Annotated in this window: 51 protein-coding genes (2 of these 51 only partly in view); 24 read left to right on the plus strand and 27 right to left on the minus strand. The window is 64.3% G+C overall.

The features are described from left to right. From BC360_RS02205 to BC360_RS02275, 15 genes are all read right to left on the minus strand, one after another. Positions 1 to 179, minus strand: the start of a protein-coding gene (locus BC360_RS02205) for a DeoR/GlpR family DNA-binding transcription regulator (RefSeq protein ID WP_065794277.1). The gene continues 607 nt to the left of window position 1, outside the view; the window shows 179 of its 786 coding nt (coding positions 1-179); it begins with the start codon at positions 177 to 179; its stop codon lies beyond the left edge, outside the window. 103 nt (positions 180 to 282) lie between these two features. Further along, positions 283 to 1221 carry a sugar phosphate isomerase/epimerase family protein gene (locus BC360_RS02210; protein WP_065794069.1) on the minus strand — a complete coding sequence of 313 codons (939 nt, stop codon included), beginning with the start codon at positions 1219 to 1221 and terminating at the stop codon, positions 283 to 285. Positions 1222 to 1235: 14 nt separating this feature from the next. Further along, positions 1236 to 2075 (minus strand): TIGR01459 family HAD-type hydrolase, encoded by an 840-nt coding sequence (locus BC360_RS02215; RefSeq protein ID WP_065794070.1) that lies wholly within the window; start codon positions 2073 to 2075, stop codon positions 1236 to 1238. Further along, entirely contained in the window at positions 2072 to 3358 is a 1287-nt protein-coding gene (locus tag BC360_RS02220; protein ID WP_065794071.1) for an FGGY-family carbohydrate kinase, read from the minus strand. The genes BC360_RS02215 and BC360_RS02220 overlap by 4 nt, the downstream gene beginning before the upstream one ends. Then, on the minus strand, positions 3355 to 4407 hold the full coding sequence (locus tag BC360_RS02225) for a class II aldolase/adducin family protein (protein WP_065794072.1): 1053 nt from the start codon (positions 4405 to 4407) through the stop codon (positions 3355 to 3357). The genes BC360_RS02220 and BC360_RS02225 overlap by 4 nt, the downstream gene beginning before the upstream one ends. Positions 4408 to 4419: 12 nt before the next feature. Continuing rightward, positions 4420 to 5952: a glycerol-3-phosphate dehydrogenase gene (locus tag BC360_RS02230; RefSeq protein WP_065794073.1), complete on the minus strand. Its 1533-nt coding sequence runs from the start codon at positions 5950 to 5952 to the stop codon at positions 4420 to 4422. Continuing rightward, entirely contained in the window at positions 5952 to 6989 is a 1038-nt protein-coding gene (locus BC360_RS02235) for a 2-hydroxyacid dehydrogenase (RefSeq protein WP_065794074.1), read from the minus strand. The genes BC360_RS02230 and BC360_RS02235 overlap by 1 nt, the downstream gene beginning before the upstream one ends. After that, positions 6986 to 8563 (minus strand): FGGY-family carbohydrate kinase, encoded by a 1578-nt coding sequence (locus tag BC360_RS02240; protein ID WP_065794075.1) that lies wholly within the window; start codon positions 8561 to 8563, stop codon positions 6986 to 6988. Before BC360_RS02240 ends, BC360_RS02235 begins: the two co-directional genes overlap by 4 nt. Next, the gene (locus BC360_RS02245; RefSeq protein ID WP_065794076.1) at positions 8563 to 9687 is read right to left on the minus strand and encodes an ABC transporter ATP-binding protein; all 1125 of its coding nucleotides are present in this window, start codon (positions 9685 to 9687) and stop codon (positions 8563 to 8565) included. The genes BC360_RS02240 and BC360_RS02245 overlap by 1 nt, the downstream gene beginning before the upstream one ends. Further along, the gene (locus BC360_RS02250; RefSeq protein WP_065794077.1) at positions 9684 to 10802 is read right to left on the minus strand and encodes an ABC transporter ATP-binding protein; all 1119 of its coding nucleotides are present in this window, start codon (positions 10800 to 10802) and stop codon (positions 9684 to 9686) included. Before BC360_RS02250 ends, BC360_RS02245 begins: the two co-directional genes overlap by 4 nt. Positions 10803 to 10805: 3 nt before the next feature. Beyond that, the gene (locus BC360_RS02255) at positions 10806 to 11663 is read right to left on the minus strand and encodes a carbohydrate ABC transporter permease (protein WP_065794078.1); all 858 of its coding nucleotides are present in this window, start codon (positions 11661 to 11663) and stop codon (positions 10806 to 10808) included. A 10-nt stretch (positions 11664 to 11673) separates the two neighbouring features. Beyond that, positions 11674 to 12597: a carbohydrate ABC transporter permease gene (locus BC360_RS02260; protein WP_065794079.1), complete on the minus strand. Its 924-nt coding sequence runs from the start codon at positions 12595 to 12597 to the stop codon at positions 11674 to 11676. A gap of 197 nt (positions 12598 to 12794) precedes the next feature. Then, on the minus strand, positions 12795 to 14240 hold the full coding sequence (locus tag BC360_RS02265) for an ABC transporter substrate-binding protein (RefSeq protein ID WP_065794080.1): 1446 nt from the start codon (positions 14238 to 14240) through the stop codon (positions 12795 to 12797). 245 nt (positions 14241 to 14485) lie between these two features. Next, positions 14486 to 15454: a sugar-binding transcriptional regulator gene (locus BC360_RS02270; protein WP_065786698.1), complete on the minus strand. Its 969-nt coding sequence runs from the start codon at positions 15452 to 15454 to the stop codon at positions 14486 to 14488. 302 nt (positions 15455 to 15756) lie between these two features. Further along, entirely contained in the window at positions 15757 to 16560 is an 804-nt protein-coding gene (locus tag BC360_RS02275) for a helix-turn-helix transcriptional regulator (RefSeq protein WP_083222391.1), read from the minus strand. Between the two features lie 185 nt (positions 16561 to 16745). Between BC360_RS02275 and BC360_RS02280 the strand changes: the two genes are divergently transcribed. From BC360_RS02280 to BC360_RS02300, 5 genes are all read left to right on the plus strand, one after another. Continuing rightward, entirely contained in the window at positions 16746 to 17834 is a 1089-nt protein-coding gene (locus BC360_RS02280; RefSeq protein ID WP_065794081.1) for an ABC transporter ATP-binding protein, read from the plus strand. A 72-nt stretch (positions 17835 to 17906) separates the two neighbouring features. Next, the gene (locus BC360_RS02285) at positions 17907 to 19067 is read left to right on the plus strand and encodes a spermidine/putrescine ABC transporter substrate-binding protein (protein ID WP_065786694.1); all 1161 of its coding nucleotides are present in this window, start codon (positions 17907 to 17909) and stop codon (positions 19065 to 19067) included. A 157-nt stretch (positions 19068 to 19224) separates the two neighbouring features. Further along, complete coding sequence (locus tag BC360_RS02290) at positions 19225 to 20091, plus strand: ABC transporter permease (RefSeq protein WP_065794082.1); 867 nt, start codon at positions 19225 to 19227, stop codon at positions 20089 to 20091. Beyond that, positions 20091 to 20909: an ABC transporter permease gene (locus BC360_RS02295; protein WP_065786690.1), complete on the plus strand. Its 819-nt coding sequence runs from the start codon at positions 20091 to 20093 to the stop codon at positions 20907 to 20909. Before BC360_RS02290 ends, BC360_RS02295 begins: the two co-directional genes overlap by 1 nt. 4 nt (positions 20910 to 20913) lie before the next feature. Beyond that, complete coding sequence (locus tag BC360_RS02300; protein WP_065794083.1) at positions 20914 to 21675, plus strand: SDR family NAD(P)-dependent oxidoreductase; 762 nt, start codon at positions 20914 to 20916, stop codon at positions 21673 to 21675. Between the two features lie 321 nt (positions 21676 to 21996). Here BC360_RS02300 and BC360_RS02305 read toward each other — a convergent pair whose 3' ends face one another. The 6 genes from BC360_RS02305 to BC360_RS02330 all read right to left on the minus strand — a co-directional run bounded on the left by BC360_RS02305 (position 21997) and on the right by BC360_RS02330 (position 29565). Beyond that, positions 21997 to 23655 (minus strand): urocanate hydratase, encoded by a 1659-nt coding sequence (locus BC360_RS02305; protein ID WP_065794084.1) that lies wholly within the window; start codon positions 23653 to 23655, stop codon positions 21997 to 21999. Between the two features lie 263 nt (positions 23656 to 23918). Then, positions 23919 to 24248 (minus strand): TfoX/Sxy family protein, encoded by a 330-nt coding sequence (locus tag BC360_RS02310; protein WP_065786683.1) that lies wholly within the window; start codon positions 24246 to 24248, stop codon positions 23919 to 23921. Positions 24249 to 24261: 13 nt separating this feature from the next. After that, a complete protein-coding gene (locus tag BC360_RS02315; RefSeq protein WP_065794085.1) occupies positions 24262 to 25359 on the minus strand; it encodes a DUF917 domain-containing protein in 1098 nt (365 codons plus the stop codon). A 1-nt stretch (position 25360) separates the two neighbouring features. Next, positions 25361 to 26632, minus strand: coding sequence for a Zn-dependent hydrolase (locus tag BC360_RS02320; protein ID WP_065794086.1), 1272 nt, complete (start codon positions 26630 to 26632; stop codon positions 25361 to 25363). Beyond that, on the minus strand, positions 26629 to 28008 hold the full coding sequence (locus tag BC360_RS02325; protein WP_065794087.1) for a dihydroorotase: 1380 nt from the start codon (positions 28006 to 28008) through the stop codon (positions 26629 to 26631). The genes BC360_RS02320 and BC360_RS02325 overlap by 4 nt, the downstream gene beginning before the upstream one ends. A gap of 18 nt (positions 28009 to 28026) precedes the next feature. After that, positions 28027 to 29565: an aromatic amino acid lyase gene (locus BC360_RS02330; protein WP_065794088.1), complete on the minus strand. Its 1539-nt coding sequence runs from the start codon at positions 29563 to 29565 to the stop codon at positions 28027 to 28029. Between the two features lie 209 nt (positions 29566 to 29774). Here BC360_RS02330 and BC360_RS02335 point away from each other — a divergent pair, with 209 nt between their 5' ends. Next, positions 29775 to 30971 (plus strand): LysR family transcriptional regulator, encoded by a 1197-nt coding sequence (locus BC360_RS02335; RefSeq protein ID WP_065786674.1) that lies wholly within the window; start codon positions 29775 to 29777, stop codon positions 30969 to 30971. Positions 30972 to 31110: 139 nt separating this feature from the next. On the opposite strand, the gene BC360_RS02340 is transcribed toward BC360_RS02335, so the two are convergent. Beyond that, positions 31111 to 32148 (minus strand): GlxA family transcriptional regulator, encoded by a 1038-nt coding sequence (locus tag BC360_RS02340; RefSeq protein WP_413813716.1) that lies wholly within the window; start codon positions 32146 to 32148, stop codon positions 31111 to 31113. 108 nt (positions 32149 to 32256) lie between these two features. Here BC360_RS02340 and BC360_RS02345 point away from each other — a divergent pair, with 108 nt between their 5' ends. From BC360_RS02345 to BC360_RS02385, 9 genes are all read left to right on the plus strand, one after another. Then, entirely contained in the window at positions 32257 to 33159 is a 903-nt protein-coding gene (locus tag BC360_RS02345) for a 3-keto-5-aminohexanoate cleavage protein (RefSeq protein ID WP_065786672.1), read from the plus strand. 11 nt (positions 33160 to 33170) lie between these two features. Beyond that, positions 33171 to 34661, plus strand: a complete 1491-nt coding sequence (locus BC360_RS02350) for a carnitine 3-dehydrogenase (RefSeq protein WP_065786670.1) — start codon at positions 33171 to 33173, stop codon at positions 34659 to 34661. A 270-nt stretch (positions 34662 to 34931) separates the two neighbouring features. Next, a complete protein-coding gene (locus BC360_RS02355) occupies positions 34932 to 36092 on the plus strand; it encodes an acyl-CoA dehydrogenase family protein (protein ID WP_065786668.1) in 1161 nt (386 codons plus the stop codon). Between the two features lie 7 nt (positions 36093 to 36099). Further along, positions 36100 to 38157: an acetate--CoA ligase family protein gene (locus BC360_RS02360; RefSeq protein WP_065794089.1), complete on the plus strand. Its 2058-nt coding sequence runs from the start codon at positions 36100 to 36102 to the stop codon at positions 38155 to 38157. 4 nt (positions 38158 to 38161) lie between these two features. Next, positions 38162 to 38944, plus strand: a complete 783-nt coding sequence (locus tag BC360_RS02365; RefSeq protein WP_065794090.1) for a carnitinyl-CoA dehydratase — start codon at positions 38162 to 38164, stop codon at positions 38942 to 38944. A gap of 338 nt (positions 38945 to 39282) precedes the next feature. Then, positions 39283 to 40872: an ABC transporter substrate-binding protein gene (locus BC360_RS02370; protein WP_053248331.1), complete on the plus strand. Its 1590-nt coding sequence runs from the start codon at positions 39283 to 39285 to the stop codon at positions 40870 to 40872. Continuing rightward, complete coding sequence (locus BC360_RS02375; protein WP_065794091.1) at positions 40872 to 41987, plus strand: ABC transporter permease; 1116 nt, start codon at positions 40872 to 40874, stop codon at positions 41985 to 41987. The genes BC360_RS02370 and BC360_RS02375 overlap by 1 nt, the downstream gene beginning before the upstream one ends. Then, positions 41984 to 42811, plus strand: a complete 828-nt coding sequence (locus tag BC360_RS02380) for an ABC transporter permease (RefSeq protein WP_065794092.1) — start codon at positions 41984 to 41986, stop codon at positions 42809 to 42811. Before BC360_RS02375 ends, BC360_RS02380 begins: the two co-directional genes overlap by 4 nt. Next, entirely contained in the window at positions 42804 to 44456 is a 1653-nt protein-coding gene (locus BC360_RS02385) for an ABC transporter ATP-binding protein (RefSeq protein WP_065794279.1), read from the plus strand. Before BC360_RS02380 ends, BC360_RS02385 begins: the two co-directional genes overlap by 8 nt. 199 nt (positions 44457 to 44655) lie before the next feature. Here BC360_RS02385 and BC360_RS02390 read toward each other — a convergent pair whose 3' ends face one another. After that, positions 44656 to 44910, minus strand: coding sequence for a DUF1127 domain-containing protein (locus BC360_RS02390; RefSeq protein WP_065794093.1), 255 nt, complete (start codon positions 44908 to 44910; stop codon positions 44656 to 44658). Between the two features lie 168 nt (positions 44911 to 45078). On the opposite strand from BC360_RS02390, the gene BC360_RS02395 reads away from it, so the two are divergent. Next, positions 45079 to 46530 carry a LuxR C-terminal-related transcriptional regulator gene (locus tag BC360_RS02395; RefSeq protein ID WP_065794094.1) on the plus strand — a complete coding sequence of 484 codons (1452 nt, stop codon included), beginning with the start codon at positions 45079 to 45081 and terminating at the stop codon, positions 46528 to 46530. Between the two features lie 7 nt (positions 46531 to 46537). Here the strand turns inward: BC360_RS02395 and BC360_RS02400 are convergent, their stop codons facing one another. Then, positions 46538 to 46921, minus strand: a complete 384-nt coding sequence (locus BC360_RS02400; protein ID WP_065794095.1) for a PAAR domain-containing protein — start codon at positions 46919 to 46921, stop codon at positions 46538 to 46540. A 130-nt stretch (positions 46922 to 47051) separates the two neighbouring features. Further along, on the minus strand, positions 47052 to 47846 hold the full coding sequence (locus BC360_RS02405) for a helix-turn-helix domain-containing protein (protein WP_065794096.1): 795 nt from the start codon (positions 47844 to 47846) through the stop codon (positions 47052 to 47054). A gap of 129 nt (positions 47847 to 47975) precedes the next feature. Between BC360_RS02405 and BC360_RS02410 the strand changes: the two genes are divergently transcribed. From BC360_RS02410 to BC360_RS02440, 7 genes are all read left to right on the plus strand, one after another. Then, positions 47976 to 49565, plus strand: coding sequence for an ABC transporter substrate-binding protein (locus tag BC360_RS02410; protein ID WP_065794097.1), 1590 nt, complete (start codon positions 47976 to 47978; stop codon positions 49563 to 49565). 115 nt (positions 49566 to 49680) lie between these two features. Next, on the plus strand, positions 49681 to 51675 hold the full coding sequence (locus BC360_RS02415) for a CocE/NonD family hydrolase (protein WP_065794280.1): 1995 nt from the start codon (positions 49681 to 49683) through the stop codon (positions 51673 to 51675). A 65-nt stretch (positions 51676 to 51740) separates the two neighbouring features. Continuing rightward, a complete protein-coding gene (locus BC360_RS02420; RefSeq protein WP_065794098.1) occupies positions 51741 to 52235 on the plus strand; it encodes an HPP family protein in 495 nt (164 codons plus the stop codon). Continuing rightward, entirely contained in the window at positions 52232 to 52798 is a 567-nt protein-coding gene (locus BC360_RS02425; RefSeq protein WP_065794099.1) for a TetR/AcrR family transcriptional regulator, read from the plus strand. The genes BC360_RS02420 and BC360_RS02425 overlap by 4 nt, the downstream gene beginning before the upstream one ends. A 133-nt stretch (positions 52799 to 52931) precedes the next feature. Beyond that, positions 52932 to 53399, plus strand: coding sequence for an SRPBCC domain-containing protein (locus tag BC360_RS02430; RefSeq protein ID WP_413813717.1), 468 nt, complete (start codon positions 52932 to 52934; stop codon positions 53397 to 53399). After that, a complete protein-coding gene (locus tag BC360_RS02435; RefSeq protein ID WP_065794100.1) occupies positions 53392 to 54987 on the plus strand; it encodes an MFS transporter in 1596 nt (531 codons plus the stop codon). The genes BC360_RS02430 and BC360_RS02435 overlap by 8 nt, the downstream gene beginning before the upstream one ends. Positions 54988 to 55111: 124 nt before the next feature. Beyond that, positions 55112 to 55531: a GFA family protein gene (locus tag BC360_RS02440; RefSeq protein WP_065794101.1), complete on the plus strand. Its 420-nt coding sequence runs from the start codon at positions 55112 to 55114 to the stop codon at positions 55529 to 55531. A 76-nt stretch (positions 55532 to 55607) separates the two neighbouring features. On the opposite strand, the gene BC360_RS02445 is transcribed toward BC360_RS02440, so the two are convergent. Beyond that, on the minus strand, positions 55608 to 56009 hold the full coding sequence (locus BC360_RS02445) for an ACT domain-containing protein (protein WP_065794102.1): 402 nt from the start codon (positions 56007 to 56009) through the stop codon (positions 55608 to 55610). 175 nt (positions 56010 to 56184) lie between these two features. Here BC360_RS02445 and msrA point away from each other — a divergent pair, with 175 nt between their 5' ends. Then, positions 56185 to 56922 carry a peptide-methionine (S)-S-oxide reductase MsrA gene (gene msrA / locus BC360_RS02450; protein ID WP_065794103.1) on the plus strand — a complete coding sequence of 246 codons (738 nt, stop codon included), beginning with the start codon at positions 56185 to 56187 and terminating at the stop codon, positions 56920 to 56922. 60 nt (positions 56923 to 56982) lie between these two features. Here the strand turns inward: msrA and BC360_RS02455 are convergent, their stop codons facing one another. Next, positions 56983 to 57671, minus strand: the 3' portion of a protein-coding gene (locus tag BC360_RS02455; protein WP_413813718.1) for an alpha/beta hydrolase. 235 nt of this gene lie beyond the right edge of the window; the window shows 689 of its 924 coding nt (coding positions 236-924); its start codon lies off the right edge, out of view — the gene reads right to left on this strand; its stop codon occupies positions 56983 to 56985.

Here is a 57671-nt window from a genome sequence, read left to right on the forward strand (position 1 = left end):
GACTGGATCGAGGCGCCGCCATGCACCTTGCGCAGCAGGCCGGCCTGTTCGAGATCGTCGAGATCGCGATGCACCGTCATCTTGCTGACGCCAAAACGAAGCGACAGGTCTTCGACGGAAGCCGTGCCGGCCTCCATCAAAACATCCATGATCGCCTGTCGCCTGTCTTCGGGCTTCATCGTCATCCGCCTTGATCCGATGCCGCGAGAGCGCGGCATCACTCCTGGGAAGATAACACCTGAATGTTATATTTCAATGTTCAATGTGAGATTTTGTGATATTTTAGTGTGATTTTGATGGCCTGTTGAAGCCGGTATCGATGTAGGGCTCCCAGAATTCCACCGACTCTCGGATCATCTCGACGACGTTATGGTCGGTCGGCTCCCGCTCGCGGAAGGAAAGCTCCAGGCAGATCTCGTTGTCGGTGCCGCCGCCGGCCTTGACCGCACCGATCAGCTTCTCCGGCGTGATGCGGCCGTCCCGGTTGTAGGTGGCGGTAAACGGCCAGTGCCCACCCTTGTTCATTGATGACTGCTTGATGTGGATGATCGGCGAGCGCTCAGGAAACGCCCCTGCCCAGGCATAGGGGTCGATGTCGGCGGGATTATCGGACGTGACGTCCCCATGATCGATATCGACCATCATCTTCATCGGGATCGGCAGCTCCGCTTCGGCGAGCCGCCGGTCGAGCGAGCGGCACTCGACGATCGTGTGGCCGAATTCGCGCCCGACCGACATCGGCTCCCAGAACACATAGGAAAGACCGGCAGCCTTGCCGTGTTCCGCCACTTCGCGCCAGCAGTCGATGGCGATCTTCATCAAGTCCTCGCGCCGGGCCGGATCGTCATAATCCCTCAGCGTGAAGATCGCGAACTGCGTGCCCATGCCGGATGCGCCGAGCTCGGCCGAGATATCGGCGAAGGTCTTGAACCAGTCGACATAGTAGCGCCGCACATCCGGGTCCGGATGGCCGAAATGATTGAGCCTGCCATAGGGGCCTGTCATCCCCGAGGTGATCTTGACGCCGGTGCGGCCGAGCGCTGCCCTGAATTGACGGATGGTCTTGGAGATCGTTGCCGCCGGCCAGCCCGGATTGACGAACTCGTGCGTCAGTTGCACGTAGCCGATGCGGATCTCTTCGCCGATCGTCTCGATCAGATCGTCAGGCTCGGCAAAACGATTGACCAGCGGATTGGTGTTGAGCGACAGCGTGAAAGCCAAGGCGGTACTCCTGACTACCAGAGAAATTTCGGGAGGATGAAATCGGGTGTGGCGCCATGCTCGGCAAAGAGCTTTCGGCGCTCCTCGTCGGAGGCGTGCTCCAGAATGCCCGTGGTCACCAGCACCGAAGCGAGGCCGGCGCTCGCCGCCCCGGCGATATCGTGCTCGACGCTGTCGCCGATCGCGCAGACGCGAGAGGGGTCGGGATGACCGAGGAAGTCGAGGGCGAAATCGTAGATGTCGGCAAAGGGTTTGCCGATCCAGCGCACCGTCCCGCCGAGTTCCTCGTAAAGTTCAGCGATCCGTCCGGCTCCAAACGCCGTTCCGGTCTTCGTCAGCATCACCTTGTCAGGATTGGTGCAAAGGCACGGCACGCCGCGCCGCGCCGCCGGTGCCAGCAACGCCTCGTAGTGCGACAACGACAGCACATCGCCTTCGCTCGCCGCCAGGAGCACGAAGTCCGCATCCGCACCGTTTTCGGTGCGCTCGAGGCCGAGCCCGGTGAGCGGCGATAGATCGCCGTCGCGGCTGATCAGCAGGCATTTGCTCAGGCGTCCGCTTGCCTGCGCGCCTTCCGTCTTCAGGATCTGCCAGGCAACTTCGCCCGAGGTCAGGAACCAGTCCCAGCTGCCGGCGACGAAGCCGAGATCGACGAGGCGGCGGTCGTTTTCCGCCGAGCGCTTGCCGGAATTCGAAAGAATGATGACGCGCTTGCCCTGATCCTTCAGCCGCACCAGCGTTTCGGCGGCACCGGGATAGGGTCCGCGACCGTCGCGCAGCACGCCGAACTGGTCGATCAGGAAGGCATCGTAGCGATCAGCGATATCGGCAAGGCCGGAGATGACGGTACTCATAGCACACCTGCCTGTCTTGCGCCGGCAAGCGCCAGTCGCGCCGTTCCGGCTGCTGCCTCTTCGGAACGTACCGTCAGGAACGGCACGCCGAGCTTGCGCGCGCGGATTGCCGACCACGCCGCATTTCTGGCGCCGCCACCGACGGTGCGGATGGAGCCGAGCTTGGGGCCGCCCAGCGACGTCAGCCTGTGATAGGCGAGGCTTTCGACGCCGGCGATGCCTTCGAATATCGCCTTGAGAAACACCGCATCATCCTGTGGTCGCGGCGTCAGGCGCGGCTGGAAATTCGGATCGGCGATGGGAAAACGCTCGCCCGGCTTCGTCAGCGGGTAATAGTCGAGCCCGGTAGCAACAGCCGGATCGATGCCGGCGGAAAGCGTGTCGATGCGCTCGGCGGAAAAATACTCGGCCAGAACCACGCCGCCCGTATTCGACGCGCCGCCGGCCAGCCACATGTCGCCGATGCGATGGCTGTAAAGGCCGTATTCCGGCGCAAACAGCGGCCGGTCGGAAAGCAATTTTACAGTGAGCGTGGTGCCGAGTGCGCTGACGCCGTCACCCGGGCGGTCGGCACCTGTCGCCAGAAATGAGGCGCAGCCATCGGTCGTGCCGGCAACCACGACCACGTCGCGCGAAAGGCCGAAGGCTTCGGCAGCCACCGGCGAGATCGTCGCGACCGGCACGCCGGCCGGCAACACGTCCGGCAACAGGTCGACGCGCACGCCGGTCTTTTCGATCCACTCCGGCCAGCATCGCGCCACCGGGTCGTAGCCGGTCTTCAGGGCGTTGTTCTCGTCGGAAACGTCGTAGAGCCCGGTAAAGTGCCCGGCGAGCCAATCGGCCTGGTGGATGACACGGAAGACACCCGGAACCGCCTGGAACACAAGCACCTTGGCAAGGCCGGAGGTCGCGCCGTGGGCAGCACTTTCCGTCGGCGCATGGGCGGCAATCGCCTCCAGGATCGCGCCATCGGAAACCGGATCGTTGTACATCATCGGCGCGGCAAGCGGCGCGCCATCGACTGCCACCGGCAGCATCGTGCCGGAGGTGCCGTCGATGCTGATGGCCCGTATCCGCTGACGATCGATTGCCTTGAGCACGCCGCCAAGCGCCGCCCGCACCGCCTTCCACCAGCCGACCGGATCGCGGTGGTCATCGGAAAAAGCTGAGAGCTTGGTCGCGCCGGATGCGACGATCGTACCGTCGGCCGCCATCGCCACGGCACGCGCACCCGACGTGCCGATGTCGATGCCGATGACCAGGGCGTGCTGATTTCCGCTCATTGCAGCGCCTGCCCTGCCCGGTTGAGCTGCTGGCGATATTTCTCCGCGTCCCAGCCGAGCAGTTCCGCGTTCTCGGCGTCGCTCAGATAGCGGAGCCGAGCCGTCGCCGGGATGCGGGCCGTGACGTCGGCAAGGCAGCGCGCCATGGCGAGCGCGCCTGCAGAAATGGTCTTCTCGACCAGCACTCCCTTGCCGGGAAAGAGCAGCAGCGGCGGCAGGCTTTCGCTCGGTTCCGTCCTGGCGGTCTCGATCGAAACGGCGGTCTCGCCCGGCGCGGCGATGACGGAACCCTTGCCGAGGAAGATGACATGGTCGGGATAGAGGCTGCCGCCGGCGGCAATCCGGCAGCTTTCAAGATCGGTTGCAACGGCATGCAGCCGCACATCGTCGGGCAGGCAATAGGCACTGTCGACCGCAAGGCGCGACAGTGCTGCCAGATCGGTGGCGGGTGCCTGGCGGCGCTGCGCCGTCAACCGGCGCGAGACGTCGGTCAGGAGCATCGCCGCATCGGCGACGGTCTCGGCCGCCACCGCAAGACCGTGATTGCCGAGGATCAGCACCGAGGTATTCTCCTGCAACCGCTCGGCAATCGCCTTGGCAAGCGGCAGGCCCGGCCGCGCATACGGCACGAACACATGCGGGATGCCGGCCAGGCGTTCGGCGGTGATGGCAGCGCCGTTCGTCTGCACCGCGGTCGCGATGGTTTCGACGCAATGGACATGGATCACCACCTTCTGCGGCATCAACGCATGCACCGTCGTCTCGATCGACGGGCGCAGGCCGGAAGGGTTCATCTCGGAAATGACGAAATGCTGCGCCTTTTCCGTCGCGGGATCATTGCGCTCCAGCGCTTCGAGCAACGGGTCGAGCGCCACCGGCACCATGACGTCGCGCTTTCGGGCATGAGCAAGCCAGAGGCCGGAAGCCTTGATCCAGAGCGTGCCGACCTCCTTGATCGACGTGTTTCCGCCCGCCCCCTGCACCAGTAAGGGATCGGCGCCGACACGCGCCGAGATATCGAGCAAGGCCTCGAATTCCAGACTGCGCATTCCTGCTCTCCTTCAGGCCGCCACTTGCTGGCGTTCCAGCCAGCCGGTGAAAGCCAGCCTTTCGGCCGGCGTCATGTGCAGGCCGTGTTTCGTCCGCCGCTCCAAGAGGTCGTCTGCCGTCGCAGCCCACTCGTTGTCGATCAGGAAGCGCGCCTCGCGCTCGCGAAACAGCGGGCTGAAGACGGTGCCTAGGTCGTCGAGCGACCTGGCATTGCCGATCAGGTCATGCGCGCGCGTGCCGTAGAGCCGCGCGTAATGCTTGGCGAGGTCTGCCGTCAGCCAACGATAGCGCGCCCTGAGATCGCCAAGGAACTGCTCGAAATCGGCATTGGCCATGTCGCCTCCCGGCAGATGCGCCCTGGCGGTCCAGGCTTGACCCATCCGAGGGAAGAACGGCTTCAGCCGTTCCAGCGCATGCTCCGACAGCTTGCGGAAGGTGGTGATCTTGCCGCCGAAGACGGAGAGAAGCGGCGCCTGGCCGTTCGCCGCATCGACCTCGAAGATATAGTCGCGGGTGACCGCCGACGGGTTCTCGGCATTGTCGTCGTAGAGTGGGCGCACGCCGGAGAAGGAATGGACGATATCGTCTTCGGTGAGTTGCTGCTTGAAGTAGCGGTTCACCGATTTCAGCAGATAGGCGACCTCGTTGCCATCGGCCGACACGTCCTCGGGACGTCCCTCGTAGGGGATATCCGTCGTGCCGATCAGCGCCAGATCGTTCTGATAGGGGTTGATGAAGATCACCCGCTTGTCCGGGTTCTGCACGAGATAGGCCTGCCGCCCCTCCCAGAATTTCGGCACGACGATATGGCTGCCCTTGACCAGACGCACGCTGCGGCTGGAATTGAGCCCGGCGACCCGGCCGATGATGTCGTTGACCCATGGCCCGGCGGTGTTAACGACGCAGCGCGCCTTGACCTCGGATTTCACGCCGGTGCGCAGATCCGTCATCTCCACCTGCCAGAGGCCGTCGACGCGGCGCATCGCGTTGCAGGCGGTGCGCGTCAAGACCCGCGCGCCCTTCTTCTGGGCATCGAGTGCATTGAGCACGACAAGCCGGGCGTCATCCACCCAACAGTCGGAATATTCGAAGGCCTTGCGATAGTCCCGCTTGATTGGCGCGCCCTCGGGCGCGGTTCTCAGATCGAGACTGCGTGTGCCCGGCAGACGCTTGCGGCCGCCGAGGTGGTCGTAGAGGAAGAGCCCGAGCCGGACGAGCCAGGCGGGCCTGTCGGCCGGATTGTGCGGCAGGACGAAGCGCATCGGCCAGATGATGTGCGGGGCGGATGAGAGCAGCACCTCGCGCTCGATCAGCGCCTCGCGCACCAGCCGGAACTCGTAATATTCGAGATAGCGCAACCCGCCATGCACCAGCTTTCCCGAGCGCGAGCTCGTGCCCTGCGCCAGATCGTCCTTCTCGCACAAGAGGACCGAGAGCCCGCGCCCGGCGGCATCGCGCGCAATCCCGGCGCCGTTGACGCCGCCGCCGACGACGAAAAGATCATATATTCCGGTCTCGGAACCCACGTTCTTGCCTCCTGTCATCAGCACGGATTGACCGGCGGCAGGCCGGCGATGTAGCGGCGCACCTCTTCGGCGGCCATCTCGGCGGCGTAGGTGACGGTGCGCACAGAAGCGCCGGCGATATGCGGCGTCAGCGTCACGTTCGCAAGCTGCAGCAGCGGCCAGTCCTCCGGCACCGGCTCGACAGAGAACGTCTCGAGCATAGCCGCCGAGACGTGGCCGCTCACCAGGTTTTCGTAGAGCGCCTCGTAGTCGCAGAGCGGCCCGCGCGCTGTGTTGACGAAGATCGCGCCGGGCTTCATCTTCGCGAAGGTCTCGGCATTCATCATGTTCCTGGTTTCCTCGGTGACGCGCGGATGCAGCGTCACCAGATCGGAGCGCGACAGGAGATCGTCGAGCGACACATGCTCGACGCCCGCATTCAGATCATCGGCGGAGAGCTGCACATAGGGGTCGTGCACCAGAACCTTGGTGCCGAAGGCCCTGAGCAGCCGCACCACCTTGGTGCCGATATTGCCGTAACCGATGACGCCGACGGTCATTTCCGAAAGCTCGCGGCCGGTCCGGTCGGCGCGGTAGAGGTCGCCGCGCCACTCGCCCTTGCGCAACGCCTCATGGCCGGTGCGGATCAGCCGCGTCTCGGCAAGGATCGCGCCCAGCGTGAATTCGGCAACGGCGCTGGCATTGCGGCCGGGCGTGTTGACGACGCTGATGCCAGCGTCGCGCGCTGCGGACATGTCGATATTGACTGGACCGCCGCGCGAGACGGCGACGAGCTTCAGCCCGGGCAGCGACGTCAGCATGCCGCGCGACAGGGGCGCAAGCTGCGTCACCAGGATTTCCGCGTCGCCGATGAATTCGACGATATCGTCCGCCTTGCCCAGATATTCCTTCAGACCGTCCATGCCTTCGACGGTGTAACCGTGCTCCATCGGCACATCCGGCCAGGGCAGCTCGAGGGTGCGGATCTCATGGCCGTCGCCGCTTGCTTCGACGATCTTGTCGCGAAACACGTCCGGCAGCATGAACCGGTCGCCGATGATGGCTATCTTTTTCATTTCAGTTTTTCCTGTTGTGGTCCCGAAGCCGCATCCTCAGAGAGTGCGTGCCACACGGGTCGAAGCGCGATGCGCGACTGCTGGTAGGAGGGGAAGAGGCCGTCGTAGCGGCGCGCAAGCGCCTCGTCGGCAGGTTCGGCGGCGCGCTGATGCGGCGACACCCAGTCGCTGACGCATGCGGCCATCGACGGGTAGATGCCGAGCGACACGGCCGCGATCATGGCAGCGCCCGCCGCGCCCGCCTCCTCCCGCTCGCTGGTCTGGACGCTGGCGCCGAGCGCGCCCCCGAGAATGCGCCGAAGCGAGGCGCTGCGCGCCGCACCGCCGGTCAGCCGGATGCGGCCCGGAAGCGGCCCCATCTCGGCGTAGCAATCGCGTGCCGCCATGGCGAGCCCGTCGAAGACCGCCTTCACCATGTCGCCGAAGCCGTGGGTGATCGAAAGCCCGACGAAGGAGGCGCGCGCCGATGCATCAACGAAAGGCCCGCGCTCGCCCGCATCCGAGATGTAGGGCTGGAACAGCAACGAAGTATCCTTGGCTTCGGCCAGCCAGCCGTCGACATGGGACAGAAGTTCGCCCTTGGTCTTCTCGACGCCCATGCCCTTCAGCAGGTCGCCGGCAACCGACAGGATCCAGTCGATGTTCAGCGTTGCCGCCATGTTCGACTGCATCTGCGCATAGGTGCCCGCGATCGGCATGCACATGGTGTAGCCGGTGAGATCGCGGTTGAGCCGCACGTCGTCGGCGCTCTCGGCAAGCCGCATGTGCATGCCGGTCGAGCCGATGATCGAGCAGCCGGTGTCGGTGCCCGGATCGTAGAGCCCGGCGCCAAGTGCGGTGCAGACGACGTCGACATAACCGAGCACCACCGGCGTCCCCTGGGGAAGGCCGGTGACGGCCGCCGCATCCACTGAAAGCAAATGATGCGACGTTGCCCCGTCGACGATCTCCGGCAGGAAATGCTTGAGCTTCTGAAGGCCGAGAAAGCGGATGACGTCGTCGTTGTAGCTGCGGGTGCGGAAATTGCCGAAGGTGAAGTTGGCTTCGGACGGATCGGTCGCGCGCATCTGCGTCAGCTTGAAATAGAGCCAATCCTTGCAGTGAAACGTGGTTGCGACGCCGGACAGCATTTCCGGCGCGTTGTCGCTCATCCAGCGCAATTGCGCGCCCTGCTGGCAGGCGGCAAGCCCGGAGCCGGTGCTGGCGAACCGTTCGACATCACCGCTGTCGCCCCGCAGGCGCTCGACCGTATCGCCGGCGCGCGCGTCGAGCCAGAGCCAGCCTTTACCGATAGGTTCGCCCGCCTTGTCGATCATCCAGGTGCCATCGCCCTGACCGGTCACCGCGATCGCGGCCACGCGCTGAGCGAGATTCTCGATCCTGCCCGAAAGCTCGGTCAGGGTGGTGACGGTATCGGCCCAGGTGCGGTTGAGGTCCTGCACGCTGCCGGTCCTGCCGACGGCCTCATAGGCGTTCGGCACCGCGGCAATCGCGATCTGCCGCCCGCTGAGGTCGAAGACCACCGACTTGATGACCGACGTTCCCGCATCGATACCGATGAGGATGTCCCGCATCAGGCAAGCTCCTCGCCGTGGCTGATCGCCTTGCCGCTGTAGCCATCGAACACGTGCAGGCTCGACGGGTCGAGATGAATGCCGATCGGCTGGCCGACGGCAAGCTCCGTGCGGTCATGCTCGACCAGCACCATGGTGCCGCCGGCGAAATCCGCCGCGATATGGGTCTGGTCGCCGAGCCACTGGTTGACGGCCACCCGGCCGGCAACGCCGTCGGCGCTTCGGCGCACGGAATAAGGCCGGATGCCGAGCACCACCTTCTGCCGCTTCATCAGCGCATCGCGCACGGCATGGGAGAAGTCCGACGCCGGATATTCCAGCCTGACGCCGTCCTTGAGGCCGAAGGCGACCTTGGCTTCCGAACCGGTGACGCTCGCCTCGAACACGTTCATCGGCGGCTCGCCGACGAAGGTGCCGGTGAAGAGGTTGGCCGGACGCTCCTTGATCTTCTGCGGCGTGTCGAACTGCTGCAGCACGCCGCCTTCCATGACGGCGATGCGGTCGGCTAGCGCATTCGCCTCGGTCTGGTCGTGGGTGACGAGGATCGCCGTCAGCCCGCGTTCCTTGATGTAGTGCTTGATGCGGCCGCGCAGCACGGCGCGCAGCTGCGGCTCGAGTTGGCCCATCGGCTCGTCGAGCAGGTGCAGGTTGGCGTCGCGGATCAGCGCCCGCCCGAGCGAGGCGCGCTGCTGCTGGCCGCCGGAGATCGAGCTCGGATAACGGCCGAGAATGTCCTCGATCTCGAGCAGCTTGGCAATACTCGCTACCTTCTCGTCGACGACGCTTTGCGACAGCTTGGAAGCCTTGAGCGCAAAGGCGATGTTTTCGCGCACCGTCAGCGGCGGATAGAGCGAATAGCCCTCGAACGCCATGGCGACGTTGCGGCGCACCGGAGCAAAGGTCTGGACCTCGCGCCCACTGAGCGAGATCGTGCCGCGCGACACCGCCTCGAAGCCGGCGACCATGCGCAGCGTCGAGGTCTTGCCGCAGCCGGACGAACCCAAAAGCGCGATGATCTCGCCCTTCCTGACATCCATGTTGAGCTTCTTGACGGCGTGAACGCCGTAGTCGATCGGACCGTAGAACTTGTCGACGTCCTTGATCAAAAGAGCGGTGTCGTTCATGCCGCTTCTCCATTGCGCTTGGATGCGATGTCGGCGCGCGGCAGAAGCCGGCCGCTCGCCTTGTCGAAGAGGAAGGCCTGGGCGCCGTTGACGGCGATATGGGCGGGCCCTGCCGCGGGCCCTGGCGTTCCGGCCGGACGCGACACGAGGATTTCGCGACCGCGCGCCGTCATCGCCAGCGTCACGGTCTTCTCGTTGAGCGGCGTCTCCGCCTCGACCGTCACTGGGATAGCACCCGGCGCCGACGCATCGACAAAGACGATGGTTTCAGGGCGAAGACCGAGAACGCAGGATTTGCCCGAAGCGTCGCCGTCATAATCGGCAAGCCGCACCCTGACATTGGAGAGCTCGACGAAGACGCCGTCGCCGCTCTTCTGCGGCACCACGTCCAGAAGATTGATCGTCGGATCGCCGAAAAGGCGCGCAATCTCGATATCGGCGGGCGCGTTGTAGATCTCCTGCGGCGTGCCGATCTGGCGGATACGCCCCTGCGACATCACGGCGATCCGGTCGCCAAGCGCCATCGCTTCCTTGTAGTCCTGGGTGACGTAGACGACGGTCGCACCCTCAGCTGCCAAAAGCCGCGGCAGCTCCAGCCGCATCTCGAAGCGCAGCTTCGCGTCGACATTACGCAAGGGATCGTCGAGCAAGAGCAGCGGCGGCGAGCCGACCAGCGCGCGGGCCAATGCCGTGCGCTGCTTCTGGCCGTTGGAAAGCGCCTTCGGGTGGTGGCTCAGCACATGGTCGATCTTGAGGAGCTTCGCCACCTTGTGCACGCCCGCGGCAATCGCATCCTTCGACGACCTCGTCGCCGTCAGCGGGCTGGCGATATTGTCGAAGGCGCTCATGTGGGGGAAGAGCGCGAAGTTCTGGAAGGCCATGCCGACGCCGCGATGTTCGGCATCGACATCGGTCATGTCCTCGCCGCCGATCAGCACCCTGCCCTCATCAGGCTCGATGACGCCGGCGACGAGACGCAGCAGCACCGTCTTGCCCGCGCCGGACGGGCCAAAGAGCACCAGGCGTTCGCCATCGGCGACATCGAGCGACAGGTCGTCGAGAACCGTCTGGCTCTTGTAGCGCTTGACGATGTTTTTCAGTTGCAGCGTGGTCATGTCTTACCCTTTCACCGCGCCAAGCGACAGGCCTTCGACGAGGTAGCGCTGAGCGTAGAGTGCGAGCGCCAGCGTCGGCGTGACCGAGAGAACGATGGCCGAGGCAATCTGCCCGTATTGGATGCCCGAGGAGGTGACGAAGGCAAGCGCGCCGACCGTCACCGGCTGCTTGTCGGCCGAGGCCAGCACCAGCGCGAAGACGAAATTGTTCCAGGCGAAGATGAAGGCAAGCAGGCCGGCGGCAGCAATGCCGGGGCCGGCAAGCGGCAGGGCGATCTTGCGGAAGGTGGCAAACCAGGAATGGCCGGCAATGCGATAGGCATATTCGACGTCGGCGGAGATGTCCTCGAAATAGCCGCGCACGATCCACAGGATCAGCGGCAGGCAGATGAGCTGGTAGACCCAGATCAGGCCGAAATACGTGTTGGAAAGGCCGAGCCACTGGAAATACTGGGTTAGCGGCAGCAGCACCAGCAGCGGCGGCGCAAAACGGAAGGAGAGCAGCGTGAACGCGATGTCCTCCGAGCCCTTGAATTTATGCCGAGCAAAGGCGTAAGCCGCGGGAACCCCGAGCACCAGCGCCACCGCAACGGAAGCGACCGACAGGAAGATCGAGTTGCCGAGGTTGCGCATGAAGGCGATATCGAGCGTGCCGGCCGCCGTCTGCAGCTTGCCCGTGATCAGCGCCGCATAGTTCGACAGCGTCGGTGAAAACACGATCGACGGCGGAATGGTCAGGATCGTCTCGTTCGTCTGGAACGACATCAGGAAGATCCAGAAGATCGGGAACATGAAGAAGACAACGACGAGCGTCAGGGCGACAGCGCGCAGGAGCCGTTCGATGGGAGACGTGGTTTCCATTTGAACCTCCTTACGCTTCGCCGCGGGCGCGTTCGCGCAGGCGCAGCCAGTTCTTGATGAAGACGTTGGAGAGCGTGTAGGTGATCGCCCACAGGATGATCAGAAGCGCTGCCGAACGGCCGACATTGGTCGACTGGAAGAAGTTGAGATAGGCCTCGACCTGGAAGACGGTCAGCGTGTTGCCGGGCCCCCCTTGCGTCATCGCATAGATGATGTCGAACTGCTGGATGCTATCGAGCAGACGGAACAGCGTTGCCGTCAGAATGTAGGGCGTGAGCATCGGCAGGGTGATGCGGAAGAACACGAAGCTCCTCGGCACGCCATCGAGTGCCGCCGCCTCGAATGGCTGGGTTGGCAGCGACCTGAGGCCGGCCAGGAGCAGGATCATGATGAAGGGCGTATAGACCCAGATATCGACGAGAATGACGGTCAAGAGCGCGGTGTCCGGCGACGACGCCCAGCGGAAATCGTTGAGGCCGATCAGGCTGGCAAGATAGCTCAGAATGCCGAAGCTCGGATTGGTCATCAGCTTCCACATCAAGGCGGCGAGCGCCGGCGCGATCATCAGCGGCAGAAGCAGCATGATCGAGATGAAGTTGTTGATGGTGGAGCGGCGCTGCAACAGCAGCGCGATGCCGAGGCCGAGCAGCAGTTCCAGCGCCACGGTGATGCCGGCATAAAGCAGCGACACCTTCAGGGTGTTCCAAAAGGCCGGGTCGGTGACGAAGTTCAGGTAGTTTTCGCCCCAGTTGAACTGGCGCGCCCAGGGCTGGCTCAGCCGGTAGCGCTGGAACGAATAGATCACCGCCGTGAAGAAGGGGATGAGAATGCCGATGCAGACGAGCAACGCCGGCAGGCTCAGCACGTAGGGAAGCATCTTCCTGCTGATCCTGAAACCTGACGCCGGTTTGCGGAGGGTTGCTGTTGAAGCCATGTCGAGCTCCGTTCTCTAAAGTCTTGAAGAAAGCACGCGGCACGCGAGGTCGAGCCCCGCGCCAGTCCATCGGCATCTCAGGTTGGTATTGGCGGCTTTGAGCCGATCTCGCGGGATGCCCGGCGCTAGAGCGTCCTTTGTGCGTCCATTTGAACGCACGGCGCTCTAGTTGCGCCGGGCATCGCTTGGGAGGCGTATCAGCCGAGACCAGCTTCCTTCAGCTGGCGATCGATGCTTTCGACGAGCTGGTCGAGACCTTCATCGACCGGCACCTGCTTGGCGACCATCTTCTGCAGTGTCGCCGCCCACTCGGTGGTGACGTCGAAGAACAGCGGCTGGGCGGTGAAATGGATCTTCGCGCCCGGGGCGGAAACGTCGTGCATCTCCACATAGCCCGGATAGCTCTTGTTCAGTCGCTCGCGGAATATTTCGTCCTTCCAGACCGAGGCGCGGACAGGGTTGACGAAGTCCATCTTCGTTGCGCCGAAGATCGCATGTTCGAGACCCGTGGCCCACTGCAGGAAGTACCAGGTCGCGTCCTTGTCCTTGGCGAAATTGGACATGGCAAGCGACCAGATCCAGATGTTCGGCGTCGGCGCAGACGCCGCAGGATTGGCGGTGAACGGCGCGTATGCCAGCTTGCCGGCCATCTTGTTGTCGCCACCGTTCATGAAATAGCCGAGAATGTCGGCGTCGTAGATCATGGCGGAAGCGCCGGCACCGAGGTCGGTGCCGACCTGGTACCAAGTATAGGTCGACCAGTCCTTCGGACCGCTTTCCTGGATCATCTGCACCCATTTGGTGTGGAAGGCCTTGGATTCGGCCGTATTCATCGCCGCGGAAAGCTTGCCATCAGCCGAAACATTCAGGTCCTTCTGGCCAAAATTGGCATAACCCGAAAGGAAGCCCGGATGGATCGTCGCCCAGGAGCGCGAACCACGCACCCCGACGCCGTAGACACCGCCGCCGACATCCTTGGTTAGCTTCGCCGCGGTGGTCGCGAGTTCGTCGAGGTTTTTCGGGACGCTGACGCCCACTTTGTCGAGCATTTCCTGGTTGAACGAGAGATTGTTCTGTTCATAGCCCCACGGAATGCACCATTGCTTGGCGTCTTCCGAACCGAGCGCCCCGCCCGGCTGGCCGTTCCAGGCGCAGGAGTTCTTCACACCGGCGAGGAAATCGTCCCAATTGTAGTTGGGGTTGGTCTTGGTCGGATCCTTGATCCATTCGTTGAGATCGGCGATCCAGCCGGCCGGACCATAGGTCCAGGTCATATAGGCGCCGGTCATGAAGGCGTCGTATTCGGACGACCCCGAGGAAAGCGCTGCCGTCACCTTGTCGAAATAGACGTCTTCCGGAAACACGTCGTAGGTGACTTCGATACCGGTCAGATCCTTGAAGGCCTGAAGGTTGGCAATCATCGCGTCGGCATAAGGATGCTTGTTCAACAAGAGCTTCAGCGACTTGCCGGAATGCGCCTTCCAGTCGAAGTCGGCGGCCAGCGCCTGGCTCGACATCATGTTGAAGAGCGTCCCGGCCGAGCCGGCGGCAATGCCTGCAGCACCGAGACCCTTAAGCATGCCGCGACGATCTACCTCTCCGCGCAGAAACGCGCCGATGAGGTCTTTCTCCTTCTCGTACATAAGTCTTCTCCTCCGTTGCGGGTATGATTGCGTCATGCGATCACCGGCTACCCGACCGGTATTCCTCCCCTTTGAGGCCTTAGAGCGCCGCGCGTCCGTTCGGACGCGCAAAGGACGCTCTAACTCCTTGAGCCGGCGCATCGAGCTTTCCAAAAATCGATTCCGATTTTTGGGCCGATGCGCTGATGGCGAAACCTCCTCGCCGCCCTGCTCCCCGGGCCTCATTCGATTCCGTCAGACACTCCTCATTTACCGTCCGCGGCGAGCGCCCGGGCCGTCTTCTCGTCGGTGATGAGACCGCTCAACAGTCCGCTTGCAAGCACGGCGCGGATGGCGGGCGTCTTGATCTTGCCGCCGGCGACCGCAACGGTGCGGCGATCTTTCAGGTCGTCGCGGCTGAGCGTGAAAGTGCGGTTCGACAGCGTCGTCTCGATCGGGCGGCCGTCCTCATCGAAGAAGTGGCCGAGCAATTCGCCCTTGCCCCCGCCCTTCTGGATTTCCTCGATCTCGCTCATCTCGATCATCCCTGTCGAGACCAGCGACGCCTCACGCTCTGCCGTACCGATGCCGACCATCAGGAGGTCGGCGGTCTTGGCGAGATCGAACACTTCGCGCACGCCGCGCTGGCTGAAGAGCACGTCGCGATCCTCGACGGTGTTGGCGAAGAACGGCACGGGCATGACATAGGCCTCCGCGCCGGTGCGCTCGGCAAGCCGGTGGATCACGTCATGCGGGTTTGCCGAGAACTTGCGGGTAAGCCCGCCGAGCAACGAGACGAAACGGGTCTTGTTACTGGTGGTGCGCGGCAGATATTCGACGCAGGCGGCGAGCGTGCGGCCGTGTCCGACGCCGACGAGCGCGGTTTCGTCTCGCTCGATCTCGCGCTTCAGGAACTGCGCGCCTGATATGCCGAGCGCCTTCAGCGGCAGGTCGTCGGCATCGAAATCGGGAACGACCTCGCAATAATCGAGGCCGTAACGTGCCGAGAGCTTCTGCTCCAGCTCGACGCATTCCGAGACTTCGCCATCGATATAGACCTTCACCAGGCCTTCCTGGTTGGCCTTCATGATCAGGCGGTGAGCCTTGAGCGATGTCAGACCCAGCCGCTTGGCAACCTCCGCCTGGGTCAGGCCGCCGGCATAGTGCAGCCACGCGGCGCGCGTCGCCATGCTGGTTTCGTCGTCGCGAAGATTTGCACCACCGATGATCGCCATCGTCTCCACCCGGATCCGTTATGCTGCAACGCATGATAAATTTTGCATTGCATGATATTTTTATCTCGCTGATGAAATAAATTTCATGTCGTGAAAAAAATGTCAAGCGAGAACATGCGAAGACCGATCACGGTTTGTGGATCGTTGCGAATGACGAGGAGAAACCTGACAGACGTCAGGTCGCTGGATTCCGGCTCAGGGCCGGAATGAAGAAAAAGGGCATGCTTTCGACCTCGAGCAGGCATTCCCAGGAGATTGCCAGCACGGTGACCCGCCGAAAAGGCCGGTTTGCCGCCGTGACCTTACTGGCCGAGATTGCGCAGATAGAGCGAAAGAAGCTGCGTCTGCGAGGAGATGCCGAGCTTGCGGTAGACGTTGCGGCGGTGAACCTTGACCGTGCCGGTCGAGATTCCAAGCTTCAGGCCGATCGATTCCGACGAATGCCCCTGCAGCACCAGTTCGATGATCGAGGCTTCGCGCTCGGTCAGATTGAGGTGCTGCCAGACGCCGTCTGCGGGCGGATGCGCAGATTTCCTGCGACTGCGCCCGGTCTTTGCCAGCGCCGCGTCGAACCTGCGCCCGAGATCCGCCCAATGGTGGCGGACCAGTGCCGAGACCAGCGGCTCGACCTTCTTCAACAGGGCGAATTCCGCGGCACTGAAGGACCCGGTCGCCTCGCGCCGCATCAGCGACAGGACAACGGTGATCTCGCCGCTGATCGGCACGAAGAAGCCGACCTCCTCCGCCAGGCCGGTCTGCACGTAATAGGTCCTATAGTATTCACTGGAGAAGAACCGGTCCGGCGCCCGTTCGCGCATACGCCAGACGCCCGGCTTGCCCTCGCAGGCCGCGTGGTAGAACGGATCGAGCAGATAGGGGCCGGCCTGGTAGAGGCTGACGAACAGAACGTGGTCCTTGGCGTTGAAGGTGCTGTAGAGGTCGATCGGCCGTTCCTTGCCGCGATAGGCGAAAACCACGACATAATCAAAAGTCATCAGCGTCGACATCAATTGCCGATAGGCTGTGCCGACCGCCTCGTCGTCCATGGCCGCGCCGTCGACCATCGGCGCCAAGACCTGAAATAGTCCCTCGAGATCGATGCCCAAACCGCTCTCCCGCCGATCCGGCTCTGTTCAGGGTATACTCCTCCCACAAGCCAATTCGCGTTGAAATACCTCTCTCGGGGTATATACCGGCACCGGCCGCTTTGACTAGGCTGCCTGTCAATGACGGTGGGACGTCAGGGCATCAGAGCCTTGGCGGTATCCGACAACAACCGCAGGGAACAGACGTGACATCCGCTTCGACGAACGACATCGAGTTCCGTTCGGTGGTCAAACGCTATGGCAGCGTGACCGCCGTTTCGGACATCAACTTCGCGGTGCCCCGGGGCGCCTTCATGGCGCTGCTGGGTCCCTCCGGCTGCGGCAAGACCACCTGCCTGCGCATGATCGGCGGCTTCGAGCAGCCGAGCGAAGGCACGGTCTATATTAACGGCGAGGCGATGAACGGCGTTGCCGCCTATCGGCGCCCGGTCAACATGGTGTTCCAGCACTATGCGCTGTTTCCGCATCTCGACGTCGAGCAGAACGTCTCCTACGGACTGAGACAGATGCTGCCGCGCATCGCCAGCCCCGAGATTTCGCGCCGCGCCCAGGAGGCGCTGGAAATGGTCCGCCTCGGCGGCTTCGGCAAGCGCGGGATCCATGAAATGTCCGGTGGCCAGCAACAGCGTGTCGCGCTCGCCCGCGCCATCGTCAACAAGCCGAAGGTGCTTCTGCTCGACGAGCCGTTGGCAGCCCTCGACAAGAAGCTGCGCACCGCCATGCAGATCGAACTGCAGACGTTGCAGCGCGAACTCGGCATCACCTTCGTGCTGGTCACCCACGACCAGGAAGAGGCGCTGTCGATGAGCGACTTCGTCTGCGTCATGAATGCCGGTCGCATCGTCCAGGTCGGGCCGCCGCAGGAAATCTACGATCGCCCGGCGAGCCTGTTCGTCGCCGATTTCGTCGGCAAGACCAACCGGATCACGGCAACCGTCGACACCGGCGGCGCCTCGATCCTTTTTGCCAACGGTGCGCGGTTTGCAGCGCCTGCCGCCACGACACCGAGCACAGGTGCGGCCATGGTCGCGCTGCGCCCCGAGGCGATCAGCCTGAAACGCAATGGCGCGGCCGGCACCGCCGCTCTCTCCGGCACCGTCACCCACCGCATTTTCCTCGGCTCGTCCGTCGAATATTCCGTCGATGTCGACGGCCTTGGCGACTTTCTCGTCACCGCCGACCGACGGGCGCTCGGCGACAGCGATCTCGTCGAGCCCGGCGACAAGGTCGGCCTCGCCTTCGATCCCAATGCGCTCCATGTCTTTCCGGCCTGAAATGTGTTTCCGGCCTGATCCGGCCGGCCCCTGCTGCCTTGCATGAACGTCAACGATAAAGGGAACAGCGTCATGACCAAATGGTACAGAGAAAATGCCCCGATCACCGCCGAGCAACTGGCCGACGAGCTGATGCGCCTGAAGCGCGGCTCGGTCACCCGCCGCCACTTCCTCGGCGTCACCGGCCTCGGACTTGCGACGGCGGTGCTGGCGCGCCAGCCTGGCCTGTTCAATTCGACGGCCTTTGCCGGTGATCTCGGCACGCAGATGTCGATCGCCACCTGGCCGAACTACCATGATCCCGCCACCTTCGAGGCGTTCCAGGCCGCAACCGGCGTTGCCGTCGAGGTCAACGTCTTCGGCTCGAACGAGGAAATGCTCGCCAAACTCCAGGCCGGCGGCACCGGCTGGGACCTGTTTGTGCCGACCAATTACACGATCTCCACCTATGTGAAGCTCGGCCTCATCGACGAACTCGATCTCTCCAAGCTGCCGAACTACGACGCCTCGACCGAGACCGCGCGCTTCACCAACGAGGGCGTCGTCGACGGCAAGACCTATGCCGTGCCGAAGAACTGGGGCACCACCGGCATCGCGCTCAACTCGAACAAGATCAAGACCCCGGTCACCAGCTGGAAGGACTTCTTCGAGGTCGCCATGACCGAGGCCGACGGCCGCGCCATGGTCCACGACTACCAGCTGACCACCATCGGCAACGCCCTCGTCTCGCTCGGTTACTCCTTCAATTCGACCAAGCCGGACGAGCTCGCCAAGGCCGAGGAACTGCTGATCAAGGTGAAGCCGCATCTCTACGCCATCAACAGCGACTACCAGCCGTCGATGCGCGCGACCGACGCCTGGATGACCATGTGCTGGACCAATGACGGCGCGCAGCTCAACCGCGACATGCCGGAAATCCAGTTCGTGCTCGGCAAGGACGGCGGCGAAATCTGGTCGGACTTCTACGCGATCCCGAAGAGCGCGGCCAACAAGGCGGCCGGCTACGCGCTGCTCAACTACCTGATGGCCCCGGAAAACGCCGTCAAGGAGCATATCGCCAACGGCGCGCCGACCACCGACAGCCGCGTCCTGAAGCTGCTGCCGGCCGACGTCACGGGCAACAAGATCGTCTATCCCGACGATGCTTCGCTGACGCCGCTCGAATTCGGCGCCGCGGTAACCTTGACCGACCCGGGCCGCGCCGAACTGATGGCACGGTTCAAGTCGGCCTAACTCCACGTTTGCCCCTCACCCTAACCCTCTCCCCGCCAGCGGGGAGAGGGAACGAGGCCAGCGCCGCGAGTCCCTTCGCCCCGCAAAGCGGGGAGAAGGTGGCCGGCAGGCCGGATGAGGGGCGGAACTCGACAATCATTTCTACGGACCAAATCTCATGCCCGCGGCAACGAACACGAAGAGAAACCTGGTGACGGCAGCGCTGGTGGCGCCGGCGGCGGCATGGCTGATGATCTTTCTCGTCCTGCCGTTCATCGCCATGCTGGTCTTCGCCTTCGGCGAGCGCGCGCCGGAAGGAGGCTATCAGGCGGCCTTCACCTTCGCCCAGTTCGCGAGGCTCCCGACACGCGCGGCTGCCTTCTGGAACACGCTGGTGCTGGCGCCGGTCGGCGCGCTGCTCTGCCTGCTGGTCGCCTACCCCGTCGCCTATTACCTCGCCGTCAAGGCGGACCCACGCTACCGCCTGATCCTCGTGTCGCTGGTCGTGGTGCCCTTCTGGACGAGCCTGCTCGTTCGTACCTATGCCTGGATGTATATCCTCGGCTCGCGCGGCATCCCGAACCTGTTGTCGATGGTCGGTTTTGAGGATGTGCGCCTGCTCAATACGCCGGGCGCCGTGCTGCTCGGCATCGTCTATGGCTACCTGCCGCTGATGATCATGCCGATCTATGTCAGCCTCGAAAAGCTCGATCGGCGTCTGCTCGAAGCTTCCGCCGATCTTGGCGCCAGGCCGGTCTCGACCTTCTTCGGTGTCACACTGCCGCTGTCGCTCCCGGGCGTCATGACCGGCGTCGCGCTCGTCACCATCCTGCTGCTCGGCGAGTACTTGATCCCGCAGCTGCTGGGCGGCGGCAAGGTGTTCTTCATCGGCAACGCGCTGGTCGATCTCTTCCTGCAATCGAGAAACTGGCCCTTCGGCTCGGCGATCGCCGTGACGCTGGTGGCCGTCGTCGTGGTGATCCTGATGGTAGCGATGCGCATCGCCTTCAAAGTCGCCGGCACAAGACAGGTGGATCTCGTCTGATGCGCGCCTTCATCTCCTCGGTCTATCTCTTCCTCTACGCACCGATCGCGCTGGTCGTCTTGTTCTCGTTCAATGCCGGACGCAGCGCCAGCGAGTTCACCGGCTTTTCGACCGCCTGGTACGGCAAGGCGCTGAGCAATACCTTCCTGGTCTCGGCCCTGCAGAACAGCCTGATGATCGCCTTTACCAGCGCCACCCTCGCCGCGATCTTCGGCACCATGGCCGCGCTCGGCATGGAGCGGCTTGCCCCGCGCAACCGGGCGATCTTCGACGCGCTCTTTGCCGCGGCCATCGTCGTGCCCGGCGTCGTCATCGGCATCGCCACGCTCGTCGCCCTTGTTGCCGTCTTCTCCTTCGTCAATCCGGCGCTGACGGCGATCTGGCCGGGCGACCAGCCGCCACAGCTCGGGCTCGGCTATGGCTCGATCATCGCCGCCCACGGCCTGTTCTCGATGGCGCTCGTCACCATGATCGTCAAGGCGCGCATCGCCAGCCTCGGGCGTGATATCGTCGAGGCATCGAGCGACCTCTATGCGACGCCGCTCACCACCTTCCGGCTGATCGTGCTGCCGCAGATCCTGCCGTCGATCCTCGCCGGCTTCCTCTTGGCCTTCACCTTCTCCTTCGACGATTTCATCATCGCCTTCTTCGTCGCCGGCTCGAAGACGACGCTGCCGATCTACGTCTTCGCCTCGATCCGCCGCGGCGTCACGCCGGAGATCAACGCGATCGCGACGCTGGTGCTCGTCGCCTCGCTGCTTCTGATCCTGACTGCCCGCATCCTGATGCGGGAAAAGAAAACGAAATCCGGGGAGTGAACAGATGATCCTGAAAGACCGGGTCGCGATCGTGACCGGAGCGGGCTCCGGGATCGGTCAGGCGGGCGCCGCCATCATGGCGCGCGAGGGCGCCCATGTCGTCGTCGTCGACCGCAGCCCCGAGGCGGGCAGCCTGACCGCCGACACCATTCGCGCCATGGGCGGCAAGGCCGAAGCCGTCACCTTCGACGTCACCGACGACGGAGCACTTGCAGACGGCATCGCCGATATCCTCTATCGCCACGGCCGCATCGATATCCTGCACAACCACGCCGGCGCACAAGTTGCAGGCGATCTCGAAGAGGTCGAAGTCTCCGGCTTCGACCGTTCGTGGAACCTCAACGTGCGCGCCCATTTCATGGCCGCCCGCCTGGTCATGCCGTCGATGAAGGCGGCGCGGCGCGGCGTCATCGTCAATACCTCGTCATCATCAGGTGTGCTCTACGACCGCGAGATGATCGCCTATACGACGACAAAACATGCGGTCATTGCCATGACCAAGCAGATGGCCGGCGACTACGCCCAGTATGGCATCCGCGTCAACGCGCTCTGCCCCGGCTGGGTCGATACGCCCTTCAACGAGCCCTTCATCGCCCAGATGGGCGGCCGCGGCGCGATCGAGGCCTATATCCGCGAAAAGGTGCCGCTCGGCCGCTGGGCTAGCGTCGACGAAATCGCCGAGTCGATCCTCTTCCTCGTCTCGGACCGCTCGTCCTACATGACCGGCCAGATCCTGGTGGTGGATGGCGGCGAGACGGTCGTTTGATATTCAGGCGTGCAGGGCTGCAGCACATCCCGCCGCCTCAGTTTGGTGCGTGCCGTAGTCGGCCCGTAGCGGTCCCACCCCTCCTCATTCCTGTGCTCGTCACAGGTTGCCAGCCACGGCGCGCCCGCGCCGTGAATGACTGTTGCGGGACACGGGGCGAGCGAGTCTCCGGCGCCGCCGACGCGGCACCGCCGGCCTCCGTCAACTGTTCAGTTTGGGTGTCTAAAGGCGGGTGGAGGACCCAGAGCCAGCAAACGGTCTCTCACGACCAGGATCCCTGTGACAGGCACATGGATGAGGGTCGGCGCGCAGCGAAGGCCGTCACACTTTCACATGCCCGATGCCCTTGGCGGCGATCTCCTCGAAACTCTCGTCGTAACCGGCATCGGCATAACGGATGACGCCGAGCGCGGTGTCGTTGGTGAGCGCGTGGTCGAGCCGCTCGTCGGCAGCTTGCGTGCCGTCGGCAACCACCGTCACGCCGCAGCTCGTCATGTAGCCGGCATAGCCGCCGCCGCCCGAATGCACGACGACGAGGTCGGCCATCGATGAGCACAGCAGCATGGCGTCGAGCAGCGGCCAGTCGGCGATGGCGTCGGATCCGTCCTTCATCCGCTCGGTCATGATGTTGGGGTGCGCCATGGCGCCGGCATCGAGGTGGTCGCGCGAAAAGGCGACCGGCCCCTTGAGCGCGCCTGAGGCCACCAGTTCGTTGACGCGGCGGGCAAGCGCCGTGCGCTCGCCATGCCCAAGCCAGGCGATGCGCGCCGGCAGGCCCTCGAAGGGAATATGCTCACGCGCGAGCTTGATCCAGTTGGTGACGATCCGGTTGTCCGGGAACATTTCCAAGAGCAGGTCGTCGATGCGGGCGATGTCGCTCTCCTCGCCGGACAGCGCCATCCAGCGGAACGGCCCGATGGCCCGGGCAAAGAGCGGGCGCAGATAGGCCTCGGTGAAGATCGGAATGTCGAAGGCGTTGGCGACGCCGCCCTCGCGCGCCTGGGTGCGGATGAGGTTGCCGTTGTCGAAGACTTCCGCGCCTTGTCTCTGGAAGTCGAGCATCGCCGTCACATGCTCGACGATCGAGGCGCGGCTTGCGGCCATCAACTGCCCCTGGCCGTCGTCGCGCAGCGATTTCACCTGATCGACCGTCATGCCCTTCGGCACATAGCCGTAGACGAGATCGTGGGTCGAGGTCTGGTCGGTCACCACGTCGGGCACGATGCCGCGCCGGGCGATTTCCGGGTAGATTTCCGCCGCATTGCCGACGAGGCCGACGGAGAGCGCGCGCTTGTCCTTCACCGCCGCATCGATCATCGCAAGCGCCGTATCCAGATCCGGCGCAATCTCCTGGAGATAGCCGACTTGCTGGCGCTTCTTCGCCCGCTCCGGGTCGATGTCGACGCAGAGGATAGCGGCCCCGGCCATCCGTCCGGCAAGCGGCTGCGCCCCCCCCATGCCGCCGAGCCCGGCCGTCAGCACGAAGCGGCCGGAGAGATCACCGCCGAAGCGCCGCTCGGCGATGCGCATAAAGATTTCGTAGGTGCCCTGGATCACCCCTTGGCTGCCGATATATTGCCAGGCGCCGGCCGTGAGCCCGCCCCAGCAGATCAGCCCCTTGCGCTGCAGCTCGTAGAAGACCTCGGCCTTGGCCCATTGGCCGACGATGTTGCAATTGGCCATGATCACCAGCGGCGCTTTGGCATGAGTCTTCAAGAGCCCGACCGGCTTGCCCGACTGGATGATCAGCGTCTGGTCCTCGTCCATCTCGATCAGCGCCTTGACGATGGCGCGGTGGGCCGGCCAGTTGCGCGCCGCCTTGCCGAGTGCCGCATAGACGACGAGATTGTCCGGGTCCTCGCCGACGGAAAGTACGTTTTCCAACAGCCGCAGCAAGGCTTCCTGCCGCCAGCCCTTGGCACGCAGCTCCGGCCCGCCGGGGATCGGGAAGTCAGGATGACGGGGATTGGCCTTGGGCATCGTCTTGTTCCTCTTCGTTGTCCCAGCGAGAGGTGGCTGCCCCTCACCCTAACCCTCTCCCCGCAAGCGGGGAGAGGGGATGGCTTAGTGCTTGTGGCGAGCGCCGCATGCGATCTCCACCGCTCTGCTTTCTTCCATCCTCGGAGAGAGAATGGTGCACCGACTGCCGCACCGCTACATGCAAAGGCGGTCTCGTCCCCTCTCCCCGCCCGCGGGGAGAGGGTTAGGCTGAGGGGCAAGACATCGCTCGCCCGTTCTCTCATTCACTTCGGCGGCAACGTCTCGATGAAGGCGAGCGCCGCATCGATGAGCCGCTTGCGCAAGCCGTCGTCGCCATAGGCGTCTGCCCCCGCGCGCACCCACCCGTGCATCGCCCGCCCGTTCATCACCATCAGCTCGATATCGGGCAGTGCCAGCGCCCAGCCGTCATTGCCCTTGCCGAGCCGCACCAGCAGCGAGCCCTCGCGGGCACCACAGATCAGATTGCCGTTGAGCAGAAACGCCCAGCCGCCGAACATGGCCTTTTCCGACAGTCCGGATCGGTTGCCGAGCTCTTCCCGGATCAGCTCTTCCAGTCCTGCATCGCGTGCCATGACCTTTCTCCCATCATTGCCGCTCAGCGAGCGCGTAGCGGGCAAGCTCAATACCCATCGCCTTTTCCACCGAGGGGTAGACGCTCGGGTCGAGCACGCTGGAGGCAAGCGGGATCACCGTCTTCGGCACATGCAGCACGAAGATCTTCATGCCGACCTGCAGTTGGCCGACGCTCAAGGGTTCCCCCTCCGGCGAAAGCGTGGTGATGACGTCGGGGAAGGTGGCGAGCCTCTCACCTTCCGCAGAGTCAACCGCCATGTATTCGTTCATCACGCGCAATATCGTTGAGTCAGCGCCCTTCCCCAGCGTCACCGTGCCGATGTCGAAAGCTTCCTTGGTGTAGACGACCGACTTGTCGGTGATCACGCCTTCGGCGAGCAGCGCGCCATTGGTCGTCTTGACGATCGCGTCGATGATGGCGCTGCCACCCTTGGCTTCGGCGGCAATGATCGCCTCGCCCAGCTTGAGCGCCAGCGAGATGCCGCCGAGTGCCGCATTGTCCCTAACGTAGGAGGCGCGCACCGGATTGCGGCAGGAGGCGATGAAGCCGCCGGACATGTCGGAGGCCGTGCGCAGGATCGGCGAGACCTTGGCGGTCGCGCCGCGCACCACCAGCTCGATATAGCGGTTCTCCTCGCGGTTGCCCCCGACGGCCGTCTGGATCATCCGCTCGGGCGAGCCGGCAAGGCCGATCGAGCCCATGTCGCCGGTCGGATGCGCCCGGATGTCGCCGACGGCATCGACCACCTTGGTGCCGAGGATTGCCGATGGCAGCCAGCCGTTGAGCGTCGAGGACTTGCCGTTCTGGCCGATGATCAGGCCCGAGAGCTTCTCGCCGAGCGCCTCCTGCAGCAATTGCACCGCCTTGACGTAATCGACGCCGCGCATCTCCCAGGGTGTGGTCGAGGCCGGTGCGCCGATGGCCGCCGCCGTCGCCACCCAGTCGTTGGCGTCGAGTTCGTCGATCGACACCAGCTCCGGCTTGCCGATCGAGACCGCGGCATAGCCGAGCATGCGGCCGTGATCGGCCCAGCCGCCGCCGCCGGCTGCATAGACGGAACCGCCCTTGACCGCAGCCTCGACATCCTTTTCCGTCAATATCCGGCCCATCTCAAACCTTCTCCTGCAATCGTTTATCGAGCCTCTTCACCGCATCGAAGAGAACGGCGGCGCCAAGCGCGATATCATCGTTTTCCGCCCATTCTTCCGGCGCATGCGAGCGTCCGCCGAGGCACGGAATGAAGATCATCGCCGAGCGGGTGATGCGCCCCATCCAGGCGGTATCGTGCCCGGCGCCGGAGGCCATGCGCCGATGTTTCGCGCCGATCTCCACGCAGCTTTCTTCGAGCGTCGAAAGCAAGAGCGCGTCGCCCGGCGTCGGATGGTTGTCGGAGAGAACATTGGCGGGCGCGATGGTTACGCCGGCTTCGCCGGCAACCCGCTCGGCAAGCGCACCCAGCTCGGCGATGAACCGCTCCATCTGCGGCCGCAGCTCGGCACGGGCATCGATCAGCAGCCGCGCCCGCGACGGCACGACATTGGCCGCGTTCGGTTCGATCGAGAATTCGCCGACCGTCGCCGTGAAATGCCCCTCGCCCTTGGAAAATTCCGTCGCCAGCGTCTCGATCGCCAGCACCAGCCGGGAGGCGGCGACCAGCGCGTCGCGCCGATGGCCCATCGGCGTGGTGCCGGCATGGTCCGCCTGGCCTTCGACGATGATCTCGATGCGGGTGATGCCGGAGATCGCTGTGACGACACCGATATCCAGGCGCCCGGTCTCCAGCACCGGCCCCTGCTCGATATGCAGTTCCAGAAACGCCTTGATGTCGGAGCGCTTGAGCGCCGACAGCCGCGACGGATCGCCGCCAGCCTCGACGATACCCTGCCGCAGGCTGAGCTCACCCTGCACCCGGCTCAGCCAGCCATCCGGCAGGATGCCCGCCATGCCGCGGCTGCCGACGCAGGAAACGCCGAAGATCGACACTTCCTCGGCGAGGAAGTCGACGATCTCCAGGTCGTGATCGAGTTCGATGCCGGCATCCGAAAGCGCGCGCGCCACTTCAAGCGCGGCGGCGACGCCGGCAATGCCGTCGAAGCGGCCGCCCTCCGGCACCGTGTCGGAATGGGAGCCGAGCATCAGCGTGCCAAGCGCCGACTTGCGCCCCTTGCGCCGGCCGATGAGATTGCCGGCGGCATCGATGCGCGTCTCCAGCCCCGCCGCACGGAAGCGACGGTCAAGGAACGCCCGACCTTCCAGGAACAGCGGCGTAAAAGCCCGGCGCGTATAGGGCCGGTCCGGCTCGGTGATGCCCGCAAGGCCGTTGACGATGCCGGCAATCCGGCTCGCATCCACGGGCAGATTGGTCTTGACGCTCGTGCTCATCGGGCCTCCTGCAACGGCAACGTCTGGAGCGGGCGAACGAAGGCGCCAGTGCCGGGCTTCGCGACGACGGTGCGCCCGTCAAAGGCAGGCGCTCCGCGCAGATAGGTCGCCGACACCCGCCAGGGCAGTCTGATCCCGTTATAGGGCGACCATCCCACGACATTGTTACCGCTTTCGGCCGCGTCATAGGTGTAGGGCTCGGGCGTCATGACGATGATATCGGCGTCCTTTCCGGCCTCAAGCGCACCCTTTCGATGGTCGAGGCGGAAATGCCGTGCCGGGTTCAACGTCATCAGCTCGGCCGCCCGCGTCAACGGAATGCCGCGCTCAAGAGCGCCCTTGACGAACAGCGGCACCATCACCTCGAGGCCCGGCACGCCGGAGGCATTGGCGAGCATGTCAGGGTTGGTCTTGCGATCCTCCGACCAGCTGACATGGTCTGTCGAAACCATCGTCACCGTGCCGTCGGCCACATGCCGCCAGAGCTTTTCCACCTCGGCGCGCGGACGGATCGGCGGATTGATCTTCGCCTTGCCGCCGAGCCGACGGACGTCGTTCTCCTCGTCAAGCGTCAGGTAGTGGATGCAGCATTCGATCGTCGCCGCGTGGCCCTGGGCCCGGTAAGCGGCGGCGATCTCATAGCCGCGTCCGAGCGAGCAATGCACGACATGCGCCGGGCACCCGGTCGAAGCACCCGTCTCGTAGATCTGGTTGGTCGCCAAAAGCTCGGTCAGCGGCGGCCGAGAAAGGCCGTGGGCACGATAGTCGGTAATGCCTGCGGCCCTGACCCTTTCGATCGCGCCGCGCACCGCCTCGTCATCCTCGTTATGCACCCCGGCGGTAAGCCCCGTCGGCGCAATCGCGCGAAAGCAATCCTCGAGCAGCGCTGCGGGAATGCGCGGAAAGCGTTTCGGGTCGGTGCCGAAGGTCGAGAACTTGAAGGCGGCGACACCGGCTTCGACCATTTCGACAATGCGGGCTGGCCCCTCCTCGGGGTCAACCGTGCCATAGAGGGCGAAATCGACGCGCGCCTGCGGGCTCGCATGCTCGACCTTGCGTGCGACTGCCTCGGCCGAGCAGACGAGATTGCCCTCGTCATAGGGCATGTCGACGATAACAGTCACGCCGCCGGCGGCGGCCGAACGGGTCGACCAGACGAAATCCTCCTGTTTCTTCTGCGACAGCGAATGCACCTGCGCATCGATGGCACCGGGCAGGATCATAGCGTTTCCAAGATCGTGGCGTTCACGGGCGGCAGGTGCCGCCCCCTGCCCGACATGCACGACCTTGCCGTCGCGCACGGCCACATGCCCGCCCTCGACGAGCCTGTGCGGGAGAACAACGGTGCCTTTCAGGACAAGATCGAAATCGGACATCGTGTTCTCCTCGTTGAATCACTTGCCCAGTGCAAAGAAGTCGTCGAATTCCGGCATCGGTGCCATGGAGACGAAGGCGCGCAGCAGGTCATGGCAGGTGAAGGCGTCCTGCAACGCTTCGATCTCCTTCGAAAGCGGCCGGTCCTTCAGGTAGATCGGGCTGATCGATCGCGTGCGATCATGCGCGAGCTTGACGATCCCCTGCGGGGCGTCGCCGACGAGGTCGATCGCCTGCGCCGACAGGATCGCCTCGATCGCCGCCAGCTGCCGGAGGTCCCGCACCTGCGTTTCCATGCGCTCGACGATCAAAGGCAGGAAGGTCGCCTCTTCCTCCAGTCCGCCGGCAACGACGATCGACTGGGCCGAAAGCGGCACCGCCATCGACTGCACGCGCATGTAGAGCTCGACCGCAAGCTTCATCAGCGGGCCGAGACCGGTGGCGACTTCGCCCGGCGCCACCAGATTGACCGGCAGATTGCGGCGGCCGCCGTTCGACAACAGGATGCAGCGGTTGAGCACGTTGCGCGCCACATGCGAAAAGGCGATCTGCGCCGTCTCGACATAGAGCGTCGTCGTCAAAGGCAGCGAAGCGCCCGAGGCATGCACATGGCCGCCGAGCACCACCGGATTGTCGTCGGAGAGATAGGTCGCCTCGACCAGCCGGCCGGCGGCAACCAGCAACGTATCGACGACGGCGCCGAACACCTGGGCGGTCATGCGCAGGCTCAAGGGATCGTGGATCGCCGTCGGTAAGGGCCAGTCGGCAACGCCGGACTGGCCGTAGAGCCAGGAGCCGACAAGCGCTTCGCCGCGCGTCGACAGCGTCGCCGCCACCCGCCACGGATCGGCGGAGGCGCCGAGCGCCAACGACGACGTCACCCCGGTAACCAAGAGCACGCGGATTGCTGCTGCCGCCTCGCGCAGCACATCGGCTGCCGCCGAATAGGCGATGGCGTTGACGCTGAGGGCGGCAAGCGCATCGCGCGGCCGCATCACCAGCGGCTTCAGTCCGGCATCGGCGAGCGCCGTTTCGGCCGGCACCAGCCGGCCGCGATGATAGGCTTCACCGACCCCGGTCAAGACAGCCGCGATCTGCCCCATCAGGCCGATATCGGCGCAGCCCATCGAGCCATGGCGGCGCACCGCCGGAATGATGTCGTGCTCGATGAGCGCCAGGAAGGCGGTGATCAGCTCGGGACTGCAGCCGGTGTGACCACGCATCGCGGTGTTGCAGCGGATGGCGATCGCCTTGCGCACGATCGGGACAGTGAAAAATTCGCCGGTGCCGAAATGGTGGGCGCGCACCAGAGAAGTGTTGAACTCGGCCAGATCGTCCGCCGTCCAGAGCCGGTCCTTCATCGAGCCGACACCGGTGTTGGAACCGTAGACCGGCAGGCCGAGCGCGATGCGATCGGCAATCACCTTGTGGGCCGCCGCCACCCGCTCCATGCCGCCATCGTCCGCGACCGGCCGCGCCGCGCCCGAGCCGATTTCCTCGAGGGTCGCGAAGTCGAGCGGTTTCCCGCAGAGAACAATGGTTTTGACCTGTTGCAGCATGCCATATGAACCTTACCACGCGACCCGCCTCGACGCCGAAACGATGCGTGGATGAAAAGACTTGATGCGATCCCGCCGCCGTGGACGAGGGATCGCCTGCCCGCATGCTATGCGTTTTGCTCGCTGTCGTGATATATCCCAAATCCGGAACGGCCGATGCCAAAGCCGGAACACAACTGCAGCGGCGATACCGGTGGAGAATTTACGCAATGGATATCGCCACGATCCTGCTCGTCGAAGCCGTCATGCGCGAAGGCGGCATCAGGCGCGCCGCCACCCTGAGCGGTCGCGCGCCGTCGAGCGTCAGCGCCGCCGTTCGCCGCTTCGAGCAGGCCATTTCCATTCCCCTCTTCCGCCGCGACGGCAGCCTTATGGCTTTGACCTTGGAGGCTCGTGCGCGACAGGCCGATGTGACCGCGGCCAGCGCAACCATCCGGGCGCTGCTCGCCACTGCCAACGCGGAGCCGCCGAGCGCGATCCCACCCGTTGGCCTCGTCACACTCGATCGTTTCGTGCGGATCGCCCGGGCAGGCAGCATTCGGGCAGCTGCCCGCACGTTGGGCCTCGGCCAGCCGCAACTGACGCGGCAGATCGCCGACCTCGAACGTCATCTCCAGTGCCGATTGCTTGAGCGCTCCCATGGCGGCATCGTCTGCACGCCGGCCGCCCTCGACATCATCCCGCATGTCGAGCGCCTGCTCGACATCTGGACGCGGCTGACGCGCGCCTCGGCCGACCGGTTCCGTCGCGACGTCACCACCTGGCGCCTCGGCGCCGTCATGCCGCTTGGGCCGGAGAGCGAGATCGCCCGCATGCTGGCGGCGCTGACGGCCGCCTGGCATCGCTCCCGCCCGCGGCAATCGCTGTTCATTTCCAGCACCACCGCCGACGAGCTTCTGGCCGGCCTCAAGAGCCGACGCTTCGACGCCGCCCTGCTCGATGTTGCCGGCATTCCCAACGACTTCGACGGCCGGCTCGTGTCCGAAACGCCGCTGGTGCTAGCCGGCCCGGCGCCGGCCCTTTCCGAAATGGCCGGCGATCTCCCGCGGCTACTCGCCACCTGCCCGATCGCCGTGCCGAGCGCACGCAGCGGCCTGCGCCGGGAGGTGACCCGCTTCCTCGAAGACACGCTCGGCGAGGCGGAACGTCGCCGCGTGACGCTGGTCGAGGTCGATTCCATTCCCGTCATCATCAACCTGGTCAGCCATCACGGCTACCTCTCGGTGCTGCCGGAAACCTCGCTGTCACGCGTCCAGCGGCCGCCCGCCATGATCCGGCTGGGGCCGCTCTACCGCCAGTCGCTGACCCTCGTCTGGCCGCGCGGCGCCTTTTCCAGCGAGGTCGGCGACCTGATGATCGGCATGATGAAAGCGGGTCCGCAGGCGACGACGGCGTTGCCGACGTAACCATGATCGGGATCGCCGGAATCACTTCATTACGATCCACCGCTAAACAACTGAAACGACTCGGCAAAATCGCGCCGCTGAATCAACCCATGAGGTTGTTGGATCGGCGCTTCCAAACCCGCGTTTCCCTGCGAGCAAATTAGGGATGTCCTGACGCCTTGTCCTTGCCGGCCACGCCATCGAGCTGGCGGTTGCGATCCTCGGCACCATGGCCGAGCTTCAGCCGCCGCCGTGTCTCGCTCGGGCTTTCGCGGTAGTGCGCGCGGTAGCTGCGCGAGAACGACGACGACGAGTTGAAACCCGAGATCGCGGCGATGTCGGCGAACTCCATGCGCGTCTCGATCACCTTGCGCCGCGCCGCATTGAGGCGCAGCGCCAGGTAATGTTCGTGCGGCCCCACCCCCATCGTGTCGCGAAACAGGTCCTGCAGATGCCGGACGCTGACGCCGATGCGGCGGGCCAGGCGCTGAAGCGTCAACGGCGCCTCGACCGTTTCCTCCATCAGCTTGACCGCGGCGCCGACACGCGGGTCGAGGATGCGCATGTTGCCGATCGCCGGCATCTGCAGGAGGTCGCCGCGGGTGCGCTCCTGCTCGTAGATGAACAGCCGCGACACTTCGAGCGCCAGCGAATAGCCGTGCGCCCGGCGGATCAGCTCCAGCATCAGGTCGAGCGTCGGCAGGGAGCCACCGGTGGTGATGCGCTTGCCGTCGATGACGAACCGTTCGCGCACCATCGTGACCTGCGGATAGGTCGTGGTGAAATCCTCGAAATCCTCCCAGTGGGTGGTGGCCTTTGAATTGTCGAGCAGGCTCGTTTCGGCAAGCAGCCAGGAGCCGGATTCGATGCCCGCCATCATCTCGCGATGCCGCGCTGTCTGCGACAGCATCATCTTCAGCTGCGAGGTCGCACTCCTCTGCCAGTTGTAGCTCGACAGGATGAAAAGCGGCGCCGTTTCGCGCTGCGGCCGGAACGCACCCGAAACCGGAATGGGAATGCCGCTCTTGGTTTCGATCGGCTCGCCGTCCGGGCTGTAGAGCGTCCAGCTGTAGAGCGGCCGTCCGGCAATGCGGTTGGCGGCGCGCATCGGTTCGATCACCGAGGCAACGAGGATCAGATTGGTCTCCGGCAACACCAGGATATCGGCATGCTGCACCTGCGAAACGCTCTGATCCATTTGCAAACTTCTCCATCTCGTTGCCGATAATGTACAATCTAGTACTGATTATGAAAAGCAGCGCCGTCGTTCTTGGCTCGTAATGGCCGCAATAAAAGGGAGACAGCAATGCCGCTCAGCATGAACCGCGAGGTATTCATCACCTGTGCCGTCACCGGCGCCGGCGACACCGTTTCAAAGTCCAGCCACGTTCCGATCACGCCGAAGCAGATTGCCGACGCGGCGATCGAGGCCGCCAAGGCGGGTGCTGCCGTGGCCCACTGTCACGTCCGCGATCCGGAGACCGGCGCGCCTGCCCGCAGGCTCGACCTCTACCGCGAAGTGACCGATCGCATTCGCTCCGCCGATGTCGATGTCGTGCTCAATCTGACGGCCGGCATGGGCGGGGACCTGGTTTTCGGCAACGTCGAAAGCCCCTTCCCGGTCAACGAGAAAGGCACCGACATGGCCGGCGCCACCGAGCGCGTCGCCCATGTGGCAGACTGTCTGCCGGAGATCTGCACGCTCGACTGCGGCACCATGAACTTCTCGCTCGGCGACTATGTCATGACCAACACGCCGTCGATGCTGCGCGAAATGGCCCGCCAGATGACGGCGCTCGGCGTGCGCCCCGAGATCGAGGCCTTCGACACCGGCCACCTCTGGTTCGCCAAGCAGCTCGCCGAGGAAGGGCTGATCGAGGATCCGGTGCTGATCCAGCTCTGCATGGGCATTCCGTGGGGGGCGCCCGACGATCTCAACACCTTCATGGCCATGGTCAACAACGTGCCGGCCAACTGGACCTTCTCGGCCTTCTCCATCGGCCGCAACGCGCTTGCCTATCCGGCAGCGGCGATCCTTGCCGGCGGCAACGTGCGCGTCGGCCTCGAAGACAACCTCTATATCGGCAAGGGCCAGCTCGCCACCAACGGCCAGCTCGTCGAAAAGGCGGTCGGCGTCATCGAGGGCATGGGCGCCAAGATCATCGGGCCGGACGAGGTCCGCAAGAAACTGAAGCTGACGAAGCGCTGAGCGGGGATATCATGAGCCTTATTGAGAAAGCAGCCTGCGTCGGTGGCGGCGTCATCGGCGGCGCCTGGGTGGCCCGCTTCGCGCTTGCCGGCATCGACGTGAAAATTTTCGACCCGCATCCGGAAGCCGAGCGCATCATCGGCGAAGTCATGGCCAATGCCGAGCGCGCCTATGCTATGCTGACCATGGCGCCGCTGCCGCCGAAGGGAAAACTCACCTTCTGCAAAAGCATCGAGGAAACGGTCAAGGACGCTGATTGGATTCAGGAAAGCGTGCCGGAACGGCTGGAGCTGAAGCGCGGCGTCATCACCCAGATCGACGCGGCTGCAAGGCCCGACGCGCTGATCGGCTCGTCGACATCGGGCCTGCTGCCCTCCGACCTGCAGGCCGAGATGAAGCATCCCGAGCGCATGTTCGTGGCGCATCCCTATAACCCCGTCTACCTCCTGCCGCTGGTCGAACTCGTCGGCGGCAAGAAGACCTCGAAGGCGACGATCGAGCGCGCCATGCAGGGTGTCGAGCAGATCGGCATGAAGGGCGTCGTCATCGCCAAGGAGATCGAGGCCTTCGTCGGCGACCGCCTGCTGGAAGCGCTCTGGCGCGAGGCGCTGTGGCTGATCCAGGACGACATCTGCGATACCGAAACGCTCGACAACGTCATGCGTTACTCCTTCGGCATGCGCTGGGCGCAGATGGGCCTGTTCGAAACCTATCGCATCGCCGGCGGCGAAGCCGGCATGCGCCACTTCCTCGCCCAGTTCGGCCCTTGCCTCAAATGGCCCTGGACCAAATTCACCGACGTCGTCGACCTCGATGATGCGCTGGTGGAAAAGATCGGTGCGCAGTCGGACGCACAGGCCGCCGGCCGCTCGATCCGCGAGCTCGAACGCATCCGCGACGAAAACCTCGTCGGCATCATGCACGCGCTGAAATCGGGCAATGGCGGCGAAGGTTGGGGTGCGGGCAAGCTGCTCGCCGATTTCGAGGCAAAGCTTTGGGCCAACGCCCGGAAGCCTGAAGCCGATCTCGGTGACGTCAAGCCGTTGCGCATCCTCGACACCAAGGTCAGTGCCGCCTGGGTCGATTATAACGGCCACATGACCGAGCACCGCTATCTCCAGGTGTTCGGCGACACCTCGGACGGCCTGCTGCGCTTGATCGGCGTCGACCTCGACTATGTCCGCGACGGCCACAGCTACTACACGGTCGAGACCCATATCCGCAACCTCGGCGAGGCCAAGCTCGGCGACGCGCTCTACTCGACCTGCCAGCTCCTGTCCTCGGACGAGAAGCGGCTGCACATCTTCTCGACCATCTACAATGCCGAGACCAACGAGGCAGTCGCGACCGCCGAGCAGATGATGCTGCATGTCGACAGCAAGGCCGGCAAATCCGTCGCTACCCCGGCGAGGATCCTGGACAAACTGAAGGCGATCACCGAGGCCCATGCCGGCCTGCCGACTCCAGAAGGTGCCGGCCGGTTCGTCGGCCAGAAGCGCTGAGATTAGCCTTCCGTCTTCGGAGGGTGTGCCGGCGGGCAATGTCGGGCGACGACCGCCCCTCAGCCCGCTGCCGCGACCTTCTCCCCGTGAACGGGGAGAAGGGGAGTGCCGCAGCCGCTCGTTCCTCTCGCCATCGGGAGTGCGAGCGGCAAAAGCGTCCCCTCTCCCCGCCTGCGGGGAGAGGGCTAGGGTGAGGGGCAGACAAGCATGCCGGCGGCCGATGGAGAGATCGGCCACAGGGCGGGCAGGAAAAATCGCGAGGGAGAACAAATGAATTTCGCACTGACCGAAGAACAGCAGATGATCGTCGACACGGTCAGGAGCTTCGTCGAGACCGAAATCTATCCGCATGAGGACGAGGTCGAGCGCACCGGCATCGTGCCGCGCGAACTCGGCCAGGATATCGCCCGCAAGTGCAAGGAAATCGGCTTCTTCGGCTGCAATTTCCCCGAAGAGGTGGGCGGCGCCGGGCTCGACCATACCTCCTTCACGTTGGTCGAGCGCGAACTCGGTCGCGGCTCGATGGGCCTGACCGTCTTCTTCGGCCGCCCGTCGGGCATCCTGATGGCCTGCAACGACGAGCAGCGCGAAAGATACCTGCTACCGGCGGTCAGGGGCGACAAATTCGATGCGCTGGCCATGACCGAGCCGGATGCGGGCTCCGACGTGCGCGGCATGAAGTGTTTTGCCCGCAAGGACGGCGACGACTGGATCGTCAACGGCACCAAGCATTTCATCAGCCATGCCGACATCGCCGATTTCGTCATCGTCTTCATCGCCACCGGCGAGGAAGACACGCCGCACGGACCGAAGAAGAAGATCACCTGCTTCCTCGTCGACCGCGGCACCCCCGGCTTCGAGATCCGCAAGGGATACAGCTCCGTCTCCCACCGCGGCTACAACAATTGCATCCTGACGTTCGACGATTGCCGCCTGCCCTCCGCCCAGATCCTCGGCGAAGTGCACAAGGGCTTCGACGTCGCCAACGACTGGCTGTTCGCCACGCGGCTGACGGTGGCGGCGACCTCGGTCGGCCGGGCGCGCCGCGCCTTCGATTATGCGCTGAACTATGCCGCCGAGCGCAAGCAGTTCGGCAAGCCGATCGGCGCCAACCAGGGCGTCTCGTTCAAGCTCGCCGACATGATCACCGAGATCGACGCCGCCGACCTTTTGACGCTTTCGGCCGCCTGGCGCCTCGACCAGGGCCTGCCCTCCAATCGCGAGATCGCCTCTGCCAAGGTCTTTGCCACCGAGATGCTCGCACGCGTCACCGACGAGGCGATCCAGATCTTCGGCGGCATGGGGCTGATGGACGACCTGCCGCTCGCCCGCTTCTGGCGCGACGCCCGCGTCGAGCGCATCTGGGACGGCACCTCCGAGATCCAGCGCCACATCATCAGCCGCGACCTGCTACGGCCGCTGGGAGCGTGATCGGCCGATGACACGCTCCCTCGACCGCCTGATCCGACCGAAATCCATCGCCGTCTTTGGCGGCAAGGAGGCACGACGGGTCATCGAACAATGCGACAAGATGGGCTTTGCCGGCGATATCTGGCCGGTGCATCCGAGGGAAGATGAGATCCTCGGCCGCAGGTGCTACCGCTCGGTCGCCGACCTTCCCGCAGCACCGGACGCCTCCTTCGTCGGCGTCAACCGGCAGCTCACCATCGACATCATAGCAGCCCTTTCGGCACGCGGTGCCGGCGGCGCTGTCTGCTACGCCTCCGGTTTTCGCGAGGCGGCAAGCGAACTCGACGACGGCAACGACATGCAGGAGGCGCTGGTCGCGGCCGCCGGCGACATGCCGATCGTCGGCCCCAATTGCTACGGCTTCATCAACATGCTCGACGGCGCCCTGCTCTGGCCCGACCAGCATGGCATGCAGCGCGTCGAAAAGGGCGTCGCCGTCCTGACGCAATCCTCCAACATTGCCTGCAACGTCTCGATGCAGACACGCGGCCTGCCGCTCGCCTATCTCATGACCGCCGGCAACCAGGCGCAGACCGGTCTTTCCGACATTGCCTGCGCCGTGCTCGAAGATCCGCGCGTCACCGCCGTCGGCCTGCATATCGAAGGGTTCGACAGCGTTGCCGCGCTCGAACGGCTGGCAACCCGCGCCCGTGAACTCGGCAAGCCGGTGGTGACTTTGAAGGTCGGCAAGTCGGAAGCGGCCCAGCTCGCCACCGTCTCGCACACGGCCTCGCTTGCCGGCAACGACCGGGTCTCCTCGGCGCTGCTCGCCCGCCTCGGCATTGGCCGCGTCGATACACTGCCGGCGCTGCTCGAAACGTTGAAGCTGCTGCATGTCGCCGGCCCGCTCGAAAGCAACGAGATTTCGTCGATGAGCTGTTCGGGCGGCGAGGCCTCGCTGATGGCCGATGCCGGCGTGCGCTATCGGGTGAATTACCGTGCGCTTCGTGACGAGCAGCGCAAGCCCCTGAAAGAAGCGCTCGGCGAGATGGTGACGATCGCCAATCCGCTCGATTACCACACCTTCGTCTGGGGCAACCGCGAGAAGCAGACGACCGCCTTCGGCGCGATGATGAAGGGCGGCTATGCGCTCAACCTCATCGTGCTCGACTTTCCCCGCCAGGACCGCTGCGACGCCGCCGACTGGGTAACGACCTGCGACGCGGTGATCGACGCAGCGAAGGCGACCGGCGCGCGCGCCGGCATCGTCGCCAGTCTCAGCGAAAACATGCCGGAACAGACGGCACTGTCGCTGATGGCGGCCGGCGTCATCCCCTTTTTCGGCATCGACGAGGCGCTGGCGGCAGTGGAAACCGCGGCCGGCATCGGCGCCGCCTGGGCCAGGCCCGCACCACCAAAACTCCTGAACGGCGGCGCTTCCGACGGCGGCAATGCCATCACTCTTAGCGAGCATGAAGCCAAGACCGAGCTTTCCGCCTCCGGCCTCCAGATACCGCCGGGCAAGACCGCATCGACGCCGCAGCAGGCTGCCAGCGCTGCCGAAAACCTCGGCTTCCCCGTGGTGCTCAAGGGTTTGGGCGTCGCCCACAAGACCGAGGCCGGTGCCGTCAAGCTGAATCTGACAAGCCGCGCCGAGGTGCTTAGCGCCGCGGAGGGCATGGCTTCGGTGGCATCGGGATTTCTCGTCGAGAAGATGGTGGCAAAGCCCGTCGCCGAACTCATCATCGGCGCGACGCGCGACCCGGTGGCAGGCCCGGTGCTGACCATCGGCGCCGGCGGTATCCTTGTGGAACTGCTGGATGATTCCGCAATTCTGACGCTGCCGACGACGCCGGAGCTGATCCGCGAGGCGATCGACAGCCTGAAGATCCGCAAGCTGCTCGACGGTTATCGCGGCGGACCGAAAGGCGATTTCACAGCCCTTGCCGACGCTGTCGCCGCTGCGGCATCCTATGTCGTTTCAAACGCTTCAAAGCTCGAAGAACTCGATATCAATCCTTTAATGGTGTTACCGGAAGGCCATGGAGCCATCGCCGCCGACGCCCTGATCCGCCGGAGGAACTGACGCCATGACCGGACCGATCCTTACCCGCCGCGAAGGCGGCATTCTCGAAGTCACGATCGACCGGCCGAAGGCCAACGCCATCGACCTGAAGACCAGCCGGGTGATGGGCGAGATCTTCCGCGACTTTCGCGACGACGACACCCTGCGCGTCGCCATCATCACCGGCGCCGGAGAAAAGTTCTTCTGTCCGGGATGGGACCTGAAGGCGGCGGCGGCCGGCGATGCGGTCGATGGCGACTATGGCATCGGCGGCTTCGGCGGCATGCAGGAACTGCGCGACCTCAACAAGCCGGTGATATCAGCCGTCAACGGCATCTGCTGCGGTGGCGGTCTCGAAATCGCGCTCTCCACCGACCTGATCCTGGCGGCCGAGCACGCAACCTTCGCGCTACCGGAAATCCGCTCGGGCACCGTTGCCGACGCCGCCTCGATCAAGCTGCCGAAGCGCATCCCCTATCACATCGCCATGGACATGCTTCTGACCGGCCGTTGGCTCGACGTCGTCGAAGCCAACCGCTGGGGCTTCGTCAACGAGATCCTGCCTGCCGACAGGCTGATGGCGCGCGCCTGGGAGCTCGCCCGACTGCTCGAGAGCGGACCGCCGCTCGTCTATGCCGCCATCAAGGAAGTGGTGCGCGCCGCCGAGGGCGAGACCTTCCAGACGACGATGAACAAGATCACCCGTCGGCAGTTCAAGACCGTCGACATTCTCTATTCGAGCGAGGACCAGCTGGAGGGCGCAAAGGCGTTTGCTGAGAAGCGCGACCCGGTCTGGAAGGGCCGCTGACGGACGCTGCCACAGGCGGCGCAGTACTGACAACGAGCCGGTGGACCGGCGGAACGACGTCACCGAACGCGCGGGGCCATCTGCGTGCCGCCGAAGGCTTATCCATAAGCGCCGCTTATGGAAATGAATTATAATTTAGGACGTTACAAGGCGCATCCAAGCGATTAGGCTTATCGATCTGGACCTGCAGCGTCCGCCCGAGAAAGGAGAAACAAGGCAATCGAAGACAAAGAATGGCCCAAACGGCCGATCCGAAAGCCATCCATAAGGTGGCGGTACGCAGCAATCTCTACCAACCACAACGAACGGCGAATGCCGACACAGAAGGGAACAGGGGAATGAGCGATTACAAGGATTACCTCACACGACAGGTCATGCTCGGCAAGATGAACCGGCGTGAATTTCTCGGACGCGCGGCTGCAGCCGGCATCCTCGCATCGACGGCAGGCACGCTGTTTGCCACCAGCGCCGCGGCCCAGGAGCCGAAGCGCGGCGGCCACCTGAAGCTCGGCCTCGAAGGCGCTGCCGCGACCGACTCGAAAGATCCGGCCAAGGCACTGTCGCAATTCATGTTCGTCGTCGGCCGGAACTGGGGCGACATGCTGGTCGAAAGCCACCCGACCACCGGCGCACCTGTGCCGGCGCTCGCCGAATCCTGGGAACCGTCGGCCGATGCCTCGACCTGGACCTTCGCCATCCGCAAGGGCGTAAAGTTCCACGACGGCAAGGAATTGACAGTCGACGACGTGATCAAGACCCTGCTGCGTCACACCGATGACAAGTCGGAATCGGGCGCACTCGGCGTGATGAAGTCGATCAAGGAAATCAAGGCCGACGGGGACAAGCTCGTGCTGGCACTGACGGAAGGCAACGCCGACCTGCCGTTGCTGCTTTCCGACTACCACCTCATCATCCAGCCGAACGGCGGCTTGGACAATCCCGACGCCATGATCGGCACCGGGCCCTACAAGGTGGCCAGCTTCGAACCGGGCGTGCGCGCCACCTTCGAAAAGAATGCCGATGACTGGCGCACGGACCGCGGCTACGTGGATACGATCGAAATCATCGCCATAAACGATGCGACGGCGCGTATCGCCGCGCTTTCCTCCGGTCAGGTGCACTTCATCAACCGTGTTGATCCGAAGACGGTCAACCTGTTGAAGAAGGCGCCCACTGTCGAGATCCTGAACACCTCTGGCCGGGGCCACTACGTGTTCATCATGCATTGCAACACGGCACCGTTCGACAACAACGACCTGCGCCTGGCGCTGAAATACGCAATGGATCGCGAGACCATGGTCGAACGCATCCTCGGCGGCTACGGCAAGGTCGGCAACGACTTCCCGATCAACGACACCTATGCCCTCTTCCCCGAAGGCATCGAGCAGCGCGCCTACGACCCCGACAAGGCGGCCTTCCACTACAAGAAGTCCGGGCACAGTGGCTCGGTGCTGCTGCGCACCTCCGACGTCGCCTTCCCGGGCGCGGTGGACGCGGCGGTTCTCTACCAGGAAAGCGCCAAGAAGGCCGGCATCGAAATCGAGGTCAAGCGCGAACCAGGCGACGGTTACTGGACCAACGTCTGGAACGTCCAGCCCTTCTCGACCTCCTACTGGGGCGGGCGACCGACCCAGGACCAGATGTATTCGACCGCCTACCACTCTGGTGCCGACTGGAACGACACGCGCTTCCAGCGCGAGGATTTCGACAAGATCCTGCTCGAAGCCCGCTCCGAGCTGGACGAGGCCAAGCGCAAGGACATGTACCGCACCATGGCGATGATGGTGCGCGACGAAGGCGGCCTGATCCTGCCGATGTTCAACGACTTCGTGAACGCCTCCACCAAGCAGGTGAAGGGTTACGTCCACGATATCGGCAACGACATGTCGAACGGCTACGTCGCAACCCGCGTCTGGCTCGACGCCTGATGATGGAAAGCGGACCGATGACTGGTCCGGTTCCGACGGATGGGACCGCGGATGGAGCACATCCGCGGTCCGCCGATCCTTCCGGTGTACCAGCGAAACCCAACCCCGCCGACGCCACGGGCGAAATCGGCGGCACCTTCTGGCGGCGCTTCACCTTTCGCCGCCCTCTCGCGGCGCTGATCCTTCAGCGCCTCGGTTTGAGCGTCGGGCTGCTCTTTGCCGTGTCGCTGATGATCTTCGGCGGCATCGAGGCTCTGCCCGGCGACTTCGCCACCACCTATCTCGGCCAGTCGGCGACCCCGCAGGCCGTGGAAAACATCCGCAAGGATCTCGGCCTCGACCGCCCCTGGAGCGAGCGTTATCTCTCCTGGCTCGGCGGCGCCGTGCAGGGCGACTTCGGCACCTCCTGGGCCAGCAAGAATTCGGTCGGCGAACAGATTTCCAAGCGTCTCGGCAATTCGCTGTTTCTCGCCTTCTTCGCCGCGATCGTCTCGGTGCCGCTCGCCGTCGGCCTTGGCATGCTGGCGGTGCAGTTCCGCAACCGGCTGCCGGACAAGATCATCAACGTCGTGTCGCTTGCGGCCATCTCCCTGCCGGAGTTCTTCGTCGGCTATCTCCTGATCATGTTCTTCGCCGTCAAATTCGGCGTCGCGACCTTCCCGGCGACCGTCTATGACAGCATGAGCTTCACCGAACGGCTTTCGGCAATCGCGCTTCCGGTCGCAACACTTGTGCTCGTCGTTCTCGCCCACATGATGCGCATGACCCGAGCGGCAATTCTCAATGTGATGTCGTCGGCCTATGTCGAGACGGCCGAGCTCAAGGGCCTCAGCATGTTCCGCATCATCGCCCGCCACGCCGCTCCCAATGCCGTGGCGCCCGTCATCAACGTCATCGCGCTCAACCTTGCCTATCTCGTCGTCGGCGTCGTCGTGGTCGAGGTGGTGTTCGTCTATCCCGGCATGGGCCAATACATGGTCGACGCCGTGACCGTGCGCGACATGCCGGTCGTGCAGGCCTGCGGCCTGATCTTCGCGGCCTTCTACATCTTCCTCAACATGGCGGCCGACATTCTCGCCATTCTCGCCAACCCGAGACTGAGGCACCCGCGATGAACCTGAGAGCCATTCCCTTCAGCGCCTGGATCGGCATCGCCGGCATCGCCATCGCGATCTTCTGCGCCCTGTTCGCACCCGTCATCGCCCCCTTCGGCGAACGAGACATCGTCGGCGACATCTGGCTTCCCGCCGGCGGCGACTTCCTGCTCGGCACCGACAATCTCGGGCGCGACCTGCTTTCGCGCCTGATCTACGGCGCCCGCACCACGATCTTCGTGGCGCTGGCGGCAACTGTGCTGTCCTTCTCGCTCGGCATGATCCTTTCGTTCACCGCCGCGGTCATGGGCGGGTTCGTCGATCAGTTCTTCTCCCGCTTCAACGACCTGATGATGGCGATCCCGACGCTGATCTTCGCCCTCGTCGTGCTGGCGGTGCTGCCGCAGCATCTGTGGATCCTGATCCTGGTCATGGCGGTGCTCGATTCTACCCGCGTCTTCCGCATCGGCCGCGCGGTCGCGCTCGATGTCGCGGTCATGGAGTTTGTCGAGGCGGCACGGCTACGCGGCGAAGGCAGCGCCTGGATCATCTTCCGCGAGATCCTGCCCAACACGCTGTCGCCGCTGCTCGCTGAGTTCGGCCTGCGCTTCGCTTTTTCCATCCTGTTTCTCTCCACTCTCTCCTTCCTCGGTCTCGGCATCCAGCCGCCGGCCGCCGACTGGGGCGGCATGGTCAAGGACAACAAGGACGGCATCATCTTCGGCATATCCGCCGCCCTGATCCCCGGGGCTGCGATCGCGACGCTGGCGATCTGCGTCAACCTCGTTGTCGACTGGCTGATGAAGAGAACCTCCAGCCTGAAAGGAGGGCGTGGCGATGCCTGAGTCTTCACCTGAAAAGAATGCGCTTCTCTCCGTCAAGAACCTGAAGATCGAGGCGACCAGCTATCCCCCCGGCGAACCGCCGAAAACCGTGACCCTGGTCGAAGGCGTGTCCTTCGACCTCCAGAAGGGCAAGGTGCTTGGCCTGATCGGCGAATCCGGCGCCGGCAAGTCGACCATCGGCCTGTCGGCGCTCGCCTATGGCCGCGGCGGTGTGCGCATCACCGGGGGCCAGGTACTGCTTGACGGCAAGGACATCCTGACGCTCGACAAGAACGGCATTTGCTCGATCCGCGGTGCCCACGTCTGCTACGTCGCACAGTCGGCCGCCGCCGCCTTCAACCCGGCACACCGGCTCGGCGATCAGGTGATCGAGGCTTCGCTTCGCCACGGCATCATGAGCCGCGAGGAGGCGACGAAGCGCGCGCTCTATCTCTTTCAGGTCCTCGGCCTGCCGAACCCGGAAACCTTCGGCGAGCGCTACCCCCACCAGGTTTCGGGCGGCCAGCTGCAGCGGGCAATGACCGCGATGGCGCTCTGCCCCAATCCAGAACTGATCGTCTTCGACGAACCGACGACGGCGCTCGACGTGACCACCCAGATCGACGTGCTTGCGGCGATCAAGCACGCGATCGAGGAAACGCACACCGCCGCCCTCTACATCACCCATGATCTCGCCGTCGTCGCCCAGATCTCCGACGACATCATGGTGCTGCGCCACGGCAAGACAGTGGAATACGGCACCACGAAACAGGTGATCGAGGCGCCGCAAGAAGATTATACGAGAGCGTTGGTCAGCGTGCGCCAGGCCAAGCGCGACGAGGCGCCGGACCAGACCGGCACGCAATTGACGATCGAGCATGTCAGCGCCGGTTATGGCAACGGCTTCAAGGTGCTGCACGACGTTTCCATGCATCTGCCCAAGGGCCAGACGCTGGCGATCGTCGGCGAAAGCGGCTCGGGCAAGTCGACGCTGGCCCGTGTCATCACCGGCCTGCTGCCGCCGACCGAAGGACGCATCACCTTCGAAGGCAAGGAACTGCCGCGGGCGTTGAAGGGCCGCAACAATGACGAACTGCGCCGCATCCAGATGATCTACCAGATGGCCGATACGGCGATGAACCCGCGCCAGACGGTGCGCGACATCGTCGGGCGGCCGCTGTCCTTCTACTTCGGCATGCATGGCGCCAAGAAGACGGCGCGGGTCAAGGAACTGCTCGACCAGATCGAGATGGGAACGCGTTTCCTCGATCGCTATCCGGCCGAGCTCTCCGGTGGCCAGAAGCAGCGTGTTGCCATTGCCCGGGCGCTGGCCGCAGAGCCGGAACTGATCCTCTGCGACGAACCGACCTCGGCGCTCGACCCGCTGGTGGCCGAAGGCATCCTGAATCTGCTTCTGAAGCTTCAGGAGGAAACCGCTGTTTCCTATGTCTTTATCACCCACGACATCGCCATCGTCCGGGCGATTGCAGACAGCGTGGCGGTGATGCACCGCGGCCGGCTGGTGCGGTTCGGGCCGAAGTCCAAGGTGCTGGCACCGCCCTTCGACGACTACACCGACCTGCTGTTGAAGTCGGTTCCGGAGATGGAGATCGGCTGGCTGGAGCGCGTCTTGAAGACCAGGCGTATGGAAAGCGCCGGCAACTGAGGCAAGTCCGAAGGGCCAGAAACGACTTTCCTGGACTGCATGGCCAGGCTCAAGGGGAACCGACCGCGCGCGGGCGGCCAGGGTTCCCGCCTCGGCCCTAGAGCATTTCCAGGAAAAGTGCGGAGCGGTTTTCCGTCAGGAAATGCGTGAAAACAAAGAGCTAGAGCGTTTCTGCGACTCCGTCTAAACCGCAAACGCTCTAGCGCCGCCAGAAGGGCTTGGTCGTCTCGGCAAAAACCTGGACCTTTGTCAGGCCGACATCATTGAGCAGTTCCGGTGTTTGTTCGGCCATCTTTGCGAGCTGCCGCCGAAAGCGGACACGTTCCTCCCAGACGGTCAGGATATCAAAGGGACCATGGCCGCCGGGTCGGCCGTCAAAGGTTCTGGCGGGCTCGTAAAGATCCTGCCAGATGGCGTGATAGAATTCGGACATTCCAGTCAGGAGGCTGCTCATCGTCGTTCTCGCATCTGCTGAGCCCCTCGGGGCGTTGAAGCAATGCCGAAACTCTAGGCCCGCCCGCCGATCGCCACATCGCGCAGTTGCTGTGTTTCCTCTCCTGCATTTGTAGTATTTTGCCTGGGCACCGTTGAAACCGGTCCGGTCGAGTGGCAGGGAGCAGCCATGAACCACATCCAGACGTCACAGGCCGCCACCGAGGCGTTGTCAGACCGCGAGCGCTCCGTCGCGGAGCACTTTGCTGCCGGCCTCACCTATCGGCAAATCGGCGAGGCGCTCTTCATTGCGCCGTCAACGGTGCGCACGCACCTGGCGACGATCTACGGCAAGCTCGGCGTGCGCAACAAGATCGAGCTCGCGTCCTACGTCGCGCAGATGGTGGCCGGCAGGACGGCCACCGAGGCGGTGGCCCCAGTTCGGGTCGTCGAGCCGGCCTGGCCGGTGCTTGCCCTCTTTCCGATCGAAAGCCTCAATCCGGAGGAGCGTTGGCACCGTTTCGCCGACGGCCTGTCGTCCGATATCTGCGTCGACCTCGCCCGCTTTGCCGATATCCCCGTGATCGCCTTCCATACGATGAGGCTTCTCGGCAACCGGCCCGAGGCCTTCGAAGACCATGTCCAGGCGGTTGGGGCCGCCTATGCCATCACCGGCCAACTGCGCGCCGACGACCGGCGGGTTCGCCTGACGATCCAGCTTTCGGATACGCGCACCGGCATGACGCTTTGGAGCGAGCGCTACGAGCGCACCATGGAAGATGTCCTGACCCTGCAGGACAGCCTCTGCGAAAGCGTCATCAATGTCCTGGCGGGGTGTTTCGGCACGCTCGCGGCCCTCGGACGCAAGGCCAGCCGCCGCAAGGCGCCGGGCAGCCTGCAATCCTACGATTATTATCTTCTGGGCGTCGAGCAGCACAACCGGTTCAACCGCGAGGGCAACGCCGCCGCAATACAGTTGCTCTCGCGCTCGCTCGAATTGGACCCGGGTCGTGCGCGGGCCTGGACGGAACTTGCCTATGCCTATTCGGTCCAGGCCTGCAACGGCTATGCCAAGGATCTGGATGCCGCCCTTCAGGACTGGCGGCGTGCCGTCGACGAAGCGCTGCGGCTGGACCCCACCGACCCTGCCGGCTACACCTGTCTCGGCGATCTCAGGGCTTGCCTTGGCGACCTGACGGGCGCCGCCGAGGCGCATGCGCGCGCCTTCGAATTCGGGAAGAACCACGCCGATACCCTGGCGGTGCTTGCGGGAGGCAAGGCGCTGGTCGTCGGTGATCCCGTCGAAGCTATCCCCCTGATCGAACGCGCCCTCGCCTTGAACCCGCTCGGCCCGCCCTGGTACTACGGCATGCTCGGCCGCGTTCTGTTCGTCACCGGTCGTTACCGCGAATGCCTGCCGGCTTTCGAGAAGAGTTCGCAGGAATCGCCGAGCACGCTGATGTTCCAGGCCATGGCGCATGCTTGCCTCGGCGAAGCGCAGAAAGCGGCAGACGCCGCTCTCAGGCTGCGAAGCGAAATCCCGTCTTTCACCGTCGAGCGCTTCATCGCAGGCTACCCGGTCACCAACCCGCCCGCCCAGAGGGCCCTTCGGGAGGGAGCTCGGCTGGCGATGCTGGACTGACGGCGCGCTACTTCCGCCGGCAGTCGACGTCGCCCACCCGTTGCGCCGCCTCACCTTCAAAGGTCACCGTGGCCCCACCCTTGGCAGAGCAATCGCCCTTGGCGCCGCTGCCAGCGCGGAAATGCACGACCGGTTGCCCCTCGATCATGATGCTCGGCACCACCTCGTAAAGCTCCGGCGGGCAGTTGGCGACGTCGGAAAGCCGGAGCGCCGGCTGGCCGCCGATCATGACGCTGGTGGAACCGGAAAGCGCGCAAGCCGGGATGGGCGGGCGCGCGTCTTCGGCGCCGGACGGCATGGCCGAGACCGCGAGCAGAAGTCCTGACATGGCGGCGATCGCAGCTTTCATCGGCTTGCCCTTCTTCGGTGCAGACACGGAATGCAACGCCATCTACAGCGCCGCGCGTCAAATATGACGCGCTAAGGACGCTGTAGCACTTATGCTTGGTGCATAATTTTACCCTTAAATCGGATCCGATTTAAGGAATCATGCAGTAGGCGGCGACGCCGGAGCCGCAACCTCAATATTCGGTCGGCACCGTCAGCACCTCGGCATCCGGCGTTTCGAGAAAGGCCCTGACCGTCTGGGGCATTTGCCGCGATCCGAGGGCGAGCACGCCGCAGCGCGACAGCATCTGCCGGATATCAGGCTCCTGGCCGAGAGTGCGCCAGATCATGCGCGAGGCATAGGGCAGGTTTTCCTTGCGCCAGGAGACGCCCATGGTGGTGCCGCGCAGATAGACGCGCTGATGCACCTCGAACGGTATGAGGATCGTCTGCGACAGCATCGGCTGACGCCCGACGCTGCGCTCGGCGATGAAGATGCGATTGCGCCAGAAGGTGACGAGGCCGACATATTTCGAAAACTGCTGGATCTCGTTGGCGGCGTCACGGATGCGCTCGATCGATTTTACCCGGATCGAGCCGCTCTCCTCATGGATCCTGGCGCAGGAGCAGACGACGCGGCCGGGCCACGACGGCGAGAGATGATAGGTCTGGTAGTAGCCGACATGGCGGCGAAGCCCGGCGAGATCGCCGGGAAATCCCTCGAGCAGCAGCCCGGCTTCCGAGCGGTCGCGATCGGGCCGGGTCATGCGGGCTTCGAACAGTTTCGACGACAGGGAAAAGTCCTGCGCCTGCAGCCCGAAGAAGCTGGCGATGCGGGCGACATTATGCGCCGACGGCCGCGCTTCGCCGCTGATGTAGCGGTTGAACTGCTGGCGATTGATGCCGATCTCGCGGCAGATCTGCGAGATCGAGCGCCGCGTTGCGCAGGCGAAACGAAGATTGGCGGCGAATAGGTCGGCGTCGTGCAACACTGCTCTCCTGAAGTGTGATTTCAACTAGCGTAAAGTCGCGTAAATCAGCGTCAAGTCGCGAAATTGTGCGACCTGTGGCAGCCGTTAGGTTTTCCCTTGAAACAAAACATCAGAGGGAACCTGCATATGAGCGAATTCACCAAGCGCCCCGACGGCCTTATCGTTCCGACCGGCATCAACCGCCGCGGCTTTCTGGCGGGCACGGCGGCCCTGGGGCTCGCGGCGGGCTTTGGCGGCACGATGGTGGCGGGCAATGCGCGCGCCGAAGAGCCCAAGCGCGGCGGCCATCTGAAGCTTGGCCTGAAGGGCGGCGCCACCACCGATACGCTCGATCCTGCCGGCTACAGCGGCTCGGTTTCCTTCGTCATCGGCCATCTCTGGGGCGACACGCTGGTCGAATCCGATCCGAAAACCGGCGCACCGCTGCCGGCGCTCGCCGAATCCTGGGAGCCCTCGGCGGACGCATCGCAATGGACCTTCAAGATCCGCAACGACGTCAGCTTCCACGACGGCAGCAAGATGACCATCGCCGACGTCATCGCCACGCTGAAGCGCCACTCGGACGAAGGGTCGAAGTCGGGCGCGCTCGGCTTGATGCGTTCGATCAAGACCATCGAGGAAAAGGCCGGTGCGCTGGTCCTGACTCTGACCGAAGGCAATGCCGACCTGCCGCTGCTTCTGACCGACTATCACCTGATCATCCAGCCGCGCGGCGGTGTCGACAATCCCGCCTCGCCTATCGGCACCGGCCCCTACAAGCTTGCAAGCTATGAAGCCGGCCTGCGCTCGACCTTCGAGAAGAACGCCAACGACTGGCGCCAGGATCGCGGCTTCGTCGACAGCGTTGAAATCATCGTGATGAACGACACGACCGCCCGTATCGCCGCGCTCTCCTCCGGCCAGGTGCATTTCATCAACAACATCGACCCGAAGACCGTGCCGCTCCTGAAGCGCGCGCCGCGCGTCGAGATCCTGCGGACCGCCGGCAAGGGCTTCTACAGCTTCCTGATGCATTGCGACACGGCGCCCTTCGACAACAACGACCTCAGGCTGGCGCTGAAATACGCGATCGACCGGCAGGCGATCCTCGACAGGGTCGTTGGCGGGTTCGGCACGCTCGGCAACGACTACCCGGTCAACGAGAACTATGCGCTGGCGCCTGAAGGCATCGAGCAGCGCGCCTACGACCCCGACAAGGCCGCCTTCCACTTCAAGAAGTCGGGCCACGACCGGCCGATCCTGCTGCGCACCTCGGATGCCGCCTTCCCCGGCGCCATCGACGCGGCGGTTCTGTTCCAGGAAAGCGCCAAGAAGGCCGGCATCGAGCTCGAGGTTCGCCGCGAGCCGGAGGATGGCTACTGGACCAATGTCTGGAACGTCCAGCCCTTCTGCGCCTCCTATTGGGGCGGCCGGCCGACGCAGGATTCGCGCTACTCCACGTCCTACCTCTCCAGCGCCGAGTGGAACGACACCCGCTTCAAGCGCGAAGACTTCGACAAGCTCCTGCTTCAGGCCCGCGCGGAACTCGACGACGCCAAGCGCAAGGAGATGTACCATACGATGGCGATGACCGTGCGCGACGAAGGCGGCCTGATCCTGCCCGTGTTCAACGACTACGTGAACGCCGCTTCGGCATCGCTGAAGGGCTTCGTCGACGACATCGGCAACGACCTTTCGAACGGCTATGTTGCCAGCCGCGTCTGGTTCGACAGCTAAGAGCAATTCCGGCGAAAGCGCAAAAAGCAAAGAGAGTGAGCATTTCCAGCAAACGTGTGTAGCGGCTTTGCGCCAGGAAATGCGCAAAAACAAAGAGATTGAGCGGAACAACGATATGTCAGACCGTGAATTCACCCTGATCGAGAACGAATGGATCCGATTGAAGGACGGCACCCGGCTTGCCGCCCGCATCTGGATGCCTGTCGGCGCCGATGCCGAGCCGGTGCCGGCCGTGCTTGAATACCTGCCCTACCGCAAGCGTGGCGGCACCAGTCTCCGCGATGAATCGACCTATCCGGTCTTTGCCGCCGCCGGCATTGCCGGCATCCGCGTCGACATCCGCGGGTGCGGAGAGTCCGATGGCGTCATCGACGGCGAATATACGCCGCGCGAACTTTCCGACGGCTGCGAGATCATCGAATGGATCGCCGCCCAACCCTGGTCGAACGGCAAGGTCGGCATGATGGGCATCTCCTGGGGCGGCTTCAACTGCCTGCAGGTGGCGGCGCTCAAGCCGCCAGCGCTGAAAGCGGTGATATCCATCGCCTCGACCGTCGATCGCTACAACGACGACATCCACTACAAGAACGGTTGCCATCTCTCCGCCCAGCTCTCCTGGGCGGCGACGATGCTTGCCTATCAATCGCGCTCGCCGGACCCTGATATCGTCGGCGATCGCTGGAGGGAGATGTGGCTGGAGCGCCTGGAGAACGAGCCGTACTTCATGGAGGAGTGGCTCGAACACCAGCGTCGCGACGCCTTCTGGCAGCATGGCTCGATCTCAGAGGATTTCGATGGCTTCGACGTTCCCGCGCTCGTCATCGCCGGCTGGGCCGACGGCTACCGCAACACGCCGCTGAAAGCCGTCGAAGGCCTCGGCGCGAAGGCCAAGGCGCTGATCGGCCCCTGGGTGCACAAATATCCGCATTTCGCCTGGCCGAAGCCGCGCGCCGATTTCCATGGCGAGGCGATCCGCTGGTGGAACCGCTGGCTGCGCGACGAGAAGAACCGCGCCGAGGGCGGCCCGCAGGTGCGCGCCTATATCCTCGACGGCCCGCGACCGGCCGTCCGACGCGACAACGATCCGGGACGCTGGGTCGCCAAGGAGATCTGGCAGAAACCCGAGATGCAGGTTCTTGGCGTAACGCTCGACGGCAGGTTTGCCACCGACGCAAAGGGCAAGGGCATCGGCGACGTCTATCTGAAGTCTCCGCTCGATACCGGCACGGCGTCGGGCGAATATTTCACTCTGAAGCCCGACGCCGAAATGGCTGGCGACCAGCGCATCGATGACGCCGGCGCGCTGACCTTCGAAACGCAGCCGCTGCTGGAGGCCGAGGACTATCTCGGCCAGCCCGTCGTGACGGTCGACGTGACGTGCGCCGCCGACACCGCCAATCTTGTCGCCCGCATCGTCGACGTGCATCCGGACGGCACCGCCACGCGCGTCGCCTTCGGCGTGCTCAATCTGGCCCATCGCGACGGCAATGCCGAGCCGCGTCCGATGGAAAAAGGTCGCAAGACGCGGATCACGCTGGTGCTCGACGCCTGCGGCTATCGCGTCCGCGCCGGCCATCGCATCCGTCTGTCGCTGTCGACCTCCTACTGGCCGCTGATCCTGCCGCCGCCGAGCGATCCGGGGCTGACGATCGATACGGCCAGCCTCTCGCTCGCGCTTCCCCTGCTCGGTCAGCACCGGGAGATCGTCGTTCCCGAGCCGGAAAACCCCGATCCGCTGCCGAAATATCGCGACCTGTCGCGCGGAAGCACCAGCCGGACCGTCGAGCGCGACATGACCCACGGCATGACCCATTATCGGATCTATGAGGACACCGGCCTCTCCCAGCATCCCGACACGGGGCTTGCGACCCAGGACATCCGCGACGAAACTTGGTCCATCTCGCCCGACGACCCGCAGTCGATGATCGGAACGTCGACATGGACCTGCATCGCCAAGCGTGACGGCTGGTCGGTGCGCACCGTATCGACCTCGACGCTTTCTTGCACAGAAAGCGAATGGATCACGGAAGCCGAGATCGTCGCCTATGAAGGCGAGACGCAGATCTTCGAGAAGACCTTCGCGAAGCGCATCCGCCGCGATCTCATGTAAGCCTTCTTGACTTTCGCACACAAGGTCTGTACCGATCGGTAAACAATTTACCGACCGGTACAGTCATGCGCCATTTCTTCCTGCGTCATCAACCACCCACCCATATCGGCCGAGGCCTGCTTGCCGGCATCGGCGGCCTCGTGGCCATTGCCGCCGTCGGCGCCCTCACCAACATCGTCGGTGAACCGCTGCTGATGGCGCCGTTCGGCGCCAGCTGCGTGCTGATCTTCTCGGTTGCGGGCAGCCCTCTGTCCCAGCCTGCCAATGTCGTCGGCGGCCATTTCGGCGCCACGCTGGTCGGCCTCATCTTGCGTTCGATCTTCCCCAATGAGTGGTGGGCGGTCGGGCTTGCCGTCGGTGCGGCGATCGCGCTGATGGCGGCGCTGCGCATCACCCATCCGCCGGCCGGCGCCAATCCGCTGGTGGTCTTTGCCAGCGATCCCGGTTTCGAATTCCTGCTCTTCCCTGTTCTCACCGGTTCGCTGGTACTGGTCGCGGTTGGAACGCTGTTCCACCGGTTCGGCAAGGTCGAATATCCGCTGCTGAGGAAACCCGCATGAGCCGCGTCGTCGCCGAACGCCAGGACGTCATCACCATGCTTGCCGAGATCTTTCGCGAGCACGGCTATGACGGTGCGAGCCTCAGCCTGATCACCGAGAAGACCGGGCTCGGCAAGGGCAGCCTCTATCACTTCTTTCCCCGCGGGAAAGAGGAGATGGCCGAGGCGGTGCTGGGCGACATCGCCTCATGGTTCCAGACCAACATCTTTAACCGGTTACGCAACAGCGAGCCGCCGGCGGCGGCGATCGACGACATGTTTGCTTCCGTCGACAGCTACTTTCGCCAGGGCCGCCGCCTCTGCCTGATGGGCGTCATCGCCACCAGCGGTGCCCATGATCGCTTTTCAGCCGAGCTCAACCGCTATTTCGCCGACTGGCGGACCGCTCTTGCCGAGGCGTTCGGCCGCCAAGGCATCGCGGAGGACGAACGAAAGGCGCTGGCCGAAGAGGTGATCGGCGGCATCCAGGGCGCCCTCATCCTTGCCCGCAGCCTTGGTGATCCCCAGGCTTTCGGCCGCGTGCTCACCCGCCTCAAAGCCCGATGCACGCTGTCGCATAACTGACAAAAATCAGATCTCAGGGCCCTCCCGCCTTGACAAGGGCCTGCGCGCCCAGTTATTAACCGACAAGTTAAATAACTTGCAAGTTAAAGAACGGCCACGCTTTGCGACTGCGCTGGCCGCGGGAGGAGTCGTTATGGCAATGACCACTGAAAACGCATCGCGCGAACACAGACTGAGCCTGGAGATCACCAGGATCTTCGACGCGCCGCGCAGCCTGGTGTTCAAGGTCTGGTCGACGCCGGAGCACGCATTGCGCTGGTGGGGGCCGCGCGATTTCACCCCGCATTCCCTGAAGATGGATTTCCGCCCCGGCGGCGCCTGGCGCGGCTGCATCCGTTCGCCGGAAGGGCGCGACTATTGGATGGGTGGCGTCTATCGCGAGGTGATCGAGCCGGAGAAACTCATCTTCACTTTCGCCTGGGACGAGGAAGGCGAGCCGGGGGCCGACACACTGGTCACGGTTTCCTTCGCCGATGTCGGCGGCGAGACGCGCCTGACGTTCCACCAGACCCCATTCGACAGCGTCGATGAGCGCGACTCGCACCAGGAGGGCTGGAGCGAGTGCCTCGAAAGGCTGCAGGAGTATCTTTCCCATGTCTGAGACAATCGGCACATCGGGCAACGTGCCCGGCCCGAAGGCGACGCAGCGGGAATGGGTCGGGCTTGCCGTCCTCGCCCTGCCCTGCATGCTCTACTCGATGGACCTGACGGTCCTGAACCTGGCGGTTCCGCAACTGACCGAGGAGCTGAAACCCTCGGCCTCGCAGCTGCTTTGGATCGTCGACATCTACGGCTTCATGGTCGCCGGTTCGCTGATCACCATGGGCACGCTCGGCGACCGCATCGGCCGGCGCCGACTGCTGATGATCGGCTCGGTCGCCTTCGGCATCGCCTCGGTGTTGGCCGCTTTTGCCTGGAGTGCGGAAACGCTGATCCTCGCACGCGCCATTCTCGGCGTCGCCGCAGCGACTTTGGCGCCCTCGACGCTGTCGCTGATCCGCAACATGTTCCTCGATGACAGGCAGCGCACGCTGGCCATCGGCATCTGGATCGCCAGCTTCTCCGCCGGCGGCGCCATCGGCCCGGTCGTCGGCGGGCTGATGCTGTCGCAGTTCTGGTGGGGTTCAGTCTTCCTGCTGGCCGTCCCCGTGATGATCCTGCTGCTGATCCTCGGCCCCATGCTTCTGCCGGAATTCCGCGACCCCAATGCAGGCCGGCTCGATTTCCTCAGCGCGGGGCAGTCGCTCGTCGCCGTGCTGTCGATGATCTATGGCATGAAGCGCATCGCCGAGGACGGTCTCGACGTCACCGCCGTGTTCTTCATCCTGCTCGGGCTGACCGTCGCCATTCTGTTTGCCCGACGCCAGAGCCGGCTTGCCGATCCACTGATCGACCTCGCTCTGTTCAGAACCCCGGCTTTCAGCGCGGCGCTCAGCGTCAACATCCTCGGCCTGTTCGTCGGCTTCGGCGCCTTCCTGTTCGTGGCGCAGTATCTGCAGCTCGTGCTCGGCCTGTCGCCCTTCGTCGCTGGCCTGTGGTCGGTGCCGACGGGGGTTGCCATGGTGCTTGGTTCGATCCTCGTGCCGTCGCTTGCCGCCCGTTATGCCGCCTCCAACCTGATCGCTGCCGGTTTCGTGCTGACCGCCATCGGCTTTGGCATCTGCACCCAGGTCGAAACGACAAGCAGCCCCCTGCTCGTCACCATCGGCCTCGTCGTGCTCTGCCTCGGTTTTGCCCCGGTCGGCACGCTGACGACGGACCTGATCGTCGGCTCCGCTCCGCCGGAGCGGGCGGGTGCGGCCTCCGCCATCTCGGAAACCAGCTTCGAATTCGGCGGTGCGCTCGGCATCGCAGTGCTCGGCAGCATGCTGACATCAGCCTATCGCAGCCGCATGGACGCGGTCGTCGTGACCGGCCTTCCCACCGAGACCGTGGAGGCCGCACGCCAGACGCTGGGCGGCGCCGTCGCCATTGCCGAGCAACTGCCGGGCGACCAGTCCGAACGGCTGTTGTTTGCCGCCCGCGACGTGTTCACCAGTTCGTTTGCCTTCACCGCATCGATCTGTGTGGCCCTGTCGCTGCTGACTGCGCTGCTCGCCTTCCTGCTTCTGCGCAAGGCAACCGGCGACGGCGCCGACGACGATCCGGCAATTGCCGACGAGGCGGAAGCCTCCGTCAAAGCCGGATAGCGGCTGGCGTCCGCGCAACGGACGCCGGTCCATAATTCGCATCCACGTTCACCTCGACAGCGTCATCTTCCCGGTCGAAAGACCGTGGAACGATGACGTCCGTCCAAAGACAGGAGCCCGTCCGATGAAAAAGCTCTATCGCGGCAGCTGCCATTGCGGCACCGTTGAGTTCGAGTGCCAGCTTGATCTGGCCCAAGGCATTCGCCGCTGCAATTGCAGCTTCTGCGCCAAGACGCGCATGCAGAAATCATTCGCGCTTCGCGACGAGTTTGCCATCACCAGGGGCAAGGAGGCGTTGACGAGCTACCGGGCGCAGCCTTCGAACTGGCGGGAGGGTGACGTCGACCACTATTTCTGCAGCCGCTGCGGCATCCGGCCGTTTTCGCGCGGCTATCTCGAGGACTTCCTCGGCCATTTCTACGCCGTCAACGTCGCCTGCCTCGACGGCATCAGTGACGAGGAACTGGGCACGGCACCCATCGTCTATGAGAACGGGCGCGACGACGACTATGAAAACCCGCCGCGCGATACCCGCTTCCTGTGATTTCCGTCGGAACCAGAGCATTTCCAGGAAAAGTGTGAAGCGGTTTTCCGGCAGGAAATGCCTAAGCGGGAATGCCTCAGGCGGGGCTCAGCGCCCGCAGCGCCTCGAGCGCGCGCTCGGCATCCGCCTCCGGCACGAAGATGTGGTCGTGATAATAGGCGGCCACGACATTGGCGCTAATGCCCTCGCGCGTCAGCACTGTTGCCACCGCCGCCGTCAGTCCGACGGCTTCAAGCGCCGAATGCACATTGAGCGTGATGCGCCGAAGCAGCGGACCATAGGAAAGGTCGGCGGCATCCGCGGCGCTCCGCTCCAGGATCAGCGTCAGCCCTTCGTCCTCACGGTAGGTGGCAAGCGGCTCCAGCGGCATATAGCGCTGCGCCTCGTCATGGGGCACGGTGCAATAGACATAGGTCTGCGGAAACAACACCGGCGCCATCGTCGCCAGCAGCGTCGTCAGGTCCGTTTCTCCGGCCATCACCCCTCCTCCGAACTTCCCACGATCCTCATCCTGCAAGATCGCAGCGCCACCGCAGTGGTAGCGGATCGTCACATTGCCGTGAAGCACGCGCTTGCGATTTGCTTTCGGCCGGGCACACGAAAAACATGGATCAGTACACGGCCGCCTCCCGAACGCGGCAGGGGAGCAACCCATGGCTTCGACACGCGACATTCCGCCTTTCTCTGCCACGATCGGCCGCCACCTGCGGCTGCTGGCTCCGGCGCTTGCCCTCTGCGCCACGCTGTCCATCGCTGCCATGGCAAAGGCCGCCGAACCGGCCGTATCCATTCCGCCGCCGTCGCTGGATGAGAAAGCGGCCAACGGGCCGGAGACCGCGGTGTTTGCCGGCGGCTGTTTCTGGGGCGTCCAGGGCGTGTTCCAGCATGTGAAGGGCGTGACCAACGCTGTCTCGGGCTATTCCGGCGGCAGCCGCGACACCGCTTCATACGAGGCCGTCAGCAATGGCGACACCGGCCATGCGGAATCGGTGGAAGTGACCTACAATCCGAGCCAGGTGAGCTACGGCAAGCTGCTGCAGATCTTCTTTTCCGTCGGCCACAACCCGACGCAGCTGAACTATCAGGGCCCCGATCACGGCACGCAGTATCGCTCGGCGCTGTTCGTCGCCACGCCACAGCAGAAGAAGATCGCCGAGGCCTATATCGCCGAACTCGGGAAATCAGGCGTCTTCCCGGCCGAGATCGTCACCGAGATCGCGCCGCTGAAGGGCTTCTATGTCGCCGAGGGCTACCATCAGGATTTTTTGACGCGCAACCCGACCTATCCCTACATCGTCTACAACGACATGCCGAAGATCGAGAGCCTGCGCAAACTGTTCCCGCAGAGCTTCCGCGCCAATCCGGTGCTGGTGTTCAAGGCGAAGAGCTAGCCCAGTTCCAGGAGAAACGTTTTTCCGTCCCCAATTGCCTTGCGGTCGAATCCAAAGCGGTCAGCCGGTTCCGACAAGAACGGCAATACCCTCGGCCAACCGGCGGAAACCCTCCCGCGCGCCCTCGCTCATGTGCCGTGCTCGCAGCCAGGCATGGATCATCTGCGGCTCTTCGCGAAACGTGACGTTGACGCCGGCGGCTGCAAGCCGTGCGGCATAGAGGCGGGCGTCGTCGCGCAAGGGATCGAAATAGGCCCCGGTGATATAGGTCGGCGGCAGGCCGGAAAGATCCGCGGCAGCCAGCGGCGCCGCAAACGGATTACCGGCCGGCGCCTGCAGGACCTTTCGGTAATAGCTGGTGTCGGCGGTCGTCAGTCCCGGCGCCATGGCCATTTCCACATAGGAACCGGAAACGAGATCGCCGCCAAGGCCGGGATAGATCAGCGCCTGGCCGACGATACCCGACAGTCCGTCCGCCCGGGCCTTCAGGACGATTCCCGCCGTCAGATTTCCGCCGGCGCTGTCGCCGGCGACGACGACCGGGCGACCATCGGCCAGGAGGAAATTCAGCACCGCGTTGCAATCCTCGAAGGCTGCCGGCCAGACATGCTCGGGCGCCAGCCGATAGTCGACCGAGACCAGTTCGGCCCGGGCGAAATCGGCAAGCTCGGCGCAGATGGCATCATGGCTGTCGAGCGAACCGACGACGAAGCCGCCGCCGTGGATGTAGTAGATGCGGGTCTCGGTCG

The sequence above is a fragment of the Ensifer sp. LC163 genome (assembly GCF_001695855.1).
Taxonomy (GTDB): Bacteria; Pseudomonadota; Alphaproteobacteria; order Rhizobiales; family Rhizobiaceae; genus Ensifer.

Excerpts from the sequence above, each read along its gene's own strand:
- BC360_RS02215 (WP_065794070.1), bottom strand. The coding sequence starts at position 2,075 with ATGAGTACCGTCATCTCCGGCCTTGCCGATATCGCTGATCGCTACGAT.
- BC360_RS02220 (WP_065794071.1), bottom strand. The coding sequence starts at position 3,358 with ATGAGCGGAAATCAGCACGCCCTGGTCATCGGCATCGACATCGGCACG.
- BC360_RS02225 (WP_065794072.1), bottom strand. The coding sequence starts at position 4,407 with ATGCGCAGTCTGGAATTCGAGGCCTTGCTCGATATCTCGGCGCGTGTC.
- BC360_RS02230 (WP_065794073.1), bottom strand. The coding sequence starts at position 5,952 with ATGACAGGAGGCAAGAACGTGGGTTCCGAGACCGGAATATATGATCTT.
- BC360_RS02235 (WP_065794074.1), bottom strand. The coding sequence starts at position 6,989 with ATGAAAAAGATAGCCATCATCGGCGACCGGTTCATGCTGCCGGACGTG.
- BC360_RS02240 (WP_065794075.1), bottom strand. The coding sequence starts at position 8,563 with ATGCGGGACATCCTCATCGGTATCGATGCGGGAACGTCGGTCATCAAG.
- BC360_RS02245 (WP_065794076.1), bottom strand. The coding sequence starts at position 9,687 with ATGAACGACACCGCTCTTTTGATCAAGGACGTCGACAAGTTCTACGGT.
- BC360_RS02250 (WP_065794077.1), bottom strand. The coding sequence starts at position 10,802 with ATGACCACGCTGCAACTGAAAAACATCGTCAAGCGCTACAAGAGCCAG.
- BC360_RS02255 (WP_065794078.1), bottom strand. The coding sequence starts at position 11,663 with ATGGAAACCACGTCTCCCATCGAACGGCTCCTGCGCGCTGTCGCCCTG.
- BC360_RS02260 (WP_065794079.1), bottom strand. The coding sequence starts at position 12,597 with ATGGCTTCAACAGCAACCCTCCGCAAACCGGCGTCAGGTTTCAGGATC.
- BC360_RS02265 (WP_065794080.1), bottom strand. The coding sequence starts at position 14,240 with ATGTACGAGAAGGAGAAAGACCTCATCGGCGCGTTTCTGCGCGGAGAG.
- BC360_RS02270 (WP_065786698.1), bottom strand. The coding sequence starts at position 15,454 with ATGGCGATCATCGGTGGTGCAAATCTTCGCGACGACGAAACCAGCATG.
- BC360_RS02285 (WP_065786694.1), top strand. The coding sequence starts at position 17,907 with ATGACCAAATGGTACAGAGAAAATGCCCCGATCACCGCCGAGCAACTG.
- BC360_RS02290 (WP_065794082.1), top strand. The coding sequence starts at position 19,225 with ATGCCCGCGGCAACGAACACGAAGAGAAACCTGGTGACGGCAGCGCTG.
- BC360_RS02295 (WP_065786690.1), top strand. The coding sequence starts at position 20,091 with ATGCGCGCCTTCATCTCCTCGGTCTATCTCTTCCTCTACGCACCGATC.
- BC360_RS02300 (WP_065794083.1), top strand. The coding sequence starts at position 20,914 with ATGATCCTGAAAGACCGGGTCGCGATCGTGACCGGAGCGGGCTCCGGG.
- BC360_RS02305 (WP_065794084.1), bottom strand. The coding sequence starts at position 23,655 with ATGCCCAAGGCCAATCCCCGTCATCCTGACTTCCCGATCCCCGGCGGG.
- BC360_RS02310 (WP_065786683.1), bottom strand. The coding sequence starts at position 24,248 with ATGGCACGCGATGCAGGACTGGAAGAGCTGATCCGGGAAGAGCTCGGC.
- BC360_RS02315 (WP_065794085.1), bottom strand. The coding sequence starts at position 25,359 with ATGGGCCGGATATTGACGGAAAAGGATGTCGAGGCTGCGGTCAAGGGC.
- BC360_RS02320 (WP_065794086.1), bottom strand. The coding sequence starts at position 26,632 with ATGAGCACGAGCGTCAAGACCAATCTGCCCGTGGATGCGAGCCGGATT.
- BC360_RS02325 (WP_065794087.1), bottom strand. The coding sequence starts at position 28,008 with ATGTCCGATTTCGATCTTGTCCTGAAAGGCACCGTTGTTCTCCCGCAC.
- BC360_RS02330 (WP_065794088.1), bottom strand. The coding sequence starts at position 29,565 with ATGCTGCAACAGGTCAAAACCATTGTTCTCTGCGGGAAACCGCTCGAC.
- BC360_RS02335 (WP_065786674.1), top strand. The coding sequence starts at position 29,775 with ATGGATATCGCCACGATCCTGCTCGTCGAAGCCGTCATGCGCGAAGGC.
- BC360_RS02340 (WP_413813716.1), bottom strand. The coding sequence starts at position 32,148 with ATGGATCAGAGCGTTTCGCAGGTGCAGCATGCCGATATCCTGGTGTTG.
- BC360_RS02345 (WP_065786672.1), top strand. The coding sequence starts at position 32,257 with ATGCCGCTCAGCATGAACCGCGAGGTATTCATCACCTGTGCCGTCACC.
- BC360_RS02350 (WP_065786670.1), top strand. The coding sequence starts at position 33,171 with ATGAGCCTTATTGAGAAAGCAGCCTGCGTCGGTGGCGGCGTCATCGGC.
- BC360_RS02355 (WP_065786668.1), top strand. The coding sequence starts at position 34,932 with ATGAATTTCGCACTGACCGAAGAACAGCAGATGATCGTCGACACGGTC.
- BC360_RS02360 (WP_065794089.1), top strand. The coding sequence starts at position 36,100 with ATGACACGCTCCCTCGACCGCCTGATCCGACCGAAATCCATCGCCGTC.
- BC360_RS02365 (WP_065794090.1), top strand. The coding sequence starts at position 38,162 with ATGACCGGACCGATCCTTACCCGCCGCGAAGGCGGCATTCTCGAAGTC.
- BC360_RS02370 (WP_053248331.1), top strand. The coding sequence starts at position 39,283 with ATGAGCGATTACAAGGATTACCTCACACGACAGGTCATGCTCGGCAAG.
- BC360_RS02375 (WP_065794091.1), top strand. The coding sequence starts at position 40,872 with ATGATGGAAAGCGGACCGATGACTGGTCCGGTTCCGACGGATGGGACC.
- BC360_RS02380 (WP_065794092.1), top strand. The coding sequence starts at position 41,984 with ATGAACCTGAGAGCCATTCCCTTCAGCGCCTGGATCGGCATCGCCGGC.
- BC360_RS02385 (WP_065794279.1), top strand. The coding sequence starts at position 42,804 with ATGCCTGAGTCTTCACCTGAAAAGAATGCGCTTCTCTCCGTCAAGAAC.
- BC360_RS02390 (WP_065794093.1), bottom strand. The coding sequence starts at position 44,910 with ATGAGCAGCCTCCTGACTGGAATGTCCGAATTCTATCACGCCATCTGG.
- BC360_RS02395 (WP_065794094.1), top strand. The coding sequence starts at position 45,079 with ATGAACCACATCCAGACGTCACAGGCCGCCACCGAGGCGTTGTCAGAC.
- BC360_RS02400 (WP_065794095.1), bottom strand. The coding sequence starts at position 46,921 with ATGGCGTTGCATTCCGTGTCTGCACCGAAGAAGGGCAAGCCGATGAAA.
- BC360_RS02410 (WP_065794097.1), top strand. The coding sequence starts at position 47,976 with ATGAGCGAATTCACCAAGCGCCCCGACGGCCTTATCGTTCCGACCGGC.
- BC360_RS02415 (WP_065794280.1), top strand. The coding sequence starts at position 49,681 with ATGTCAGACCGTGAATTCACCCTGATCGAGAACGAATGGATCCGATTG.
- BC360_RS02420 (WP_065794098.1), top strand. The coding sequence starts at position 51,741 with ATGCGCCATTTCTTCCTGCGTCATCAACCACCCACCCATATCGGCCGA.
- BC360_RS02425 (WP_065794099.1), top strand. The coding sequence starts at position 52,232 with ATGAGCCGCGTCGTCGCCGAACGCCAGGACGTCATCACCATGCTTGCC.
- BC360_RS02430 (WP_413813717.1), top strand. The coding sequence starts at position 52,932 with ATGGCAATGACCACTGAAAACGCATCGCGCGAACACAGACTGAGCCTG.
- BC360_RS02435 (WP_065794100.1), top strand. The coding sequence starts at position 53,392 with ATGTCTGAGACAATCGGCACATCGGGCAACGTGCCCGGCCCGAAGGCG.
- BC360_RS02440 (WP_065794101.1), top strand. The coding sequence starts at position 55,112 with ATGAAAAAGCTCTATCGCGGCAGCTGCCATTGCGGCACCGTTGAGTTC.
- BC360_RS02445 (WP_065794102.1), bottom strand. The coding sequence starts at position 56,009 with ATGGCCGGAGAAACGGACCTGACGACGCTGCTGGCGACGATGGCGCCG.
- msrA (WP_065794103.1), top strand. The coding sequence starts at position 56,185 with ATGGCTTCGACACGCGACATTCCGCCTTTCTCTGCCACGATCGGCCGC.